We start from the raw sequence: 55,755 nt of genomic DNA on the forward strand, positions 1-55,755 counted from the left end.
CACGGCGACGCCGGTGGCATGCCCGCCGATCACCACGACGGCATGGCCTGCGATTACTGCCTGCTGGCCGCGCGCCTGCTGCCGTTGGGGCTGGCGCTGCTGTTGCTGCCGCTGCTGCAGGCCGCGCCTGCATTGCGGCCCGTCCATCGCGCCCTGCCGCGCCTGGCGATCGCCTGGCCGGCCCACGCCGCCCGCGGCCCGCCGCGCCACGCCTGACGACACCACCGACCTGATCCGCCCGGCGCGCACCTGACGCCTGCCGGTGCGCCCTGCGTGTTTGCCGGAGCGTTCTCCATGAAATCCCCTTGCTGGCCGTCCATTCGGGCGGTGCTGTGCTGTTGTGTGTTCATCATTCCCGTCCAGGCGTGGGCCGAGGTCGATCCTGACGACCAGGCCAAGACCCTGGACACGCTGGTGGTCACCGCCACCGCGCCGTCCACGCCGCTGACCTGGGTCACCGATCCGCGCCTGCCACGCCAGCCGGTGCCGGCCAGCGATGGCGCCGACTACCTGAAGACCGTGCCGGGGTTCGCGGCCATCCGCAATGGCGGCACCAACGGCGATCCGGTGCTGCGCGGCATGTTCGGCTCGCGCCTGAACGTGCTCAGCAACGAGGGCACACTGATCGGCGCGTGCCCGGCGCGGATGGACAACCCGCTGTCCTACATCGCGCCGGAGACCTTCGACCGGTTGACCATCATCAAGGGCCCGCAATCGGTGCAGTGGGGGCCGGGTGCCTCGGCCGGCACGGTGCGCTTCGAGCGTGACACCCCGCACTTCGACGTGCCGACCCTGGAGGGCCATGCCAGCGCGTTGGCCGGTTCGAACGATCGCAATGACCAGACCATCGAAGCCACCGCCGGCAACCGCATCGGCTACCTGCGCGCCACCGGCAACCGCTCCGAGTCGGACGACTACACCGATGGCAACGGCATGGTGGTGCCCTCGCGCTGGCGCAAGTGGAACGGCGATGCCGCGCTGGGCTGGACGCCCGATGCCGACACCGTGCTGGAAGTCTCGGCCGGCACCGGCGATGCGCTGGCGCGTTACGCCGGGCGCAGCATGGATGGGGCGCAGTTCCGCCGCACCAGCTTCGGCGCGCGCCTGGAGAAAAACAACCTGCCAGGGGCATGGGACTCGATCAGCGCCAGTGCCTACGACAACGATGCCGACCACGTGATGGACAACTACTCGCTGCGCACGCCCAATCCCGGTTCGTCCATGCCGATGGCGATGGCGTCCAATGTCGACCGGCACACCACCGGCGGCCGGGTCGCGGCGCAGTGGCGCTGGGCCGAAATCGCCATTGTCGCCGGCCTGGACGCGCAGCACAGCCGCCACCGCGAGCGCAACGGCGCCGGCCGCGGGACGTACGCGACCCTGCCATGGAGGGTCGATGCGCGCACGCGCAACCTGGGCGCCTTCACCGAGCTCACCCTGGGCGCGCAGACGGCCAGTCGCTGGATCGGTGGGCTGCGTATCGACCGTGCCCAGGCCAAGGACGAACGCGCCAGCGCCGGCATGATCGCCAGGCCCAATCCGACCGCCGGCCGCACGCGCCGCCAGGACCTGGGCAGCGGTTTCCTGCGCCACGAGCGCACGCTGGCCGGCGGCCTGACCTGGTATGCAGGGCTCGGCCATGCCAGCCGCATGCCGGACTACTGGGAGCTGCTCTCCGCCGACAAAGGCCCGCGCGGAGCGGTCAACGCCTTCGAAGGCGTGCGTCCGGAGCGGACCACGCAGCTGGACCTGGGCCTGCAGCATCACGGCGACCGGCTCGATGCGTGGCTGTCGGCCTACGCCGGCCATGTCGCCGATTACATCCTGTTCGACTACCACGCCGGCGGGATGATGGGCACGACCACCACCGTGCGCAATGTCGATGCCCGCATCGCCGGGGGCGAAGCTGGCCTGGACTGGCGGCCCGCCGACGGCTGGAAGCTCGGCGGCACCCTGGCCCATGCCTGGGGCCAGAACCGCACCGACCGCACCGCGCTGGCGCAGATGCCGCCGCTGGACGCGCGCTTGACGGCCAGCTGGCAGGGGCAGCGCTGGTCGGCCGGCCTGCTGCTGCGCGCGGTCGCAGGCCAGGGCCGGGTGGCGATCGACCAGGGCAACGTGGTCGGCCGCGACCTGGGACCCAGCGCGGGGTTTGCCACGCTGGCGCTCAATGCCGGCTACCGCGCCAGCGACGCGCTGCAGTTCACCGCGGGCGTGGACAACCTGTTCGATCGCGCCTACAGCGAACATCTCAACCTGGCCGGCAGCGCCGACTTCGGCTTCCCGGCCGATCCGGTGCGGATCAACGAACCCGGCCGCACGCTCTGGCTCAAGGCCGATGTGCATTTCTGAAGGCCGCGCGCCGAGGGCCTGCGACGCGCGCGACGTGTATACCGTTTTGCTGTACCCCGGCGCCATCCGCCACTGCACTTTTGGGAAAGAGGATCACGCCATGCTGAAGACCTTGTGTATCGCCGCGCTGCTGTCGCTGGCCCTGTTCGCGCATGCGGCCACGCCGGCGCCCACCGTGCAGGTGCAGCAGGCGTGGATGCGCGCCAGCCCGCCGCACGCGCCCACCGCGGCCGGTTACCTGACCCTGGTCAACACCGGCACCCAGGCCGACCGGCTGCTGTCGGTCAGCAGCGAGGCGGCCGAACGGGTCGAACTGCACGGCAGCGAACTGCAGGGCGGGGTGATGCGCATGCGCATGCTCGGCGACGGCCTGGCGCTGCCGGCCGGCGCCCGGGTGGCGCTGGCGCCCTCGGGCACGCACCTGATGTTCATCGCCCCGCGCCAGCCGCTGGTGGCCGGGCAGACGGTGCGCGCGATCCTGCACTTCGAACATGCCGCCCCGCAGGTGGTTGACTTCCAGGTGCTGCTGCTGGATGCCACTGCCGCGCCTTCCCATCACCACGACATGCCGGGCTCGAAGATGTAGCCGCAGCGGGCCGGCGGGCCGGCTTTCACGGGCACACGGGGAGTGCGGGGGCATGAAGCGGATTTCGGTGATGATCGCGCGGCTGTACGCACCGGCGCCGGTGCTGGTGGCGGCCGGCTGGGGGCTGTCGTTTGCGGTCGAACATGCGCGCGGGCTGCTGGGTGCGCAGGGTGCGCACCTGGCCGGCTCGCTGCTGGCCCTGCTGGGCACCGCGCTGGGCGTGGTCTGGGCACTGCTGGCCAGCTGGCGGCTGTACCTGTGGCTGCGTGGGGTGGAACAGGGCCGCTGCCCCTGCGGCGGCCTGCTGTCGCAGCCGCGCCGCAAGCGCCACGGCCAGCCCTACCGCAAATGCCTGTCCTGCGGGCAGAAGCTGCCGCTGGTCGCAGCGTCGCTGGCCGACTCCGAAACCGGCGCCTGACGCCGCCGCGGCCTCACGCCGCCGGCGGGACCGCCCGTGCGGCTTCGGCCCGGGCCTGGTTGCGCAACAGGAACCGCTGGATCTTGCCGCTGGGGGTCTTGGGCAGTTCGTCGACGAAGGCGATCTCGCGCGGGTAGGCGTGGGCGGACAGGCGCTTCTTCACGTACTGCGCCAGTTCCTCGGCCAGCGCGTCGCTGCCGGTGGCGCCTTCGCGCAGCACCACGTAGGCCTTCACTACCTCCGTGCGTTCCGGGTCGGGCTTGCCGACCACGGCGGCCTCGATGACCTCGGGATGCTCCAGCAGGCAGCTTTCCACGTCGAACGGACCGATCCGGTAGCCAGCCGAGGTGATCACATCGTCGCTGCGGCCGACGAAGGCGATGCTGCCGTCCTGGTTGCGCTCGACCGTGTCGCCGGTGAGGTACCAGCCATCCTTGAACGGCTGGCGTTCGGTCTGCAGGTAGCCGGTGAAGAACAGCGCCGGCGAATCGGCGATGTGCACGGCCAGCATTCCGGGCTTGCCCACCGGCTGCGGCTGGCCGGCTTCGTCCAGCACCTCGAGCCGATAACCGCGCAGCGGATAGCCGGCGCTGCCCAGCCGCACCGGATGAGCCAGCCCATGGTGGTTGCACAGGATCATGCCGGTCTCGGTCTGGCCGTAGTGGTCGTGGATCACCGTGCCCAGGGTCTTGTCGAACCAGCGGATGACTTCAGGATTGAGCGGCTCGCCGGCGCTGCTGACCGCGCGCAGCTGGCCCTTTATCGGCGCGGCCGCGGCCTCGCCGGCAGCCATCAGCATGCGGTAGGCGGTGGGTGCGCCGGCCAGGTTGGTCACGCCCAGCTCGGCGATCGTGCGATAGCAGCTGTCCACGGTGAACGGGCCTTCGTGGAAGGTGATCGAATGGCCCAGCGCCAGCGGCCCGACCACGCCGTAGTACAGGCCGTAGGCCCAGCCGGGATCGGCGATGTTCCAGAACACGTCGTCCGCGCGCAGGTCCACCGCCTCGCGCATGTAGGTGGCCATCACCTCCAGGCCGCGCAGCGGCACCATCAGGCCCTTGGCGGCGCCGACGGTACCGGAGGTGAACATGATCATGAACGGGTCTTCGCCGGTCAGCGGCACCGGCGCGAAGGTGGTGGGCAGGCCGTCCAGCGCCTGCCAGAAGTCCTGGTCGCCTTCGCCCTCCAGGGTGAGCACCGGCGGCGCAGCGGTGACCTGGTCCAGCTTCGGGCGCTGGTCCGGCGAGCACACCACCAGCCTGGCGCCGCTGGAAGACAGGCGGTGCTCGAGCGCCTTGGGCCCGAAGGCGGTGAACAGCGGCTGGTACACACAGCCGGCCCGCCAGGTGCCCAGGATCACGATCAGCAGTTCCAGCCGGCGCGGCAGCAGGCCGGCGACCACATCGCCGGGCTTGAGCCCGCGCGCGACCAGCAGGTGCGCGAACTGGGCCGACCAGGCATCGAGCTGTTCAAAGGTGTAGCGGCGCACCTGGCGCTGCAGGTCCACCCAGCACAATGCTTCGCGCTGTTGGCCCAGGTGGGCGCCACAGCAGGCGATCCAGGCGTTGACCGGACCGGCCGGCGGCGCGGGCGGCAGCTGGCGGACGTGTTCGAAATAGTCGCGGCGTTCGGTGTTCATGCACAGGGTCCCGGGTTGCATGGCCAAACACTACCGCGTTCGGCAGGCAGGCCGATTGTGCCGCGCGCCATGGCCTGCCGGCAGCACGCGCCGGAGCGCACTAGACCAAAAGACCAGCCCAGGGCCGCCCGCAGGCATGAGCAAGCCAGCGCGCCGCCACACGCTGGCTGTCCCGGGCCTAGGAGCGGTGGCCGTGGCAGCGGCGTCTGGCCCGATGGACTGGCCTGCAGGATAAAGGACAAGGTGCGGCCGGGCGTGCCGATGCTGAAGTTCGATCACCACATGCTGGGCGACAGCCCGCTACAACTGTTCGTGGATCCCGCACTCGCGCTTGAGCCCGAAGAAGCGCGTGTCTTCCTCGCGCATGCCCGGTTCCAGACGGCGGGTGGTGTGAAAGTCGCCAATCGAGACATAGCCTTCCTCCCACAGCGGGTGATACGGCAGGTCGTGGGCCTTCATGTACTGCCAGATGTCGCGGTCGGTCCAGTCGGCGATCGGGCTGACCTTCCAGCGCCCCTCACGCAGTTGCACGATCGGCGTGCCGGCGCGGCTGGTGGCCTGCTGGCGGCGCAGCCCGGTGAACCAGGTGCCCACTTCCAGCTCTTCCAGCGCACGGCGCATCGGTTCGACCTTGCGCAGGCTGTTGTAGTGCTCGATGCCGACCACGCCCTGCTCCCACAGCCGGCCGTGGCGCGCTTCCATCCAGGCGCGGCTGACCAGCGGGCGGTAGATCCTGATGTTGAGCTTGAGCCGCTCGATCAGCGCATCGGCGAAGCGGTAGGTCTCCGGGAACAGGTAGCCGGTGTCGATCAGCACCACCGGGATGTCCGGTTTCTGCTGGGTCAGCAGGTGCAGCGCGACCGCCGACTGCGCGCCGAAGCTGGACGACAGCGCGGCCTGCGCCGGGCCATGTTCAAGCGCCCAGGCGACCCGCGCTTGCGCGCTCATGGCTTCGAGTGCGGCGTTGGCTGCCTCCAGGTCGATGGCGGCCGGTGGGGCCTCGTGCAGGTCGTCGTTGGCGGGCAGGGCGGTCATGGGTGCAGTTCCACAGGAATGGAGCGGTGGGTCGGGTAGGGCGGCAGCTCGATCTCGCCGACGCGATGCAGGAAGTCGCCGAAACCTTCGTCGGCGGCACGCTCGGCGGCGTAGCGGCCGAACAGTGGATCGAGCGCGCCCAGGATCTGGTCCTCGGTGATGTTTTCGCGGTACAGCGTGTTCAGGCGCTGGCCGCGATGGTCGCCGCCGAGCATCAGGTTGTAGCGGCCCGGGGCCTTGCCGACCAGGGCGATCTCGGCCAGGTAGGGACGCGAGCAGCCGTTGGGGCAGCCGGAGATGCGCAGCACGATCGGGGCCTCGACCAGCGCGTGCCTTTCCAGCAGCGGCTGCAGTTTGTTGCTGAAGTCGGGCAGGTAGCGCTCGGCTTCGGCCATGGCCAGGCCGCAGGTCGGCAGCGCCACGCAGGCCATGGCCTTGCGCGCCAGCGCCGAAGACAACGCATTGCCGGCGTCCAGGCCGTGCTGGGCGACCAGCGCATCGATCACGGATTTCTGCGCGGCGCCGACGTTGGAGATCACCAGGTTCTGGTTGCAGGTCATGCGGAATTCGCCCCCGTCCAGCACGCGCGCGATTTCGCGCAGGCCGGTCAGAGCCTGCCCCGGACCTGATCCGGGGTGGGTCGCTTCGCCGACATCGGCGATGCGCCCGGCGCAGATCGACAGGGTCAGGTGCCAGCGGCCGTCGCTGCCTTGGGTCCAGCCGTAGCGGTCGCCGTTGTGTTCGAAGGCGAACGGCCGCGCCGGCTGGAACTGCACCCCGGCGCGCTGTTCGATCTGCGCCTTGATGAAGTCCAGGCCCTTGTCGTCGATGGTGTACTTGAAGCGCGCACGCTTGCGCACCGCGCGGTTGCCGAAGTCGCGCTGGGTGGTGACCACCGCGGTGGCCACCTCCAGCAGCTGCTCGCGGGTGATGAAGCCGACCACGTCGGCCACGCGCGGATAGGTTTGCGCATCGCCATGGCTGGCGCCCATGCCGCCGCCCAGGCTGACGTTGTAGCCGACCACCTGGCCGTGCTCGATCACGCCGATGAAACCCAGGTCGTTGGCGAACACATCGACATCGTTGATCGGCGGCAGCGCAAAGCCGATCTTGAACTTGCGCGGCAGGTAGGTGTCGCCGTAGATCGGCTCGGGTTCCTCGCCGGCGCCGGCGACTTTCTCCTCGTCCAGCCAGATCTCGTAGTAGGCGCGGGTGTTGGGCAGCAGGTGCTCGGAGGTGGCGGCCGCATCGGCGTACAGCGTGGCGTGGGCATCGGACAGCAGCGGGTTGGCCGCGACCTGGACGTTGCGGTTGACGTCGCCGCAGGCGGCCAGCGTGTCGATCAGCGCGGCGTTGATCGCCTGCATCGTCGCCTTCAGCTCGCGCTTGATGATCCCGTGGAACTGGAACGCCTGGCGGGTGGTGATGCGCAGCGAATGGTTGCCGTAGCCGGTGGCGATGGCGTCCAGCTTGAGCCACTGTTCGGGGGTGATCACCCCGCCCGGGGTGCGGGTGCGGATCATGAACTGGTAGGCCGGCTCCAGCTTCTGCCGACGGCGCTCATCGCGCAGGTCGCGGTCGTCCTGCTGGTAGCTGCCGTGGTACTTGATCAGGGTCTGGTCGTCCTCGCGCAGCGCGCCGGTGAGCGGATCGGCCAGGCTCTCCAGCAGGCTGCCGCGCAGGCGGTGGCTGTGGGCCTTGATGTCTTCGACGGAGTGGCTCATGGGCGGGGACGACCAGCGCAAAGGTGGGGGCGGGACCGGGGACCGGGGACCCGGGACCCGGGAGAAGCAAAGGCAACGGCGTACACGGCTTTTCCGGGTCCCCGGTCCCGGGTCCCGGGTCCCGGCACCTCAATAAACATCGCGCGCATAGCGTCCCTCGCTCTGCAGGGCGGTCAGGAAGTCGTGCGCGTCCTGCGCATCCAGCGCGCCGTGCTCGGCGACGATGTCCTGCAATGCTGCGTGCACGTCCTTGCCCATCGCGATCGAGCCGCACACGTACAAGTGCGCGCCCGATTGCAGCCACTCATAGACCTGGCGGCCGCGCTCGCGCAGGCGGTGCTGCACGTACAGCTTGTGCGCCTGGTCGCGCGAGAACGCCAGGTCCAGGCGGTCGAGCTCGCCGCGCCTGAGCGCGTCCTGCCATTCGCTCTGGTAGAGGAAGCCGCTGTTGAAGTGCTGGCTGCCGAAGAACAGCCAGTTGCGGCCGGCCGCACCGGTCTCGGCGCGTTCCTGGACAAACGCGCGGAACGGGGCCACGCCGGTCCCCGGCCCGACCATGATGATGTCGCGCGCCGGATCGGCCGGCAGCCGGAAGCGGTCGTTGGCCTCGATGTACACCGGGGCGTGGTCGCCTTCTGCCAGGGCGGCCAGATAGCCACTGGCCGAGCCCAGACGGTCCATGCCGTGGGCCTGGTAGTGCAGGACATCCACGGTCAGGTGCACCTCCTCGCCGACCCGGGCGCGGCTGGAGGCGATCGAATACAGCCGTGGGGCCAGCGGTCGCAGCGCAGCGAGCAGGTCTTCGGGCTCCCACTCGGCCGGCCAGCGGCGCAGCACGTCCACCAGCTGGTGGCTGCCCAGCAGCGCGGACAAGTCGCTGGTCCGGCCCGGGGCCAGCAGCGCGCTGAGTTCGCTGGCCCTGGCCTGGGCAGCGTGCGCGGCCAGGAACGGGCGCGAGAGCCTGGTCAGTTCGCGATGGCCGGCCAGCCAGTCGCGCAGGCTGCGTGAATGGCCCTGGAGGCTGACCTGGGCATCGCCGTCCAGCGCCAGCGCTTCAAGCACCGGCTCGACGATGGCGGCCGGATTGCGATGGACAAAGCCCAGCGCGTCACCGGGCTGGTAGCTCAGGCCGCTGCCTTGCAGCGACAGCTCCAGGTGGCGCACCTGCTTGTCGGCCGCGCCGTGCTGGCCAAACGCGGGCCCCTTGAAGTCGCGCCCGCTGATCGACTGGTTGGCCAGCACCTCGGCCTGGAACGGCGCGGCGTGGGAATACGCCGGCGCGGCCGCGGCCGGGCGCAGCGGCGTGACCGTGGCGGTGGGCGCGGCGCTGGCGGCCGGCTTGAGCGTCCTGCGCGCCTGTTCCAGCGCCTGCGTCCGCCATGGCCCGGCGACAGTGTCGATGTCCAGGTCGGCCTCGCCGGCAGCGAACAGGCGGGTCGCACCCAGCTCGGCCAGGCGCGCGTCCAGGCGCCTGGAGATGCCGCAGAAATCGGCATAGCTCGAATCACCCAGGCCCAGTACGGCAAATTTCAGCTCCGGGAGCCGGGGTGCGCGGCGACCCTTGAGGAACTCGGTAAAGCCGATCGCGTCATCCGGCGGGTCGCCCTCACCCTGGGTGCTGATCACCAGGTACAGCAGGCGCTCGCTGGCCAGTTCGCGGGTGGGGTAGGCGTCGGTGCGGACCAGGCGCACTGCCAGGCCGGCCGCTTCCAGTTCGGAGGCCAGGCCCTCGGCGACCCGCCTGGCATTGCCGGTCTGGCTGCCGTAGAGCACCGTGGCGCGTTCGCCGGGCGTGGCCAGCGGGGCACCGGTCGCGGCTGCACCCTGGAGCAGGGCCAGCTGCGGGGCCGGGTGGGCCGCCTGGGCCAGGCCGGCGGTGAATCCGGACAGCCACCACAGCGAGGCGCTGTCCAGGCCGTCGACCACCCGGGCCAGCAACGCCTTGCGCTCCTCGGGCAAGGGGCTGACGGACAACGCGGGAGGTACAGCAGACATCGCAATTCCAGGCGGTTTGGCAGGCGAGCGATGCTAGGCCTGTTTCCAAGCGGCTTGAAAGGATGGGGGGTTATGGGCTTATGCCGCGCGCTTATTTCGCTGATGCATAAGCGATGCCACACTGCCGTTTCCGCCAGCAGGGCGCGGCTGAAGCGCCGCCCGCCTGCCGCCGGAGGTTCCCTTCGTCCGTGCGCCATCCAATGACCGTTGCTGTTTCCCTGTCCCATCTTGACCGGCTCGAAGCCGAAAGCATCCACATCCTGCGCGAGGTCGCCGCGGCATTCCGCAACCCGGTGCTGCTGTATTCGGTGGGCAAGGACAGCTCGGTGCTGCTGCACCTGCTGCTCAAGGCCTTTGCCCCGGCGCCACCGCCGATCCCGCTGCTGCACGTGGATACGCGCTGGAAGTTCCGCGAGATGATCGCCTTCCGCGACCAGCGCGCCGCCGAGACCGGCGTGGACCTGCGCGTGCACATCAACCCGGACGGCATCGCCCGGGACATCGGCCCGTTCACCCACGGCGCCACGGTCCACACCGACATCATGAAGACCCAGGGCCTGAAGCAGGCGCTGGAGCAGTACAGGTTCGACGCGGCCATCGGCGGTGCGCGCCGCGACGAGGAAAAATCGCGCGCCAAGGAGCGGGTGTTCTCGTTCCGCAACGAGCGCCACCGCTGGGACCCCAAGAACCAGCGCCCGGAACTGTGGAACCTGTACAACGCGCGCATCCACAGCGGCCAGAGCGTGCGTGCCTTCCCCTTGAGCAACTGGACCGAGCTGGACATCTGGCTCTACATCTACCGCGAGCGGATCCCGGTGGTGCCGCTGTATTTGGCCGCCGAGCGGCCGGTGGTCGAGCGCGACGGCGCGCTGATCATGGTCGATGACGATCGTTTGCCGCTGAAGGACGGCGAGGTGCCGATGATGAAGTCGGTGCGCTTCCGCACGCTGGGCTGCTACCCGTTGACCGGGGCGGTCGAATCGAGCGCCGATACGCTGGAGAAGATCATCGCCGAGATGCTGGTGGCCACCACCTCCGAGCGCCAGGGCCGGGTGATCGACCAGGATCCGGGCGCGTCGATGGAACAGAAAAAGCTGGAAGGGTATTTCTGATGGACGGGCAGAGGCAGGTGAACACCGACATCGCCGCGTATCTGAAACAGCACGAAGCCAAGCCGCTGCTGCGCTTCATCACCTGCGGCAGCGTGGACGATGGCAAGAGCACCCTGATCGGCCGGTTGCTGTATGACAGCAAGCGCCTGTTCGACGACCAGCTGGCGGCGCTGGAAAGCGACAGCCGTCGTCATGGCACGCAAGGGGCGGGCATCGATTACGCGCTGCTGCTCGATGGCCTGGCCGCCGAGCGCGAGCAGGGCATCACCATCGACGTGGCCTACCGCTACTTCGATACCGACCGGCGCAAGTACATCGTCGCCGACTGCCCCGGCCACGAGCAGTACACCCGCAACATGGCCACCGGTGCCTCCACCGCGCAGGTGGCGGTGGTGCTGGTGGACGCGCGCAAGGGCCTGCTGACCCAGACCCGCCGGCACAGCTACATCGTCTCGCTGCTGGGCATCGGCCAGGTGGTGCTGGCGGTGAACAAGATGGACCTGGTCGGCTTTGACCAGGGCGTGTTCGAGCGCATCGCAGGCGACTATCGCGCGCTGGCCGCGCAGCTGGGCATCGCCCAGGTGCAGTGCATCCCGCTGTCGGCGCTGGAAGGCGACAACCTCTCCAGCCGCTCGCCCAACACCCCCTGGTATGCCGGCCCCAGCCTGCTCGAACACCTGGACACCTTGCAGCTGGACAGCGTCGACGCCGCCGGCGGCCTGCGCCTGCCGGTGCAGTACGTCAATCGGCCGCACCAGCATTTCCGCGGCTTCGCCGGCACGATCGCAGCCGGCCAGGTGCGCCCGGGCGATGCGGTGGTGGTGCTGCCTTCGGCGCGGCGTTCGACCGTGGCCAGCGTGCGCGATGCCAACGGCCAGGTGCCAGTGGCCCGCGCCGGCCAGGCCGTCACCCTCACCCTGGACGATGAGATCGACATCAGCCGCGGCGATGTGATTGCCGCCGCTGGCGACCCGCCGGAAGTGTCCGACCAGTTCGCCGCGCACGTGCTGTGGATGGACGACGCCCCGCTGCTGCCGGGCCGTCCGTACTGGTTGCAGATCGGCACGCGCACCGTGTCGGCCAGCATCAGCGAGATCAAGCACCGCATCGACGTCAACACCCAGCAGGCCATGGCCGCCAAGCGCCTGGCGCTCAACGAAGTGGGCGTGTGCAACCTGTCGCTGGACGAGCCGATCGCCTTCGAGCCCTACGCCCGCAACCGCACCCTGGGCGGCTTCATCCTGATCGACCGCCAGAGCAATGCCACCGTCGGCGCCGGCACGCTGGACTTCGCCCTGCGCCGCGCCGGCAACGTGCACTGGCAGCACCTGGACGTGGACAGGGCCGCGCGCGCACGGATCAAGGGCCAGACTCCGCGCGTGCTGTGGTTCACCGGCCTGTCCGGCGCCGGCAAGTCCACCATCGCCAACCTGGTCGAAAAGCGCCTGCACGCGCTGGGCTACCACACCTTCATCCTCGACGGCGACAACGTGCGCCATGGCCTGAACCGCGACCTGGGGTTCACCGACGCCGACCGGGTGGAGAACATCCGCAGGGTGGTGGAAGTGGCCAGGCTGATGACCGACGCCGGCCTGATCGTGCTGGTGAGCTTCATTTCCCCGTTCCGTGCCGAGCGGCAGATGGCGCGCGAGCGCTTCGCGCCGGGCGAGTTCATCGAGGTCTTTGTCGACGTGCCGCTGGCCGTGGCCGAGGCGCGCGACGTCAAGGGGCTGTACGCCAAGGCGCGCGCCGGCCAGATCCCCAACTTCACCGGCATCGACTCGCCGTATGAAGCGCCGGAGGCACCGGAGCTGCACCTGCTGGCGGCCGAGCAGTCGCCCGAGTCCATGGTCGCCCAAGTCCTGGCGCAGCTGGAACTGGACGATCGTCTGTCGAGTTGACCTTTGCGGAAGCGGCCAATGTCGGCATGGCGGCGCACCGGCGCTTGGTCCCGAGCCGCGCCAGTGAGAAAGACGCCCTGCTGCCGGTTGTCCGGACCACGCGCGCGTCACCGCAGCGCCGGCACTTGGTGGGAGCCAGGCATGATGCTAGCTTTCGCGGAAGGGGCCACCACGGGTGCTTGCATGCGCCAAGGATCGGACACATGAAGAGGATGCGTTTTTCCGCAAGAGGTTTTTCCCCGGCCATCGCCAAGCTGGCTTTTTCGAGTGTGATGGCATTGGCCTTGTCGAGCATGATTTCGCCCAAGGCGATGGCTGGTGCTGTTTATCGCTGCGATGGGTGCACCTCCTCCGAAAAGATGGAGGTGGCTCGCTCGGGTCCACTCGGATTTACCTATGTCGTGGACACTGCAGCCGCCGAATTAACCCTGTGGTCAGTGGAGTATGACGGCGAGAGCCGGCGTAAAAAAGCCAATGAATCAAGGGTAGATAGCGTCACCTACAACAGATTTCGATTCTTCCTGGAAAGACCATCCGCTGCGCCGGGACTTTCGGCAGCGGGGACATCTGCTTCGGCACAAGCAGGAGGAGGGGGCAGCGGAAGTGAACCATTCAGTGACGCGGTGAAAATATCTCCAAACGACTGGAATCGTGCGCTTTTCTACCAGAATCCATTCGACGATTTGTCGGGCTCCAATGCCTACGAGGTTGTAAATTCTGCGTCCGAAAGGACCATGCTCGGTCAAAATATAGCGACGGCCCTGGCGGCTAGCGGCACTGGCAATGCAGCGATCGACAAGCTCGGGCCTGCCTTGAACTCCTTTATGCTTGGGCTGGGTGGCGCAGGGAAGTTAACGATAGTGATTGTGTGGAGTGACGGATCCAAGACTACCTACTATGTAGATTCTCAATCCACGACTGAGGCTAAATACGTGACCGGGGAGAGTCGAGATTCTCTGGGCAACCCTGTTCCTGACGCTGCTGCTTCATCGGACCGTGCTGGGGAGATTTACGGAGGGCAGTTTTATTTCTCTTCGGATGCGGGCCTCAGTGACTGGGTAAATACGGCCCGGAATTACGGCGTGCCGGTGACGGGTTCTTCCAGTGGCTCCAGGCGCCTGTCCTGTACATGGGATGGGGAGCATCTGGCCTGCAAGTTCATCTGATCCAGCCCGTGCAGGTCATCAGCCGGTGCCGCGAACGCGGGGCCTGAGCATGATTGGACCTTGCGGGTCAGCCGCAGGCACTGTGCGCGCAGGCACCCGTGGGACCATCCGCGGAGCAGTGCGCCCCGGCGCAGGCGCGGCGGTGGGTTCGGGTAAGGTGTAGGGGACAGGCGCGTGTGGCCTGTGTCCCCCCCCTTTCAATGCTACGGAGCCACCGCCGGTGGAAAAACTTGTCTCGACCCTCAACAGCGTCATCTGGAGCCCGGCGCTGGTCTATCTGTGCCTGGGTGCCGGCCTGTATTTCTCGGTGCGCACCCGCTTCATGCAGGTGCGCGGTTTTGCCGAGATGATCCGGTTGATGTTCAGGGGCCAGTCCTCGGCCTCGGGCGTGTCCTCGTTCCAGGCGCTGGCCATGTCGCTGTCTGGGCGCGTGGGCACCGGTAATATCGCCGGGGTGGCCACGGCGATCGCCTTCGGCGGCCCCGGCGCGGTGTTCTGGATGTGGGTGGTGGCCTTCCTGGGGGCCTCGACGGCGTATGTGGAATCCACCCTGGGCCAGATCTACAAGGAGCGCGACCCTTCCGGCCAGTACCGCGGCGGCCCGGCTTACTACATCGAAAAGGCGATGGGCCAGAAGTGGTACGCCTGGATCTTCGCCATCGTCATGGTGATCGCCTCGGGGCTGCTGCTGCCGGGCGTGCAGGCCAACAGCATCGCCCAGGGCATGAACACCGCCTGGGGTGTGCCGACCTGGGTGAGCGCGCTAGTCGTGGCGGTGGCGCTGGGCTTCATCATCTTCGGCGGAGTCAGGCGCATCGCGCGCTTTGCCGAGTTCGTGGTGCCGTTCATGGCGGTGGGCTACATCCTGATGGCGCTGTACGTGATGGCCACCGACGTGGGCCAGGTGCCGGTGGTGTTCAGCCTGATCGTCAAGAGCGCCTTCGGTATGCAGGCCGGCTTCGGCGCGGTGCTTGGCCTGGCGGTGCAGTGGGGGGTCAAGCGCGGCATCTATTCCAACGAGGCCGGGCAGGGCACCGGCCCGCATGCGGCGGCCGCGGCCGAGGCCTCGCACCCGGCCAAGCAGGGTTACGTGCAGGCGTTCTCGGTCTACGTGGACACCCTGCTGGTGTGCTCGGCCACCGCTTTCCTGATCCTCTCCACCGGCATGTACAACGTGGAGAACCCGGCTGGTGGCTTCCTCTACCACGGGCTGCCCGGCACGGAAGTCGGGCCGTCCTACACCCAGGCCGCGGTGGAATCGGTGCTGCCCGGGTGGGGCGCCGGTTTCGTGGCGATCGCGCTGCTGTTCTTCGCCTTCACCACCATCGTCGCCTACTACTACATGGCCGAAACCAACATCGCCTACATGAACCGCACGGTGCACCGTCCGTGGCTGATCCACGCGCTGCGTCTGGCGCAGATGGCGGCGGTGGCCTACGGCTCGGTGCGCAGTGCGCAGCTGGCCTGGGGACTGGGCGACATTGGCGTGGGTCTGCTGGCCTGGCTCAACATCATCGCGATCCTGATCCTGCAGCGGCCGGCCCTGATCGCGCTGCGCGATTACGAGCAACAGAAGAAGGCCGGGCTGGACCCGGTCTTCGACCCCGCAAAGCTGGGCATCAAGCATGCGCAGCTGTGGAACGAGAACAAGGCGCCCTGAGCAATGGCTGGACCCTGGCAGAAACTTCCCCCGCCTCGCCAAGCCGGCGTGCGTGCGCCGCGTGAACACGCTTCCGGCGAGCACGCCCCGCGCGATGCCGCAGTGGATGGCGCTGAAAGTCCGTACACGCAGGCGCCGCCGCGTCCTTCGCGTCGTGGCGAAGAAGTCCGGCTGTACGGCCTCAATGCCGTGCGCGCGCTGTTCGAATCGCGCCCCGAGGCGCTGCGCAAGCTGTACCTGAGCCAGGCCCGCGTGCCCGCGCTCAAGCCGATCCTGGCCTGGTGCGTGGCCAACCGTGTCGGTTATCGGGTGGTGGAAGAAGCCGACCTGCACAAGCTGGCCGCCAGCGCGCACCACGAAGGGGTGGTCGCCGACGTGCTGCGGCGTGCGCCGGTGTCGCTGGTCGACTGGATCAGCGCGCTTCCGGCTGGCCCGGCACTGGCGCTGTGGCTGGATGGGGTGGGCAATCCGCACAATTTCGGCGCGATCCTGCGCTCGGCCGCGCACTTCGGCGTGGCCGGCCTGCTGCTGCCGCAGGATTGGCCGCTGGCCTTGTCCGGCGCCGCCGCACGCGTGGCCGAAGGCGGTGCCGAAGCGGTGACCCTGGTCCAGGCCGGCGACAGTGCCACGGCCTTCGCACAGCTGCGCGCGGCCGGCTTCAGCCTGGCCGCCACGCTGGTGCAGGGCGGCGAAGATCTGTTCGCCACCAGGCTGCCGCAGCGCCTGGTCTACGTGCTGGGCGCCGAGGGTCAGGGCATGGACCGCGACCTGGCTGGCCAATGCGATCTGGCCCTGTCCATCCCCGGCAGCGGCCGGGTCGAGAGCCTCAACGTCGCCGCGGCCACCGCGGTGCTGTTGGCGCAGTGGGCGGGCCATCGCACCTAGTCAGATGGCACCGTCAAAAGCCGTGGCGGTTACGCCTGTTTTTTCAGCGAATCGCGGATCTCGCGCAGCAGCAGCACGTCTTCGGGCGTGGCGGCCGGCTTGGCTTCCTGCGTCTTCTTGAAGCGGTTGAGAGTGCGCACCACCATGAAGATGGCGAAGGCCACGATGATGAACTGGATGACCGTGTTGATGAAGCTGCCATAGGCCACCACGACCGCGGGCACTTCCTTGCCCGCCGCATCCACCGAGGCCTCCTTCAACGTGATCGCCAGCCTGGAGAAATCCACGTTGCCGACCAGCATGCCGATCGGCGGCATGATCAGGTCGTTGACCAGTGAGGTGACGATCTTGCCGAACGCGGTGCCGATCACCACACCGACGGCCAGGTCGATCACGTTGCCGCGCATGGCGAAGGTCTTGAACTCGCTCAACATGCCCATGGGCTTTCCTCTTGGATGGGGAAGTGGCCGCCAGCCTAGCGCAGCGGCATGTTGACGCAGGTCAATCGACGATGGTGCCGCGCACCTGGGCCACGCCATCGAGGCTGCCGACGAAGGTATCGCCTGGCTGCAACGCGGCCACGCCGGCCGGGGTGCCCATGAAGACCAGGTCGCCGGCCTTGAGCGCGTAGAGCCTGGACAGTTCGTGCAGGATGTCCGGCACGTCCCAGATCATGTCGGTCAGCGGCGCGTGCTGGCGCACGCTGCCATTGACGGTCAGGGTCACGGTCAACGACATCAGGTCGGCCACCTGCGCGGCGGGCACCAGTTCGCTGATCGGCGCCGAGTGGTCAAAACCCTTGGCCGTGTCCCAGGGCTGGCCGGCCTTTCTGGCCGCGTTCTGCAGGTCGCGACGGGTCAGGTCCAGGCCGATGGCGTAGCCGTAGATCAGCGCGGCGGCGTCCTCCGGTGCCAGCACGCCGGGCGGGGCGTCGGCGCCCAGCGCAACCACCAGTTCCAGTTCGTGATGCAGGTCATTGGTGCCCGGCGGGTAGGGCACATCGGCATTGCCGGTGACGATCGCATCGGCCGGCTTGGCAAACAGGGTCGGCTCGCCGCGCTCGGCCTTCGAGGTCGCCACCTCCGAGCCCATCTCACGTGCGTGGTCGGCGTAATTGCGGCCCACGCAATAGATGCGGTGTACCGGAAAGGTGCCGCCACCACGGACGGGCACGCGCGCCTGCTGTGGCGCTGGAATCACATCGGACATCGGGGACATTCCTGGCTGACAAGGGAATGTCAGAGTGTAATGGTCACCCACCCAATTCAGTGCGAGAGCGGCAGCGCCTGCTTGTGCACGACCCGGTACTCACCTTCCACCACGTGCTGTTGCGCGGCGGGGCGCTGGCGCGGCCGCAGCAGGCGATAGGCCAGGCCGGCGGCAAGCATCGTGGCACCGACAAACACGCCGAAGAACACCAGCACGCACAGCACGGCCAGACCCAGCAGGCCCACGGCAATGCGCAGCAGCCGATGGCGGGGTTTGCGCGGGGCGAACACGGCGCGCAAGCGATGGCTGTCGAAGGAGAAGGTGCGGATCATCGGGCTGGTGACAGAATGTGTAGGAACCGTGACGCAGTATGGTCGCCTCTTTCGGCAGTGTGTGAAACCTTTGTTAATCCCATGGATGTGATTGCCCTGGAGGCGCTGCCCGATGGCGTCCCGGCCGAGGCCGAGGCGATGATCGAGGGCAGCGCGCAATCGCTGCTGCTGGTGCGCCAGGGCCAGCAGGTGCGCGGCTGGCTCAACGTCTGCCCGCATGCGGGGCGGCGACTGGACTGGGCGCCGGGCAAGTTCCTGCTGACCAGGACCGGTGCGCTGGTCTGCGCCGCGCATGGCGCCACCTTCGAATTACAGGATGGACAGTGCCTGTCCGGGCCATGCCGCGGGCAGTGCCTGCAGGCGGTGGCGCTGCAGGTGCGCGATGGCCAGGTGGTATTGGGGTAGAAGCGCACCGGCAGCGACCGGGCGTTCCCGGTAGGGCGGGTCTCGACCCGCCGTCACGCTCTTGCCGGATAGCGGCGGGTCGAGACCCGCCCTACGGTTCCTGGCGCCGCGCTTATTCCTCGATGGTGTGGCCGGCCGCGCGCAACGCATCCAGGCCTGCGCCCAGCTGTGTCTGCTTGACCATCACGTAGTCGGTGTCGAAGGTCGATACCGCGAAGATGCCCACCTTTGCCTCGGCCAGCGGCTGCAGCACCTGTGCCAGGATGCCGGTCAGCTCGAAGGCGAACGGTCCACGCAGCATCAGGCTGCGCCAGCCACGTTCGCACTGCACCTCCTCCGGCACGCGGCCTTCGTCGCAGACGATGGACAGTTCCTCATCGGTCCAGCTGACATGCGAGAGCGCGCCATGCACGAACCAGTGCGGCAACGCCGATCCGGCAGGCAGGCGGCAGATCGCGAACTGGCCTTCGAGCAATTTGAGTGTCAGTGCCATGGGCGCTCCTTGCCGAGCTCGATCAGACCCGGCTGCTCCACCAGAACATCAGGTTGACCATGGCCACCACCACGAAGGTGTAGATCAGCGACAACGGGCCGCCGATGCGCCACATCTGCCGTGCGCTGTAGTTGGCCGGGCCGGTGATCATCGACACCACCGGGTTGGAGGCGGTCATCAGGTTATTGGACGCCGACAGCGCGGTGACCAGTGCGAACGCGGTCGGGTTGCCGCCTGCGGCCAGCGCCAGGCTGATCGCCATGGGCACCATCACGATGGTCGCGCCGACGTGGCTGATCACCAGCGAGAAGGCCGTGGTCAGCAGGGCAACGGCAAGTTCCAGCACCCACACCGGCAGGCCTTCGGGCAGGCGTTCGACGGTGTGGCCGGCGACCCACGCCGCCGCGCCGCTGCTGTCCATCGCCCAGCCCAGCGGGATCAGCCCGGCCATCAGGAACACGGTTTTCCAGTTGATCGAGGCGTAGGCCTCGTCCATGCGCAGCACGCCGGTCAGCAGCATGCCGGCCACCCCGGTCATCAGGGTCAACGCCACCGGCAGGCGCGAGGTCAGCGCGATGATGATGGTCAGGGCGAAGATTGCCATGGCGATCTTGAACTTGTGCGGGCGCTGCTCGCCCTTGGGGTAGTCGGTGACCACCACGAAATCGCCATTCTTGGCCGTGGCGGCAAGATCCTGCCAGGTGCTGTGCAGCACCAGCATGTCACCGGCGCGCAGCGGCACCTTGCGCACGTCCTCACGCATCACTTTCTTGTCGCGGTTGATCGCCAGCAGGCTGATGCCGGACTTCTTGCGCAACGAAAGCGCCGCTGCGCTCTTGCCGATGAAGCTGGAGGTCGGCGGGATCACCGCTTCGGAAATGCCGGCACGGCTGGGATTGAACAGGTCGCCGAAGTGGCGCAGGCGCGAGGACAGGCGCAGGAACTGGTTCTGGGCGAAGTCGGCGATGTCCTGGCGCTTGCCCATCACTCCGATCACGCTGCCCACCCAGATGCGCATGTCCGCCGGCGGCGCCAGGCGGGTGTCGTTGCCGGTCTGCAGCGCCAGCATCAGCGGCGCGCCGTGCAGGGCCTCGGCTTCGCCCAGGGTCATGCCGACCAATGGGCTGTCGGCACTGACGGTCAGTTCGAACACTTCGCCCTCGATCCCGTAGGTATTGGCGAAATAGCTTTCGGTGCGCGCCGGGATGGCGCTGCTGGTGCCGGCAGTGCCGACGGCTTCTTCCTTCAGCTTGCGATCGCCGTAGAAGCGGAAATACGCCAGCGAGGCCAGCAGCAGCGCCACGCCGATCGGCAGCGGCGCAAACATGCGCAGCGGTTCCAGCGTGGCCATGCCCGAGGGCAGGTTGTTGTTGGCCGACACCAGCAGGTCGTTGAGCAGGATCAGCGGTGAGTTGCCGACCATGGTCAGCGCCCCGCCCATCACGATCGCCGCGCAGACCGGCAGCAGCAGACGCTGCAGGTTGAGCGTGGTGCGCGAGGCCAGGCGCGCGGTCACCGGCAGGTACAGGGCCATCACCGAGGGGTTCTGCATGAACGAGGAGTTGAGCCCGGCGATCGCCGAGGTCAGCAGCAGCAGGCGTTGCTCGACCCCGTGGCCGCGCCGCAGCAGCCACGAGGCCAGCCGGTTGAGCGCGCCGGTGCGTTCCAGGCCCGCGCCCAGGATGGTGGTGGCGATGATGCTGATCACCGCGTTGCCGGAAAAGCCGCCGAAGATCTCCTCCGGCGCCACCAGCCCGGTCAGGCCCAGCACCACCAGCACCACCACCGCGACCACGTCGGCGCGGATGCGTTCGAACAGGAACATCACCATCACGAAACCGACCAGCCCCAGCACCAGGCGCATGTCGTTGGTCAGGGCCAGGGCGGTGTCCATTACCTGCGATGCACTCGGCGTGGTTGCTCAGCAACGGTCATACAGCAGGTCCCACACGCCGTGGCCGAGTTTCTGGCCGCGGGTTTCGAAGTGGGTCTGCGGGCGCCAGTCCGGGCGCGGCACCGTGCCGCGCGCGCCGGCCCGGTTGCGCAGGCCCGGCGTGGCGTCCAGCACGTCCCACATCTGCTCGGCGTAGTCCTGCCAGTCGGTGGCCGCGTGCAGGCGGCCGTCCGGCGCCAGGCGCGAGGCCAGCAGCCGGGCAAACGCCGGCTGGATCAGGCGACGCTTGTTGTGGCGCTTCTTGTGCCAGGGGTCGGGGAAGTAGATGCGCACTTCGTCCAGCGCCCCTTCGGCCACTTCGTTGTGCAGCACTTCCACCGCATCGTGGTGGTAGAGGCGTACGTGGTCGGCGCCGTCCTGGTCCAGCGCGTTGAGCAGGCGGCCCACCCCGGGCGCATGGACCTCGATCCCGATGTAGTCGCGCGACCGGTCCTGGCGGGCGGCAAAGCGCAGCGCCTGCCCATTGCCGAAGCCGATTTCAAGCACCCGTCTGGCCTTGCGGCCAAAGACCGCGTCGAAATCGCGCTGCCGGCCCTGGTAGTCCAGGCCGAAGCGCGGCCACTGGGTCTCCAGCGCACGCTGCTGGGCTTCGCTGAAACGTCCCTGGCGCAGCACGAAGCTGCGGATCTGGCGACGGCCTTCGGTGGCGGTGAACGGCTTGGGCGGGGCCTTGGCGCCGGGGCTGGAAAACGGATCGGTCATCGACCGTTGATTCCAGCAGGGCCTGCCAGCAACGCGGCGGAGTGGGGGTGTTGTGGCATGGCACGGATTATCGCCCAACTTGGCGGCACCGGCGCGTCGTCGGCGCGCGCCCTGGCGATCTCATGAAGGCAGCAGGCGGGCGAGGGATCGGGCCTGGTTGCACGCCGTGCGCCTGGTCTCAACGCCGGTCACTGCGGGGATCATCCGGCCGGCGTCCCGGCGGTGGCCCGTTCGCGGCCAGCGGAAGCGTTCGCGCCAGCCTGTGCCGCGTGCCGCGTTGCAGGGTGAGTTGTCCAGGGGCGCAATGAACCCACGGCGTCCCAATGCGCTGCCGCACGGTCGGCGCCGTGCCCTACACCCTCCGCGACACGATGGAGCTGCACATGCACGCATCCCCTTGCCTGTCCAGGCTGGCGGCGGCGGTCGTCCTCGCCCTGGCGGGCGTTACCGCGCAGGTGCACGCCGAGCTGGTTTATTCGCAGACCGCGTTCTTCGGCGACAGCCTCACCGGCTCCGGCCATTTCCGCCCGGCCCTGGCGTTGCGTGCGGGGCAGGCCAGCGCATAGACTGCCGCCTGTCCGACGCGGGTGTAGCTCAATGGTAGAGCTGTAGCTTCCCAAGCTACTGACGAGGGTTCGATTCCCTTCACCCGCTCCAGTTCAGGTTCCATGGAGTTCCAAGGAGTTCCATAAACCACTATCAGCAAAGGCTTTTTCGCCGGATGAGCGTCCAGTGAAGGCCACCGGAATCCACCGACAGATGGACTGATTTAGTCCATCCAGTAGTCCATCAAGGCGGTTGGGTTCGAGTCCGGATTGTTGGTAGGGACGAGCGGGCCATGGGATGACGATCTGACTCCTGACTCAGTTCAGGAGCAGACATGGCACTTTCTGATGTCGCCGTTCGGCAGGCCAAGGCCACCGGGACGGACTACACCCTCCCCGACTTCGACGGCCTGTCGCTGGCCGTCTCGGCCGCGGGCACGAAGACCTGGCACTTCCGCTATACCTGGCTCGGCCGGCAGAAGCGGATGTCCTTGGGGGTGTATCCCGAGATCAGCCTGCGCGAGGCACGCACCCGCCGCGACGAGGCGCGGGCGCTCGTCGCCAAGGACATCAACCCGCAGCGCCAGCGGACGAGGGACCGACAACTGGCGACCCAGGCCGAGCAGAACACCTTCCAGGCGGTCTACGAAAAGTGGCTGAAGTTCCGGGAACAGGGTCGCCTCAAGAGGGGACGGCAAACCACGCTCGCCACGCTTCCGCGCATCTTCGGCAACGACGTGCTCCCCACGCTGGGCAAGCGCTCGATCCACGTCATCACTCGCGCCGACCTGCTGGAAATCGTCGGTCGGATCGAGAAACGCGGTGCGCCCTCGGTGGCCGAGAAGGTGCGTACCTGGCTCAACCAGCTATTCCGCTACGCGCTGGTGGTCGTGCCCGGCCTGGAACGCAACCCGGCTTCCGACCTGGATGTGGTCGCCATGCCGCAGCCGCCCGTGCGCCACAACCCGTTCCTGCGCATGTCGGAGCTACCCGAGTTCCTGCAACTGCTGCGCAAGTACCCCGGCCGGCTGCAGACCCAGCTCGGCGTCCGCATGTTGTTTCTGACGGGCGTGCGCACGGGCGAGCTGCGGCTTGCGACGCCGGATCAGTTCCACCTCGATGACGGCCTGTGGATCATTCCGCCAGATGTGGTGAAGCAGCTCGAACTGAAGATGCAGAAGGAAAACCTGCGGACGGAGGACATCCCGCCGTACATCGTGCCGCTGTCCCTGCAGGCGGTTGAAATCGTCCGGCACATGCTGGAGCGGTTCAAGCAGGGACAGAAGCACGTGTTCCCGGGGGCCAAGAGCCTGAAGCAGCGCATCAGCGAAAACACGCTCAATACGGCAGTGAAGCGGCTGGGCTACGACGGCCGGCTGACGGGCCACGGTATCCGCGCCACCCTTTCGACCACGCTCAACGAGTTGGGCTATCCCGACAAGTGGATCGACGCGCAGCTCTCGCACGTCGACCCGAACCCGGTCCGCCGCACCTACAACCATGCCGAGTACGTCGAGCAGCGTCGGTGCATGATGCAGGACTGGGCCGATCGGCTGGACCTGTTGGAGCAGGGCCAGTTGGAAGCGGCCAGCAATCCTCTGGCCCTCCACTTGGAAGGACTGCCGATGGCTGGTGACGGATCGAACACGCAAGGATCGCCTGCGAGCACAACGGTGCAGACCTTGGTGCTGTCCAAGCCGCACGACGCGCCGCCGCAGGGAGCCATCCAAATGCAACGGCTGTCTGCGGTGCGCGCTCCCAAGACGGAACCGACCATCTCGAACGTCCAGCGCGAGCGGATGATCCTGCTCGACATCCTGGAGTCGCCCCACAACCTGTCCGTCGCCGACTACGCCAAGCTCGCCGGCAAGTCGCGGCGCTGGATCACCTACGAAGTCACGGCGGGCAACTTGCTGTCGATCAGCCTGGGCAACCGGGGGCAGCGTGTGCCGGACTGGCAGCTCGACCCGCTCAAGCGTCGCCTGGTCCAGACCATCCTCAAGCAGACGGCTCGCGGCGTGGACCCCTGGGAGATCTACCACGCACTAACGCAGCCCTACGACGAATTCGGCGGCCAGTCGCCGATCGAGGCGGTGACGCTGGAGACGTTGGAAATGGCCGTACAGGTAGTGCGTCGCGCACTGCTCATCCAGCAGATCGACGGCCCCCTCCCTCGTCGGGAGGGTGGCACTACGCGATCGTCTGCGCTCGCTTGACGAAACGCTCGATGGCGGGCGAGTCGTTCCGCTCGGATCGGAACATGTGCGTTCCGATCCAGTAGGAGCCGTCCGCCAACGGTCGCATCACAACACCCCAGCTCCGGGACTGTTCGATGCGTGAACGGGGGGCGATGCCCACCCCGTAGCCGGCCGACACCATCACGGTCATCAATTCATACGACGTGACCCCGTAAAGAACGGGCCACTCTTGACCGAACAGCACTTCGCAGGCCAGGGGGCAATACTGAAACAAGGGATAGGATAGGAGTGCCCCAAGGGGGATCGCGGCATAGCGGAGCAAGGGGGAGCGATCGGGCACCGCGACCGCCAACTCTTCACGCCAAAGCGGCGCGTCGTCGGCGGGTGTCGTCGTCGCCACCAACCCGATGTCGTAGCGGCCGTTCTTCACGCCCTCAATGAGGTCCGGCGACGACGTGACTTCCTCCATCGAGACAGGCGTCTCGGGCTCTTTCGCGCGATGTAGCGCGAGCAGTGCCGCTAACCGGGACGAGGGGACGCCGGACGATATGCCGAGCATGAGCACCGAGGATGGGGGTGAGCCGCGCATGGCTGTCCTCAGTTATGGCCGGGGAAACAAGGCTCGCAGTCCTTAAGATCGCCATAGCGTTGAAGATCAGCGCCGCTGACCTGATGGTGGCTACGGAAAGCAATCTGCGCGCGGCTTCGAAGCTGAGAACGTAGCGCCGTACCAGTGTCCTCCTCAGTAGTTCAGCTGGACAGGCAGCCGGGCGATGAGCCGTTCCAATGCAGCTGTAGGCTCGTCGCTGTCCAGCCTGAGTAGGTAGGTCGTCAGCATCGCCGAATCCATCGCTAACGGCCGCATCACAACGTCGGGATGGCGGGAAAGTCCGATTCTGGGCGCGGTGGTGAAGCCAACGCCGTAGCCGGCCCCGACCAAGGTGAGCATCATTTCCAGAGAAGTCACCCGCTCGACGACGTTGGGCTCTCGCTTCAGTGGTCGGAGCAATTGGGTCAACGCCCTGCAGTAGCCTTCGCAAATGTGCTGGTTGCATAGGATAAGCGGGTAACTGACCAACTCATCGAGCGGAACTTCCTTGTGGACCAAGAGGGGATGGCGCGCGGGAACGGCAACCACGAGCGGGTCGCGCCAGATCGGTTCGGCGACGATGCCGTCTCCGACTTCCGCCGTGTGTGCGAATCCGATCTTGAAGTCACCGGATCGCAGTCCGCGCAGTTGCTCCACCAGTGGCACTTCGGAGAGCCGTATCTCGATTTCTGGCTCCTCCTCGCGACAACGCGCCAGGAACGCCGACAGTCGCGGGTCCACAGCACCATCGGAGACCGCAATACGCAGACTACCTCGAAAGCCTGCCGAAACAGCCTTGGCGTTCTCGCATGCCTGCTCCAGCATCGTGAATACCCTGCGGACGTCCTGCAGGAACACGGCCCCCGCCTGGGTTAGTTGGGTTCCTCGCCGGTCACGGGTGAACAGCAGGACGCCGAGCTCGTCTTCCAGTTCTTTGATGATGCGAGAAAGCGGTGACTGTTCGATGTGCAGACGGTCGGCCGCGCGCGTGAAATGCAGTTCTTCAGCCAGGACTATGAAGCAGCGCAGATGTCGAAGCTCCATAGATCACTCTCCTTGTGATTCATGTGCTTCGACGCCAACGAAGATGGGACTGCAACCCATGGGGCCTGCTCCCCTTAGGTCAATGAGCCAACGCCAATGGCCGGGCTAGAAATCCAGTTGGCTTGATCTTCGATGGCACTCTTGGCAATGCGAAGCGAGGACCTTCCCGAGATGCTTTCGAACGCGCGGATCTTCATAGATCGGGGAAGCCCAATCTTTAGGGTCGGCATCGGGTCACCCATGTGGATTGAGGGTGCCGAGGATGGACACAGCGGCAATGATCAGAACAGCGAGTGTTGCCTCGATGGTTACGGTGAGGCGAAGTGTCTGCAGCGAGCGCGAACCACCGCCAGCGAGAACTTCACCTTCCAATCTGGGTACCACGCGCCAGCGATGAAGTGCGGCCAGTCCCAACATGGCGGCGAACAACGCCAGCTTGACCAGCAGCAGCTTGCCATGAACGCTGTGGAACAAGGGCACCACGGACCAACCCGTGAGGTCGCCGTAGTGCAGGACGCCGGTGACCACAAGGATGCCGACGAAGACGGTGCCGGGACCTGAGAAGTCCTGCAGCGTCTGGTGGAGCACTTGCAGGGGGGCGCTCCTGGCGGATGCGCTGCGACGCGAGAGGATAATCAGGAAGGCCGCGATGGCGCCGATCCAGCCGCCAGCCGCAAGCAGGTGGGCGATGCCCGCGGCCAGTCGCAGCACGCCGGACGCGCCTTCTCCCGCAGCCGCGTGACCGTTCCACGCCAGTGTGAGTAGCGCACATCCGGCAAGCGCGGCCACCAGAGGCGAGAAGAAGGAGCGCTCTTCGCGACGCGACTGCCAACCAAGAAAGGCTATCAGCACGACCAGCACTGCGGTCCGTGCCAGTGCGGCTCGGCCAGCGGCGGTCTCGAACAGGTACCAGCCAAGCGATGCGCGGTCGAGTTCGGTGACCGGCATCCCCATGATCTCCGTCGTCTTGAAGACGACGTCGATACCGGTCAGCGCCACACCGAACACGGCGCTGACCAGAAGTGCCCCGGAGAGCGCGGACCTAGTCAGGGGCAACCACGGGTCTCCGCCAGGCACCGATCGGCGCAGGCCATACCACGAGAACAGCGGAAGGCCGAACAGCAGCATGAGGTCCAGGTACTGGACGAACCGCAAGGCATAGGCGGGCACGCTCGACAAGTCGGCGGTGCCTCAGCCGACGGTAAAGCTGAAGTCCCCCGTCATCGGGTGATTATCCGGCCCGACGGCGCGGTACTGTACGCGATAAGTACCGGCTTCCAGCGGATGATGCAGCTTGGCGCGCAACGTCTTGCCGATGACCTCGATCTCCAGATGCTCGATCGGCATGGTCGAGTTGCCGTGGATCATTGCCAGCTCCAGGCGTGAAGCACGCGGCACGAGCGTCTCGTTGAACATGAGGTCGATCTGCTGAGGAGACGCCACGACCGCATTGGCCGCCGGCGTGGACTGAACCAATGTGGCGTGCGCATAGGCGAACGAGGCCGACAGGAGGCTGACCGCGAGGCCGATGCCGAGTGTAAAAGAGCGAATGGCGCGAGTGCTGATGTTGCTCATAGTTGTTCTCCGTTATGGGTTACCTAGAATCAATACGCGAAAACTTCTCGTCGCATCGACTGTGGAGGCTTAGCGGATACCGGCCGAGCATGGTGCCCGACGGCACCGACGCCGAATTGCCGCTGTACTGGCTCGCAGAGCCGAGCCGCTTATGCCGTGCCTCCGCGGGCTGCTTACTGCGATCCGGGGTACGACTGGTACACGCTGGTGCTTCCATCGGCCTGTACCAGCAGCACGTCGTAGGCCATCACGCGGTTGCCGTAGACCGGTCCGTCCATACCCGGCGATCCCAAAGGCATGCCGGGCACGGCCAGGCCAACCGCCTTCGGCTTCTCCCTGAGCAGACGCTGGATGTCGGCTGCCGGCACATGACCCTCGATCACGTAGCCATTGATCTTGGCCGTATGACAGGAGCCCAGCTTTGCTGGGATGCCGAGGCGCGCGCGTGCGCCGGTGTTTCCTGTGTTGAAGACGCGCACAGTGATGCCCGCTTCCTTCAGGTGATCCACCCACACCTTGCAGCAGCCGCAGTTGGGATCTTTCCAGACGTCGGCGACCAGCTCGGAGGCTGCCGCCATACCTGTGACAGCCATGGCCAGCAGAACCACGACTGCTGACAAGTGACGGTGCTTTGTGCTTGAACTTTTCATGTTCGACGACTTTGCTACGGATCTCGGATTCGGTGACCACATGCTTTGGATATGCGGAATCATCGCCATGGTCCTGCTCGGAGCATGCAGAGCCGCCACTGTCAGACAGGTGACCCGTTCATTACATTCCCGTCATGAAAATGACGCCGTTTTTTGGGTCGGTCTGAGCGTGTGCAGATGAGCGTCGCTGGCGCCGTGAAGTGGGCTCGATCTGGTGGTCACCTCCCGTTATCAGGGGGCGGGTATAGACTCGCTCCGAGTTCTCACGGAGATCGTGATGTCCACTTCGCACGGAAAGCACGAGAACGCCCAGCCGCAACATCAGGGCCACTATGGCCGTTTGCTGTTGATGATGGCGCTCTCCTTCTTGGCCATGTACGCCTTGATGTATTCCATGGTCGATCAGTGGGCCAATGTCTACAACAACATCAATCAGTTCTACATGGCAGGCCTGATGGCCTCTCCCATGCTGCTCATTGAGTTGTGGCTCATGTCCGGAATGTACCCGGATCGTCGGCGAAACCTGATCCTTGCCGGCGCGGCGGTGGTATTCATGCTGTTCTGTTGGTGGGGCATTCGCAGCCAGGCTGCCGTCACAGACCGGCAGTTCATACGCTCCATGATTCCGCATCACGCGGGAGCGATCCTGATGTGTGAGGAGAACCGCCTCAAGGATCCCGAACTGGCCAAGCTATGCCAGGACATCATTGCCTCCCAAACGCAGGAGATCGCTCAGATGAAGCAGTTGCTCTCAGAGCGTTCCCGTTAACGCTGCTTCGCCTTCATCTTCGCCTTGGCGCCAGCCATGCTCCTTCCAAGGTTGGCGTCTATGGAGCAAAAATACCCCGCTCCCGTCGATCGGTGGAGCGGGGTATTTGACGTCTAACCGTCTGGCTGTTATTTCGCTGCCGCCTCAGCTTCATGGAGCTTTGCAAGCGCCTCGTACTCTGCGGCGGTCTCTTCCTGGAGCTTGGTCAGCCGGTCACAGTGCCGTGCCATCGACTGCCCCGTGGCAGCTCCAGACTTGAACTTCTGGTGGTCGTGCCGATAGGTGTTGCGCATCGCCTTGTGCTTCTCGGCTTCAGCCAGCGCGTCGCCGGCCAGCGTGCGGTAGTACGCGGCGATGGCCAGATGATTCTCCGGCTTGTCCGCCATATCGTTGAGCAGCTTCACGATCGGTTCTTCGGTGGGCTGCTGCGCGTAGACCGGAACGGCTATTGCGAACATCGCACACAACAAAATGACCCACGACGCTTTGATGGATTTCATGACAATCTCCTGGTGGCTGAGGGGAGGAACGCCAGATATCAGCCTAGGAAGGGCCTGCTTTCAGCTGAATGACCCAGTCATTACATTTGCGTAATCACCTTGTCACTTCTTGAACGCGAACAGAGTGGCATCCGAAGTGGCACTTTCTTCCGGTAGGACCTTCCTCCAGTGCCGGCGTCGTATTACGAGGAGATTGCGGCATCGTAATGTCGGGGTCATGCCATCGACAGCTTGCCGCACGTACGGTGGACGAACGAACCGACCACGCACGCGGGTCGGTTTCTTCGTGAGCGCGTTGCGCTCATCGGTTCCCGAGGGGAACCGCCGCCTACTTATCGGAGGTTGTCATGAAGCAGCACTATCGTCGGCCGTCACTTGTCATGGTCTGCATCCTGGGTGTCGCGCTCGCTGGCGCGGCACTGGCTGATGATGACATGCACAAGAAGGATGCCATGCCGGGCGCCATGGGGCAGCAGCCCGCCAGCACCCCGGCGGCACCTCACGCTCCAGCGGCGCACCCTACCGATCCGAAGTCCCCTGCTTCTCAGAATGCGCCCGCAACGCCCGATGCCATGGCCACGCACATGGAGGAGATGGCAGCCATGATGCGCGAACGGGGGCAAGCCATGGAGGCCATGGGCCGACAGATGCAGGAAGGCAGCATGCAGATGCATCAGCAGGCCATGGCGATGAAGGCTGGCGATGCCTCCGCGCATAAGGACATGGACATGCCCGCCACGATGCAGCACATGCAGCAGATGAAGGAGGACATGGAGCACTGCGAGATGCAGATGCAGAAGGTCGACGCCACCATGCAGAAGATGGATTCGAGCATGGGCGGGGGCATGGCCAAGAAGAAGATGGGCCATATGTAGCGGAGGCCGCCGCGGTGCTGACGGAAGGCTTCGTGGGGTGGAAGCGAGTCGCCGCCCTGGCCACGCTGGCGATGCTGCTGGCTCATGAAGCGGCCGGCGCTCAGTCGGCTGCTGATCCACACGCAGCCCATCCGCCAGACAAGACCGGCGGCACGACGGCTGCGCAGCCGGACGCTGCCGGCACGTCATCGGCCCGGGACAGCGGCTCGATGGCTGGTATGCCGATGGGCACCACGCCGCCGGCTGGCGCGCCGATGGGCGATGACGATCACGCCGCGCATCATCCGGACAAGGCCGGAAGCATGGCGGTACCGCAGCCGGCGCCAGCCGATGGCATGCCGGCGCAAAGCAGCAGCCCGATGAACGGCATGCCGATGAGCGCCACACCGCCGGCTGACGCATCGGCGGGCGATGACGATCACGCCGCGCATCACCCGGACGCGACTGCCAGCATGCCGGCTTCGAGTGGTGCATCGATGGCCGGTTCCATGGGCGGCATGATGGACGACATGATGCGCGGCTGCCGCGGAGACGAGTGCGGTCGGGATCGGCGCCTCAACAAGCTGCTGTATCCGCAGCTGATGGCGCTGCCGGATCTACCGCCGGAGCGGCGCGCGAGCGTTGAGCAGCTCGCCCACCACCGGATGCACGAAGGGATCCAGCTATTGGCGTCCCTGTCGTCGGAGGCGTCGCACGCGGTCCAGCGCAACGACTACGGCGGCCTGCAGGAAGCATCCGACCGCATGCGCGTGGCCTGGGGCGAATTCGACAGCGGCTTGTCGGCCTACCGCGCACTGGCCGAAGGACAGGCGCCGCGGGGGATCGCGCTGGCGTGGTTCCGGCGCGAGATGAACCTGACCGATCCCCTGACCACGGCCCCGGCGCACGGCGTCTTCGGCCTGTCGGGCTTCCACTACTTCACGATGGCGTTGCTGCTGGCCTTTGCGCTGCTGGCCGCCTGGATGTACGTGGCGCGAACCCGACGCACGAATGCGGTCCTCGCCACGTTGCGCACCGGGGCACCGGTGCCTCCGGCCCCCGCCGCTGCGCCTCGTTCCGGTGTGGCGCCGGCCCCCGCGGCGCCCGTGTCTCCGGGCGTGCCGGCCGAGGGCGAGCCGCAGGCACGCGCACCCGTGTCCACCATGGGCGGCTGGGTGGGCAAGCTGCGGGTCGCACGCGTCTTCCAGGAGACGCCCAAGGTCAAGACGTTTCGGCTGGCGCCAGTGGAGGGCGTGGGTGCGCTGCCGTTCGAGTTCGAGCCCGGCCAGTTCCTCACGCTTTCGGTGCATTCAGGCGGGAACCAGGTCAAGCGCTCGTATTCGATCGCTTCATCGCCATGCTGCCACGGCTGGTGCGACCTGACGGTCAAGCACGAAAGCGGCGGCATCGTCTCGGGTTACCTCCACGAGCAGGTGAAGGAAGGCGATCTCCTCGATGCGTCCGGCCCCTACGGCCGCTTCACCTTCCGCGGCGTCGAGTCCGACAGTGTCGTGTTCCTGGGCGGCGGCGTCGGCATCACGCCGCTGATGAGTTCCATCCGCTACCTGACCGACCAGAGCTGGAACGGCCGGATCGACCTGGTCTACGCCTGCAAGGACCTGGAAAGCGTGATCTTCCGCGACGAGCTGAACCAACTCGCCCGCCGGCATCCGAACCTGCATGTGTCCATCGTGCTGAGCGACGAGTCATCGGCGGCATGGACCGGCCCGCGTGGGTTCATCACCGCCGAACTGCTGGGGCAGATTCCGCAGATCCGTTCGCGCCGCATCCACTTGTGCGGTCCGCCGGTGATGATGGACGCGGTCCGCAACGAACTGGGCAAGCTGGGCATCGACCTGGCGTCGGTTCATTCCGAGCTGTTCCTGAGCCCCTCCAGGACAGTGCCTCCCGGCCCGGAGGTGTCGGCGGGCGACACGGCGACGGCCGTCACCTGCAGCTTCGAGCGGTCCGGAAAAAAGGCGCCGCTGGCGGCCGGCCAGACCGTTCTCGAGGCCGCCGAAGAGGTCGGCGTTCCGATCGAATATGCCTGCCGGCAGGGTTACTGCGGCCTCTGCAAGATCAAGCTGCTGTCGGGCGAGGTCACCATGGACGTGGACGACAGCCTGACGCCACTCGATCGTTCCTCGGGCGTGATCCTGGCCTGCCAGGCGAAAGCGTCGGCCGATATCTCGGTGGATGCGTAGATGCGCAACCAGGATCGCATCATCGCGACGATCATCTTCTCGATGCTAGTGGTCCTGTGGCTGGGTTTCCTGGTGCACCGCTCTTCCTTCTTCGCCGGAAGCCTCCTGGGTGGCGTGTTCGGCGTCGTAGGCGCGGCGTTCATGCTCGTCCCGCTCACCTACACCGTAATCAAGCGCAGCGCTACGCTGCGCCGCGCATTCACCAGGAAGCATGGCTTCGGCGCATTGCTGCAGGCGCACGTCTATTTCGGCTTGGTAGGCGCGCTGTTGGCCATCCTCCATAGCGGGCACAAGTTCCAGAGTGCGCTCGGCGTCGCGCTGACGGCATCGATGCTGCTGAGCGTGCTCACTGGGTTCATCGGCCAGCATTACCTGCGCTACGTCGCGGAGAACATCCGCGAGAAGAAGGCGCAGATCGACGGGCTGTGGCGCCTTCTGGATGGGCAGTACTGGGCCTACGCGCAAGGACCAACAGCGGGCGTTGCCGGTACGCCCAAGGCCAGCGCCGAACTGCTGCCACTGGCATCCGCCGCCGCCGATCTGCAGTACTCGATCCAGTTCCAGGAGCGGGTGCGCAGGCTGTTCAACGCCTGGCTGTCGGCACACATCGCGTTCTCGATCATCTTCTATCTTCTGCTGGCGTTGCATATCTGGGCTGGCATCTACTTCGGGTTGCGCTGGTTCAGATGAGTCGAAAGGGAAAGATCCTCGCCGCGCTGCTCGCGGTCCTGGCGCCGGTGTCGGCAGTCGCACTGTGGACATACCTTCCGCAAATGCAGCGCGCCGCGACGTGGCAGAACATGGCCTCTCCGGGCCCCCTGTCCAGCGCACATGCGTTTCTCAAAGAGGACTGTGCGGCGTGCCACACGCCGGTGAAGGGCGTGGAGGACGCGACTTGCGTGGCCTGCCATGCAAACGAGACCGTCCTGGTCCAGCGACAACCGACGGCATTCCATGCCGACATCGCCGGCTCGAACAACTGCGTGGCCTGCCACAAGGAACACGACGCCGGCCGCAGCCTGCGTGGTATGGACCATGCGGCTTTGACCGACATCATCGTGCGATGGCTCGATCGGGCCCCGGAGGGTCATGAGGGGGCGGTGCTGCTCGCGCACCTCAAGGCACACCGGCCCGAGGCGCTGCCGGGCAACCTCTCGCTTGCCAACGGCATGACTTACAAGGAGACGCTGCTGGACTGTGCGAGCTGCCACAAGACCACCGACCCGCACGTCCAGGTCTTCGGAAACGACTGCGCGACATGCCACGGCACGACCACATGGTCGATTGCCGAGTACCGGCATCCACCGCCGAGTTCCACCGAGTGCGGCCAGTGCCACCTCGCGCCGCTCAGCCACTACAAGGAGCACTTCGGAATGATGTCCAAGCCGATAGCGGGTGTCAGGAATGCGGAACCTGAGCAGTGCTATCTCTGCCACCAGACCACTTCATGGAACGACATCCGGGGTGTAGGGATCTACGATCACCATTGACCGGATATGCCGATGAGCGCTGATTTGCCACATGCGGCGATCGGGATCGCGGTCGCGGGATTCGAGTTGTTCGGCGTCGGGGTCATCACCCTGGGCAGCGTGTTGGCTTGCGGCCGATTCGCCTTCATCCACAAGGGGGTCGAACTGACGGCGCGATATCACTCCCTGCGGCAGGAGCTCGGCGGCGCGATCGTACTGGGCCTGGAATTTCTCGTGGCCGCCGACATCATCCGAACCGTTACGATCGATCCCTCGCTGCAGGGCGTCGCGATCCTTGCGCTGATCGTGCTGATCCGAACCTTTTTGAGCGTCGCACTTCAAATCGAGATCGAGAGAGGATGGTCGTGGCGGCGCAATCGACCCTCCCCGCCCGACCACCCGAGTACCTGCAACTGAGTGGTCGGGCCGGTCAGTTCAAGAACGGCTTCGTCCGACGACCGCACTGGCCGAGAACCTGGTCGCTTGACCCTGACGATCAACGAGGCCTGAACGAGGCCGCCAGGCGGTGCTTCACGGAGCGATCCAAACCGCCTGGTAGCCGGACTTGGTCAGTGTGGCCTCGACGATCTCACGGGGCTGGTCGGAGACGACCTGCACCCGTCGGGCAGGAACATCGGCGTGAACCCGCGCAGCCGGGTCGACGGACTGGATGGCGCGCGTGACGCCTCGGACGCAGCCGCCGCAAGTCATGTTCTGGATGTGGAACGTCTGCATGGGACAACTCCTGTTGGTTTGCGTACGGCTATCATGGACCTTGCCATCGTTGGAAGGTCAAGGGTTCACAGGCCGGCCGCGCAAGCGTTGACCTTCCCACCGTGGTAAGCCACAGACTCGGCCATCGACCGCATCGTACCGGCGAGATGAACATGGATTCCCCTTCACAAGACGCCTCCCTCCGACTGGAGGCGGTGCGCCTACCCATCGCGGGAATGCGCGGCACTTCCTGCGCCGGCCGGATCGAGCAGGCACTGAGGGCCGTCCCCGGCGTTCACGGTGCGAGCGTCGATCCCGCATCCGGATGGGCCGACGTGCAGACCGTGGCACCGGCCGACCACCGGACACTGGCCCGGGCCATCGAGAGGGCGGGCTATGCGGTTCCGATCATCAAGACCGAACTCGCCATCGAGGGCATGACCTGCGCGTCCTGCGTCGGACGTGTGGAGCGCGCACTGCGTACCGTCCCCGGCGTGACGGCGGCACGCGTCAACCTGGCGACAGAGCGCGCAGTCGTGGAAGGGGGTGTGGACGCCAGGTTGCTGATCCAGGCCATCGACGACGCGGGATACGCGGCGCGGCCGATCGACCGGGCGTCCTCGCGCGAGGCCGATGACGCGGTCCGCAAGGACGCCGAGCAGGCGGCCCTGAAACGCGCCGTGGCCGTGTCCATCGCGCTGACCTTGCCGGTGGTTGTGCTGGAGATGGGTGCGCACCTCGTTCCCGGCGTGCATCACCTGATCAACCGCACCCTCGGCATGCAGTGGAACTGGGTCATCCAGTTCGCGCTGACGACACTGGTGATCCTCGGGCCGGGCCGGCGCTTCTACCAGCATGGCTTTCCCGCGCTGTTCCGCCTGGCGCCGGACATGAACTCGCTGGTCGCGGTCGGTACCCTGGCGGCTTACGCCTACTCGCTGGTTGCGACCTTCATGCCTGCGCTGTTGCCCGCGGAAGCGGTCAACGTCTACTACGAGGCGGCGGCCGTCATCGTCACTTTGATTCTCATCGGCCGCTTTCTGGAAGCGCGGGCCAGGGGGCGCGCCTCCCAGGCGATCCAGCGGCTGATTGGGTTGCAGGCGCGGACCGCGCGTGTGCGCCGTGACGAGGAGACGGCCGAGATCGCCTTCGGCAACGTCGTGCCGGGGGATATTGTCGAAGTGCGACCGGGCGAACGTGTTCCGGTCGACGGCGAGGTGATCGATGGCGACAGCTACGTCGATGAGTCCATGATCACCGGCGAGCCGGTGCCGGTGGCAAAGACCGCCGGCAGCGCGGTGGTCGGCGGTACGGTCAACCAGAACGGCGCGCTGGCTTTCCGTGCAACCGCGGTAGGCGAGGCCACGGTACTCTCCCGGATCATCCGCATGGTGGAGGAAGCGCAGGGCTCCAAGCTGCCGATCCAGGCACTGGTCGACAAGGTGACGTTGTGGTTCGTCCCGGTCGTGATCGGTGTGGCGCTGCTGACGTTCCTCGTCTGGCTCGCCTTCGGCCCGGCACCGGCGCTGACGTTCGCGCTGGTCAATGCCGTCGCCGTGCTGATCATCGCTTGTCCCTGCGCCATGGGGCTGGCCACGCCCACGTCGATCATGGTCGGCACCGGGCGCGGCGCCGAAATGGGCGTGTTGTTCCGCAAGGGCGAAGCCTTGCAGTGGCTCAAGGATGCGAAGGTCATCGCACTGGACAAGACCGGCACGCTGACCGAAGGCCGGCCGGTGCTCACCGATCTGGAACTGGCCGAAGGCTTCGATCGCGCGCAGGTACTGGCGCGGATCGCGGCCGTCGAGGCGAAGTCGGAACACCCCGTCGGCCATGCCATCGTAGAAGCCGCCCAAGCCCAAGGCCTGACCTTGCCGGCGGTCGCTGGCTTCAGGTCCGAGACCGGGTTCGGCGTCGAGGCGATGGTGGACGGAGTGAGTATCCAGATCGGCGCCGACCGTTACATGCACCGGCTGGGCCTGGATGTGGCCACCTTTTCCGGTATCGCGGAGCGGCTGGGCGACGAGGGCAAGTCGCCGCTCTACGCCGCGATCGACGGAAAGCTCGCGGCCGTCATCGCCGTTGCCGATCCGATCAAGGACACCACGCCCGAGGCCATCGCCGCGCTGCACGCGCTGGGCCTCAAGGTCGCCATGATCACCGGCGACAATCGGCGCACAGCCGAGGCCATCGCCCGCCGTCTCGGCATCGACGAGGTGGTCGCCGAGGTGCTTCCGAAAGGCAAGATCGAGACGGTGCGCCGTCTCAGGGCCGTTCACGGCCATCTGGTGTTCGTGGGTGACGGCATCAATGATGCGCCGGCCCTGGCCGAGGCCGACGTGGGCATCGCCATCGGCACGGGCACCGACATCGCGATCGAGGCGGCCGACGTGGTGCTGATGTCGGGCAGCCTCAAGGGCGTGCCCAACGCCATCGCCCTGTCGAAGGGGACGATCCGCAACATCCGGCAGAATCTGTTCTGGGCGTTCGGCTACAACGCCGCCCTGATCCCGGTCGCCGCTGGCGTGCTCTATCCGGCCTACGGCGTCCTGCTCTCGCCAGTGTTGGCGGCAGGCGCCATGGCGTTGTCGAGCGTCTTCGTCCTCGGCAACGCCCTCAGGCTGCGGCGGTTCCATCCGCCCGTGGCGTCCGCGGTGACTGGCCGGCCCGATGTTTCGGGAGAGGCCGTCGCGTCCGCCGGCCACGGTGCGACCGGGTCGGTCGAAAGGAGGATGACGTGAACATCGGTCAAGCAGCGAACGCTTCAGGGGTATCGGCCAAGATGATCCGCTACTACGAGGCGACCGGTTTGATCCCGGCGGCCAGCCGCACGGACGCAGGCTACCGGAACTACACAGAGAACGACGTGCACGTACTGCGCTTCGTGCGGCGGGCGCGGGATCTGGGGTTTTCCGTCGCCGAGATCGATGGCCTGCTGCAGCTCTGGCGGAACCGCCGCCGGCGCAGTGCGGACGTCAAGCGCATCGCCCTGGGCCATATCGAAGATCTGCGGCAACGGATCGCGGACATGCAGGAGATGGCTGGCACGCTCCAGCAACTGGTGATGGGCTGCTCGGGAGACGATCGGCCCGATTGCCCGATCCTGGCCGATCTGGAACAGCCATCGGCAGCGGCGGCGGGAGAACCCAAACGCCGACGTGGCGCGGTCGATGAGCCTGGGGTCCGGAAGCGCAAGACCCCGCGCAGGTAGAACGGACCCGCGATAGGTCTTGCGACCCGCTGGCCGAGCGGGAATGACATTGCAATGACGGGAATGTAATGGACGGGTCATCCCGGCGAAAGTGACCTCCTCCTAAGCTGGCCGTGATGACGCGAGTTTCATGGCCATGTGCTCGATCCCGACCGTTGCATGATTCCTGAGTCCCTTATCCATTGGGAATTCCGGCCACTGCCGCGGCGCTCGTCTTGCGCACGCTGAACGGCATCCGTCCCCACGATGGCGTCTCCGGCGTCGCGGGTTCCCATCGCCTGGATCGTGGCGATGAACCGGGCGCCCTTGCGGCCAGCCCCTACCGATCATAGGAGATCATGCATGCGATCCAGACCTTCAGGTGCGAACGTCGAAGAACAACGCCTGCTTTCCCGAAGGCAGTTCGTTCAAGGGTTGGCGGCGGGGGGTGCGGTGCTGGGCCTGGGGCTGTGGCCGAAGCAAAGCTGGGCACTACGCTCTCCGGGCCAGCTCGAAGTTCTCGCCGGCACGCAGTTTGACCTGAGCGTGGGCGAGACCGCGGTCAACTACACGGGCAAGACGCGGCCCGCCATCACCGTCAACGGTTCGGTGCCCGCACCGATCCTGCGCTGGCGCGAAGGCACGCGGGTGCAGCTGCGGGTCCGCAACGACCTGCCCCCAGGCTCGATCCACGGTGACTCCACGTCGATCCACTGGCACGGCATCCTGCTGCCGGCGAACATGGATGGTGTGCCCGGTCTCAGCTTCGATGGCATCGGCCGCGGCGAGAGCTACCTGTACGAGTTCGATGTTCGCCAGGGCGGCACCTACTGGTACCACAGCCACTCCGGCTTCCAGGAACAGGGCGGCATGTACGGGCCGCTGATCATCGATCCCATCGCACCCGAGCCGTTCTCCTACGACCGCGACTACGTGGTGTTCCTGTCCGACTGGACCGACATGGATCCTGCGCGTCTGTTCGCCCGCCTGAAGAAGTTGTCGGAGTACGACAACTACTACCAGCGGACGGTAGGGGACTTCTTCCGCGACGTAAGCAACGACGGGCTGCGTGCGACCCTGAGCGACCGCGCGGCCTGGGGCCGCATGCGGATGACGCCCACCGACCTGTCGGACGTCAACGCGCACACCTACACCTACCTGATGAACGGCACCACTTCGCTGGGCAACTGGACCGGCCTGTTCCGCAGCGGCGAGAAGATCCGGCTGCGCTTCATCAACGGCTCGGCGATGAGCTACTTCGATGTGCGCATCCCGGGCCTGAAGATGACGGTGGTCGAGGTCGACGGCCAGTACGTCCATCCGCTGACGGTGGACGAGATCCGCATCGCCACCGCCGAGACCTTCGACGTGATCGTCGAACCGACCGGCCAGGACGCCTTCACCCTCTTTGCCCAGGACAGTGCCCGTACCGGCTACGTCAGCGGCACGCTGGCGGTGCGTGAAGGGCTGCGTGCACCGGTGCCGGCGGTCGATCCGCGTCCGCTGTTGACCATGGCCGACATGGGACACGGCGACCACGCCGCGCATTCGGGACACGGCGCGACGCCGGCCGCCGCCGATCCGCATGCCGGGCATGGCGCCACACCGGCTTCGGATCCACACGCTGGCCATGGTGCCGCAGCATCTGTCGATCCACATGCCGGCCACGGCGCCTCGGCCACGGCCATGCAGGGCGCGCCGGCCGGAGGCATGCAGATGCAGGCGCACCCGGCCAGCGAGACCGGCAACCCCCTGGTCGACATGCAGACCATGACGCCGGCGCCGCGACTGTCCGATCCGGGCATCGGCCTGCGCGGGAACGGCCGCAAGGTGGCGACGTATGCCGACCTGAAGAGCCTGTTCCCGGATCCCGACGGGCGCGAGCCTGGCCGCACGGTCGAACTGCACCTGACCGGGCACATGGAGCGTTTCGCCTGGTCGTTCGACGGGATCAAGTTCGCCGATGCCGAGCCGCTGCGCCTCAACTACGGCGAGCGCATGCGCATCGTGCTGGTGAACGACACCATGATGGCGCATCCGATTCACCTGCACGGCCTGTGGAGCGACCTGGAAGACGAACAGGGCAACTTCCATCTGCGCAAGCACACCGTGGACATGCCTCCGGGCACGAAGCGCAGCTACCGAGTCCGGGCCGATGCGCTCGGGCGTTGGGCCTACCACTGCCATCTCTTCTTCCACATGGAATCGGGCATGTTCCGGGAAGTGAGGGTCGAAGAATGAGGAGCCCAACGAAAACGATGCTGTGGGCTGGGCTGGCCGTCGTCCTGTCGCTCCCTGTCGGCGCCTACGCGCAGCACGCCGGGCATGGCCAGCCTGCGACGTCAAGTGCGACGACGGACCGGCAGGAAGAAGATGCGACGACGCAGCCTCCCCATGCCGGCATGGATCATTCGAAGCGTTCGCAGGAGACCCATTCCGAGCACGCCGGCAGTGGTGACGACCACGCGCAGATGGATCATGGACAACAGGACCGTCCGCAGGTCGACCACTCCCAGATGGACCATTCCGAGATGGACCATTCCGAGATGGGGAACCCCGCCCTGCCACGCGAACCCATCCCTCCTCTCACCGATGCCGATCGCTCGGCGGCGTTCCCGTTGCTGAAGGATTACCACAAGCACGGCACCAGCCTGAACTCGTTCTGGCTCATGGACCAGTTGGAAGGGGCGAACACGGATGAAGGCAGGGAGATCGCCTGGGAGGGGATCGGTTGGGTCGGCAGCGACCTCAACCGCCTCTGGTTGCGAACCAAGGGTCACGCGCTGGACGAAAGCCTGCAGCGCGGGCGGATTGAAGCCTTGTACGGCCGCGCGATCCATCCCTGGTGGGATGCCGTGGTCGGCGTGCGCCGGGATTTTGGTGACTTCGGTGGAGGCGGAACGCCGCGCAACTGGGCCGCGTTCGGCGTCCAGGGTCTGGCGCCCTACAAGTTCGAGGTCTCGGCAACGGGCTACGTCGGAGAGGGCGGCGAGACGGCGGCCATCGCCGAGGTCGAGTATGAGATGTTGTTCACCAACCGGTTGATCGCCAATTGGGGGCTCGAAGCCAATTGGTTCGGGCAGACCGATCCGGAGGAAGTCATCGGTGCGGGCCTGAGTACCGTGGAGGGAGGCGTCCGCTTGCGTTACGAGATCACGCGGCAGTTCGCGCCCTACGTGGGATTCGAGCGCGAATGGAGTTTCGGCAAGACGTCGGACCTGCGCGGGCTTAGCAGTCATTCCAGAACCGACAACCGGTGGGTGATCGGCCTGCGCTTCTGGTTCTGACGAAGCTCTCGGGGCTGGAAAGATGGCAGGGGTGGGGCCAAGCGCTACCTTCTTCTAGGATCGCTTCTGCGACAGGCGAGCCGTCCGAGGCGATCCGGTCGACCACGACGTCCGTGTTGTGGCGTGCGAGATAGGTGGCGATGTCCGAGCCGGGTTCCGACCCATGCCGTCGTGGATGCCGGTCGGCATCCACGATCAGGACGGTCACGGATTCGGCATTGGAGATGAAAGCCATGCCCGTATTCTTCCCGGCGATGATGCCCCGGCATCGTCTGCCGCCACCCACTGCCGGCCATCGAAACGCCGTCACCGCCACTCCGCGACGGCCTGGCGGCGACGCCGGCCCTTCAGATCAGAGGCCGGTCATCTTGAGCGCTGCTTCCGGCAGGCGCTCGCCTTCCACCTTGATCTTGGCAACCTCGGCATTGAGCTGGGCGATGTCCTGAGGCTTCAGGTCGAGCGTGACCGCGCCGATGTTCTCTTCCAGGCGATTGAGCTTGGTGGTGCCGGGAATCGGCACGACCCAGGGCTTCTGCGCCAGCAGCCAAGCCAGCGCGACCTGGGCGGGCGTGGCGCCGTTGCGCCCGGCGACGGACTCGACCACCTTGACCAGCGCCATGTTGGCCTTGCGCGCTTCCACGGAGAAACGTGGCACGTGGTTGCGGAAATCGGTCGGATCGAACGTGGTCTTGTCGGTGATCTTGCCGGTCAGGAAGCCGGCGCCGAGCGGGCTGAACGGCACGAAGCCGATGCCCAGTTCCTCCAGCAGCGGCAACAGTTCCAGTTCCGGCCCGCGCCAGAACAGCGAGTACTCGCTCTGCACCGCCGTCAGCGGCTGCACGGCGTGGGCACGGCGGATGGTCTGCACGCCGGCCTCGGACAGGCCGAAATGCTTGACCTTGCCTGCGGCGATCAGGTCCTTGACCGCGCCGGCCACGTCCTCGATCGGTACCGCCGGGTCCACGCGGTGCTGGTACAGCAGGTCGATATGGTCGGTGCGCAGGCGCTGCAGCATCTTCTCGACCGCGCGCGCGATGTGCTCGGGCCGGCTGTCGGTGCCGAGGCCGCGCTCGCCGGCCTCCGGGTCGATGTCGAAGCCGAACTTGGTGGCGATGACCACCTGGCCGCGGATCGGCTGCAGCGCCTCGCCGACCAGTTCCTCGTTGGCGAAGGGACCGTAGGCCTCGGCGGTGTCGAACAGGGTGATGCCGCGGTCGTGGGCGGCATGGATGAGCTTGATCATCTCCTGCTTGTCGGCGGCCGGGCCGTACACGGCGGTCATGCCCATGCAGCCCAGGCCGAGGGCGGAGACTTCCAGGTCGTTTCCGAGTTTGCGGGTTTTCATGCTGTGTGCTCCATTCGTTGTCGATAGTGCCGGCCTGCGTCGAGCGGCCGAATCACGGATCGCCATGCAGGTGGGCCGTTGGATGCGGTGGGCGGGCGGCCCAGGCCCGTCGAACAGCCGGTGACCAGCCAGGTCGTCAGGGGATTGCCTCCTGGCGTGCTCAGAGTTCCTGCCGGGTGGGGCGGAACAGGATTTCGTTGATGTCCACGTCCTCGGGCTGGCTCATCGCAAAGAGGACGCAGCGGGCGAAACTCGATGCCGGGATGGCGGTGGCGGCGTAGAACTGCGCAACGCCCTCGGCGACCTCTTGCGCCTTGACCGATCCCGGCAGTTCCGTATCCACCGCGCCGGGGGAAAGCACCGTCGTGCGGATGTTGTAGGGCTTGACCTCCTGGCGCAGCGCCTCGGAGATCACGCGCACGGCGTACTTGGTGGCCGAATAGATCGCGCCGCCGGGGCCGACGCGGTGGCCGGCCACCGAGGAGACGTTGATGAACTGACCGGACTTCTGCGCCTTGAAGTGCGGCAGGGCGGCGCCGATGCCCCACAGCACGCCCTTGACGTTCACGTCGATACACTGGTTCCAGTCGTCGAAGGCCAGCAGTTCCAGCGGCGCCAGCGGCATCACGCCGGCGTTGTTGATCATCACGTCGATCCGGCCGAAGGTCGCCACCGCGTGATCGACGAAGGCCTGGACCTGCTCGCGCTCGCTCACGTCCACCTTGAAGACGGTGGCGTTGTCGCTGCCCAGTTCCCGGGCGAGCGCTTCGAGCCGGTCCAGGCGACGCGCCCCCAGCGCGACTTTGGCGCCGGCCTCGACCAGGTGGCGGGCGGTCTCGGCGCCCAGGCCGGAACTGGCGCCGGTGATGACGGCGACCTTGTTTGCGATGTTTTCCATGGGGGATGTCCTTTCTGTTCGGTGTCCGCGGCGGGCCCGGAGGATCCGGGCCCGGTGTGTGTTGTCGGGGGCGGTCGCCGCAGCGATGTGGCCGTTGCTGCGGCCCTGCCGTCATTTCCCGGTACGGATCCCATTGAGCCAGTCGTTCACCTGGTTCATCGTGCGCCGCTCCTGGTCGGCCTCCATGACGAAGCCCTGGCGCAGGCGCGCCTTGGGCGCGTGGCGGGCGAGCACGGACTGGCTGCTGCCCAGCCCGTAGCCGCCATGGGTGACGAAGGGGATCAGGACCTTGCCGGCCAGATCGTGCGCGGACAGGAAGGCGCGGATCACCGGTGGCGCGGTCTCGCCCCAGATGGGGAAGCCGAGGAACACGGTGTCGTAGCCGGCCATGTCGGCGACCTTGCCCGCCAGCGCCGGCTCGTAGCCGCTGTCGCGTTCCTGCCGCGCCTGCTCGACCGTGGCCAGGTAGTCCTCCGGATACGGGGTGGCGGGCCGGATCTCGAACAGGTCGGTACCGAGCGCGCGGTGGATCAGGCCGGCGACGACGCGGGTGTTTCCAGACCGGGAAAAATAGGCGACCAGCGTCGACGATCCTGCCTGCCGCGTCTCGCCGCCGCTGTCGGGCGCCGCCGCGGCGCAGCCCAGAGGGGCCGCGGCAAGGGCGGCCATCATCGTGCGGCGGACTGGATCGTGAGAGGGCGTCGTCATGTGTCGCTTCCGGGTCATCGCCCGACCAATGCCTGCATGGCCGGGGAATAGCGCTCGCCCTGTATCTCTACCCGGTGCAGCGTGTCGGCGATCCGGGCGAGGTCGGCCTCGGACAACGCGATGGCGGCCGCACCCAGATTCTCCTCCAGCCGGTGCAGCCTGGTGGTGCCCGGGATCGGCACGATCCACGGCTTGCGCGCCAGCAGCCAGGCCAGCGCGATCTGCGCAGGCGTCACGCCTTTGTCGTGGGCGATCCGGCCGAGCAGATCGACCAGCGCCTGGTTGGCCTCGAGCGCCTGCGGCGAGAAGCGCGGGACGCTGTTGCGGAAATCGTCGCTGCCGAAGGTCGTGCCGGCCTTGATGGTACCGGTCAGGAAGCCCTTGCCGAGCGGGCTGAACGGCACGAAGCCGATGCCCAGTTCCTCCAGCGTCGGCAGGATGTCTTTTTCGGGCTCGCGCCACCACAACGAGTACTCGCTTTGCAGCGCGGTCACCGGTTGCACGGCATGCGCGCGCCGGATGGATTCCGCGCCCGCTTCGGACAATCCAAAGTGTTTGACCTTGCCTTTGGCGATGAGGTCCTTGACCGCGCCGGCGACGTCCTCGATGGGCACATCCGGATCGACGCGGTGCTGGTAGAACAGATCGATGCGGTCGGTCCTCAAGCGCTGGAGCGCGGCGTCCGCCACCTCGCGGATGCGTGCCGGCCGGCTGTCCAGGCCCTGCGTGGAATCGCCGTTCCTGAAACCGAACTTGGTGGCGATGACGACCTGGTCGCGCACCGGCGCCAGGGCCTCGCCCAGCAGTGCTTCGTTCGCGCCCTGCCCATAAGCCTCCGCGGTGTCGAAGAAGGTCACGCCGCGCTCGAACGCGCTGCGGATCAGGGCGATGCCGTCGGCGCGGTCCACCGCGGGGCCGTAGCCGTAGCTCAGGCCCATGCAGCCCAGGCCGATGGCGGAAACGTTCAATTGGCTGTTGCCGAGTTGTCGGGTCTTCATGGCGTCCTCCGTGGGAACCAATCTAGGCCCGATCCATTGCCGACACTAGATGGCATAATCGGAATTGGTTGATAACAGGCCTGCATAAATGTCCATGGAGAGCTACGACCAGCTCGCGATCTTCTCGATCGTCGCGCGCGAGCGCAGCTTCACCCGTGCCGCGGCCAAGCTGGGCCTGTCGCAACCGGCGTTGAGCCGGTCCATGCGCCAGCTGGAAGAACGGCTGGGGGTCAGGCTCCTGGCGCGCACGACCCGCAGCGTGTCCCCCACCGAGGCGGGGGAACACCTGCTCAAGGTGGTCGCGCCCCGGTTCGAGGAAATCAGCAGCGAACTGGCTTTGCTCAGCGAGTTCCGCGACAAGCCTGCCGGCAAGCTGCGTATCACCGCCGGCGAGCATCCGGCGATCACGGTCCTGCAGCCAGTGCTGGAGAAGCTGCTACCCGACAACCCGGATCTCAACATCGAGATCATCGTGGACTACGGCCTGACCGACATCGTGGCCGAGAACTTCGACGCCGGCGTCCGCCTGGGCGAGCAGGTCGCCAAGGACATGATCGCGGTGCGCGTGGGGCCCGACATGCGCATGGCCGTCGTCGGCTCCCCCGACTACTTCGCCCGGCACCCGCGCCCGAAGACCCCGCACGACCTGACCGGACACAACTGCATCACCATCCGCCTGCCGACCTACGGCGGCATCTTCCCCTGGGAGTTCGAGAAGAAGGGGCAGGAGCTGAAGGTACGCGTCGAGGGCCAACTGGTGTTCAACAACATCGCCATGCGCCTGGACGCCGCCCTGAAAGGTCTGGGCCTCGCCTACATGCCCGAGGACCTGGTCGAGACGCATGTGGCAGAGGGACGGTTGGTTCGAGTGCTTTCCGATTGGTGCGAGCCGTTCTCGGGCTACCACCTCTACTATCCGAGCCGACGGCAGACCTCGCCTGCTTTTACGTTGTTCCGCGATGCGCTCCAGTACCCGGATTGAACGCGTCGACGTGTTTCCGACACACGAACACTCCGGCTATTTCACAGGCGCTTCCACCCCACTGAAGGCAAGCACCGCCGGCGGCAACCGCTCGCCTTGGATGGTCACCTTCGCAAGGGCTGCATTGAGTTCCTGAAGCTCCCCATCGTCGAAACCCACGTCGGCCGCACCGATGTTGTCGAGCATGTGCGCCATCTGCGTCGTGCCGGGAATCGGCACGATCCACGGCTTTTGCGCCATCAGCCAGGCCAGCGCGATCCGGGCTGGCGTCGTGTGTTTGCGCTCGGCCCAGGTCTCGATGAGGCGGACGAGCGACAGGTTGCGCGGCAGGTTCTCGGGCGAGAAGCGGGTTTCGATCCCGCGGATGTCGCCGGCGGCGAAGCGCGTGTTCTCGTCGATGGCGCCGGTCAGGAACCCCACGCCCAGCGGGCTCCACGGCACGAAGCCGATGCCCAGTTCCTCGCACAGCGGGAGGATGTCCTGTTCCGGACCGCGCCACAGCATCGAGTATTCGTTCTGCACGGCGGTGACGGGCAGCGCGGCGTGCGCGCGGCGCAAGGTCTGCGGCCCCATCTCGGACAGGCCCCAGTGCAGGACCTTGCCTTGCGTCATCAAGTCCTGGATGGCGCCGGCCACGTCCTCGATGGGCACCTGCGGATCGACCCGGTGCTGGTAAAGCAAGTCGATGCGGTCCGTGCGCAGGCGCTTGAGCATGCCCTCAACCACTCGCTTGACGTGGTCCGGCCGGCTGTTGAGCCCCGGGCCCCGTGCGCCCGTCTCCAGATCGATGTTCCAGCCGAACTTGGTGGCGATCACGATCTCGTTGCGGAACGGCGCGACGCCCTCGCCGAGGATCCGTTCGACTTCGTGCGGACCGTAGGCCTCGGCCGCGTCGTAGAAGGTGAGGCCACGGTCGAAGGCGGTCCGGATGATCCGGTGCATCTCGCTGCGCGAGGGGATCGTGGTCTGGTAGGTACGGCTCATGTTCTGCACGCCGAGCCCCACGCTGGAAACCTCCAATGGCCCCAGCTTGCGACGAGCGGTCAGGATGGCGTTTTTTGCACCCGGGCTGGCAGCGCCCGCCGCGCCGCTGGCCCCAGCTTTCGTTTCCTGTTCGCCTGAACCCTGGCATGCCGCCAACCCGGCCACCAGCGGAACCGCAGCAGCAGCCGTCGCGACCCCCACCAATAGCTTGCGGCGATGAGCGTTGGTCGGGGTGTTGTCCATCTCTCTCTCCACGTCGTGCGATTGAAGGGCCTGCTCGCGGCGAATGCCGGCGGCAGTTTCACGCTCTCACTACTCGAACCTTCCGCGGATCGCGTCGAGATCGCGAACGACCGCGGCGGGTTCCTTGGCCAGCGGCAGGTTGTCCCGGTCACGGATGCCGTCGTAGCCCGCCACGGGGTCGGCGGGCAGCGCCGAGAACAGCGGCTCCAGGTCGGTTTGCGCGGCCCCCTGTTCGGCGACCAGTTCAAAGGTCTTGCGGTTCGCGGCGGACGAGGTCAGCGAGGCGACGAGCACCTGGGCGATCTGGGCGCGGGCGACCACGCCATCGGAAGGGGATCCTGCCCAGTGCGTGTCGCCTTGCCGCAGGACCAGGCGATGTTGGTCCGGGGCGTTGTAGTCGAACCATCCGGGCCGCACGATGGTGTAAGGCAGTCCGCTGGCGCGCACGAGCCGTTCCCCGCGGCGCTTCCAGTCGTGCCAGACGCTGGGCTTCGTGACGCCGACGGCGGTCATCAAGGCGATTCGTGCCGGAGCCTTCAGGACGCCCAGGACGTTGCGCACCGCGCCGTAGTTCACCTGCTCGGCGCCTTCCGGATCGTTTCCGCCGATACCGTGGGTGAAGATGATGCCGGTGACGCCTGCGACCGCCTCGTGCAGCGTCTCGGCCCGGGTCAGGTCGCCGACGACGACCTGTACGCCGTCGGGAAACAACCTGGCCTGCGCCGGGTCGCGCACCAGCGCCCGGGTTTCGTAGCCCCGCCTCAACGCCTCCGCGACGGCCGGTACGCCAATGCTTCCGCTTGCGCAGACGACCAGGACAACGGGTTGATCGGGTCTCATGTTCGCTCTGCCGTTCTCGGACTGCACGTCCGCTAGTGGGGGCTGTGATCCTGCGATGGCGGCTCCTGTCGCCAACAAGGGCACCAGCAGGAACGCCAGCAGTACAGCCAGGATCGGGCGATTCATGTCGCGCACGCTTCTACATGCGAACACTCGGTCGATCTGCTGACGAGGACGGCGCAGATCGAACTCAAGCCGTCCCATCACAGGGTTCGCGCGTAGAACGGCTTCAGCTTGCCGAGTGCGGCCTCCACATACTTGGGCACCCAGTAGGTTTCGATGTGCGTGGCACCGTCGATCTTGAACAATTCCTTGTCCTTCGTGCCGGTGGCCTTCGGAAAGGCCTCCTCGGTCATGTACAGGCTGTCGGCCTTGCTGCCGGCGATCATCAGCAGCGGCTGGTCGATCAGCTCGATCTGGTCGGTGGCATCCCAGCGCATCAGGTCCAGCAGGCTGCTGGTGGTGTACTTGAAGGTCGAGCCGGAATGCGCGTGCGTCCGCCAGTAGTACTCGTAGCCCTGCCGGTACATCTCGAACGGCAGCGCGGCGATCTGCTCGTCCGTCATGTCGGCATCGCCGGAATAGAGGATCGTTCCTCCGGCCTTTTCCTGGGCACGTGCGTCCGTCGCCTGCTTCAGGCGTTGCTGGATCGAATCCAGTTGCGAATCGGCAAAGCCATTGCGACGAACCCGCCCGGAGTTGAACATGCTCAGCGTCGCAATCGACTTGAAGCGCTTGTCGGATTTCGCTGCGGACAATGAATAGCCGCCGCCGCCGCAAATGCCGAGCAGCCCCAGGCGCTCGGCATCGACACCCGGATAGCGGGTGATGAAGTCCGCCGCACCGTGGATGTCCTCGATGCGGAACTGCGGCTTGTCCGTGCTGCGCGGCTCGCCACCGCTGCCGCCCTGGTACGCGGCGTCCATCGCGATCGTGATGTAGCCCTGCTCGGCCAGGTGCCGGGCATACAAGCCCGCGACCTGCTCCTTCACGCCCCCGTTCGGGTGCGCCACGACGATCGCGGGATATTTCTGCTGCGGATCGTAGTTCGCCGGCGTGTAGACATTGGCAACGATATCCAGGCCATTGAGCGTGTACTTGACCGGGTGGATGTTGACCTTGCCGGGCTCGTTCCTGGTGATGGCGCCGGCATACACCAGCGTGAAGGGATTCTTCCTGTAGTCGGCTGCAACAGCGGTAGCGGTCATTGCGGGAACTCCGATGAGAGCACATGAAAAAGCGAGCGCCGAGGCTCCGAGGAACTCGCGCCGGGTCTTGTTGACGACTTCATCGCGCATTTGCGACTCCTTATTTTTTGCGTGTGCGGATGGGCCGCCGGTTCAATCCAGATGCTTCTCGGCGAGAAATTTCGACACCAGGTCGGCGATCTCGACGTTGTTGAGGTCGGACATCAGGAAGTGCGTGTTGCCGCGGACGCCGATCTCCGGCAGATGCACCAGCTGCGCGTCGCCGCCATGCTGGTTGATGGCATCGACCCAGAGCCTGGCCATGGCCAGGCGCACGCGCCAGTTGTCCTGTCCGCGCTCCGCGGTCGGTGCGGTCGGGAAGTTGTCGCCGTAGTAGATGACGATCGGGATGCGGGTGAGCTTCTCGAAATCCGCCAGCGGCACCGGCTCGGGCGACAGGGTGCCTGCAGCGCTCGGCATCTCCGGCGGCAGTTCGCCCTCCGGGAAGATGAACCCACTACCCGGTTCGAGCGCGACAATGCCCTTGACGTTCTGGCTCTTGATCGCCGTCAGCCAGCCCGGCCCGCCCGCCTGCGAATGCGAGAACAGGATGCCGGGCCCCGTCTTGTCGAACAGCGCGGCCATGGCATCGGAGATCACGCCGGCGTCGTAGGGGCCGGTGTTCGGGGTGACCGAGCGGAAGAACTGATCCAGCGTCTCCGGCTTGCGGTCGAACTGCACGTTGTCGAAGTAGTTCAGCCACTTTCCGAGCCGGAATTGATCGAAGAAGAGCTGATCGAAAGGCGTAGGCTCGACCGTCGCCGCCACGGTGCTGTTGCCTGCGCGACCGCGGCGCGGCTGGTCGACCAGATAGACCGGGAAACCCCGGCGCAGGAAAAGGGTCTGGAAGCCTTCCCGGCCGTCCGGCGTGGTTTCCCAGCTGCGCGCCGACTGGAACGCGCCATGCAGCATGACGATGGGCAGTGGCTTGGGGTTCTGCGGGAGCTGATAGAAGGCGTAGAGGTGATCGCCGTGGAACGTCTGCCCTGCGGTGGTCGGCTGGTTGTTGTCATAGGTACCGGGCGTGCTCACCACCTTCCCGCCGACAGCGAAGCTGCCTTGTTGCTGGATCACCAGGGGGCCGGTGGCGCTGGAGTCGCCGGGAGGGGGTGCGCAGGCAACAAGCGAAGTCAGCGTCATGAGAATCAGCACAGGCTTGGCAAAGTTCATGGTCAGTGTTCCGCAGCAGCCGCAAGCGCCTGCGTCAGGGCCTCGCTCGCGCGCTCGCCTGCCTGTGGGTCCGCGTGTTCGGCGAGGATCCGAACGACCTGGCGCAGCTGTGCCGCGCTCAGGCCCACCCGCAGGCTGGCGCCCATGTGCGAGCGCAGTTGCGCTTCGACGCCCGGCGTGGCGGCCAGCGCCCCGACCGTGGCCAGTTCGCGGCTTTGCCAGTCCAGGTTGTCGCGCTCGAAAATGTCGCCGAACAGGTGCGCCTGCAGGAACTGGTTGATGACCGGCGCGAAGTCCGTCACCGCGTTCTTGACCGGCCCGCCGGAAATCTTCGTCTGGTTGGCGGTGCCCACGGCGATCAACGCTTCGCCGGTGGGAATCTCCCGGCCCGGCTCGCGCCCGGGCGCATCCTCGATGCCGCGCACCTTGCGCGCTTCGACCACCTTCAGCAGTTCGCCCAGCGCGTTGAGGCTGCGCGGGAAGCCGGCGTAGGCGTAAAGCTGCACCAGGATTTCCTTGGCCTCGCTGACGGTCAGCCCCGCGTCCAGCCCCAGGTTCAAGGCGGCATTGAGCTTGGGCATGTCGCTGGTGGCCATGGCGGCCGCGATCAAGGGGATGGCCTGCTGCCTGGTCGACAGCGTCTCGGAGGCGGAGGATGTCGAGGTCACGGCGTTCGGCTCCACAGTGCTCTGGATGGCGTGGCTCGGCGCGATCGCCAGCCCCAGACTCAGCGCCAACACGGCCACCAGCGCGTAGGACGGGTGAACCCTAGCGGGCGTTGTATTGGTCATCGGTCACCTTCTCCATCCATTCCACGGTCTTGCCGTCCAACACGCCGCTGACGGCCAGGTGGGTCATCGCGGTCGTCGGCGCGGCGCCATGCCAGTGTTTGACGCCGGGCGGGCACACGACCACATCGCCGGGACGGATTTCCTGCACCGGCTTGCCCCATTCCTGCGTCAGGCCCACGCCCGAGACCACCACCAGCCGCTGGCCGGCGGGATGGGTATGCCAGGCCGAACGCGCGCCCGGCTCGAAGGTCACATAGGCGCCGGAGGCATTGATCTGCGCGCTGGCGGGAAACAGGGGATCGACGCGCACCCGCCCCGTGAAATTCGCCTCCGGACCGGCTGCGGACGCTTGGGTGCCTGCGCGGGCGATCTGCTGCGTAGCCGCTTCACCGGCCTGGGCGAAGGGGGTGGCGGCACATACCGCGATTCCCAACAAGGTTCTGGTCATGAGGTGCTCCACGACTCATCGGTGCTGAGTCGGTAGAAGCAACATAAACCCTGCCGTTTAATAGATAAACAGCATCAGTTGAATAGAACTAATTCGATTCCGATATAAATCGGACAGAAGACCGCTTCAACAGGCCGCGGACGCGAATCATCAGGCCGCGCCGGACCGCCCCGGCGTCCCCCCGAACACAAGCGTGAACCACTTTTCCATCGCGTCGTCGCGATGCTTGCGCCCATCCTCGATGGCCCGGGATACCTGCGCGATCGCGGCCTGTTCCTGCGCCACGAAGGGGTGGTCGGCGGGCAATGGCGTCCGCGCCTTCCTGATCAGCGGTGCCAGGGCCGCGATGGCGTGCATCCAGGGGCTGAAGGCTTCTGAAAGCAAGTAGCGGCTGGTGCGCATCGGATGCAACCATTCCAGCGCCGAGGCGCTCCAGGGATTGCTCATTGCGCTCACGACGGGGCTCACGAACGTCTTGTAGAACAACTCGTTCGTCTCCGAGAGCCCGCGTACTTTCTCGAACGCCGCATCGGGGGCATCGAACCGCAGATCCTCGACCTGTCGCTCCTCGAAACGGACGGTGTACTGCGAGCGCGCGCAATCCGGATCGCCGCTCGGGTTGTCGATCTTCATCTCGTAGAGGCCCGGGGCCAACGCCTCGATGTCCGGCAGGCTGTCCAGGATGGCGCGATGCTCGAAACGGGCGACGTTGGCGGAGACGAAGATCCCCAGGTGCCCGACGTGCGGGTTGGTCAGGTAAACGATGCGCTGATCCGCCCGCTTGAGCGCGTCCGTGTCGGGATAGACCACGGGAATCCAGCCCAGCGCCTGGTGTGGCGGCGTGATGTTGTCGCCATAGGAAGCGAAGACCACCAGCGGGTTGCGGATGCGCCTCAGGTCGACGGTGCAGTGCTCGTCGATCCGCAGCGTGCCTGCCTCAAGGCGGTTGCCGATGAACAGGTTCTCGACGATCGCGATGATCTCCTCGCGGCTCATGAAATACCAGGCATTCCACCAGCGTTCGAACTGGAGGAAGCGATCGCGCTCGGTATCCACATGTGCGAAGAGGTTCGCGTACTTCTCCCACACCCCTTCCGGCTTGAGATTCTCGAAGTTCTGGATGAGCCAGGCGCCGTCGAAACGGCCATTGCCCAGATCCGCCAGCAGATGGGTCATCCATACGCCGCCCACGAACCCGCCGGCAAGCCGCATCGGGTTCATGCCCGCGGCGCCTGCCCAGTAGGACAGCGGCGATCCATTGAGCACGACCGGGCCGCTCAGGCGCTGGCAATCCGCCGCGAGCAGCGTGAGCGCCCAGCCCGCCTGGCAGTTGCCGTACAGCACCGGCGGCTGGCCGGGATGGCGCCTGGCCACGTCCTCCACGAAACGCCGCAGCGCATGCAACACGTCCGCGAGGGTCTGGCCGGGACACGGCTCGGGAAAGAAGGAAACGAAATAGACGGCATGGCCGCGATGCAGCGCGATTCCCACTTCGGAGTCGGTCTTGAAGCCACCGATGCCAGGACCATGACCGGCGCGCGGATCGGCGATCACCACGGGGGGCTTGGAGGCATCCAGGCAGTCTTCGATGCAGTGGTCTCCGGCCCGCGTGATGCGAAGGAGCGCGTAGTTGGCCGGGCGCTCGAAGCGCCGGGCGTCGAGCAGGGTCTCGTAGTCGAAGTCGAGCAATGGCGGCTTGCCCGCGCGCTCGTGGGCGATCATGTCGTCGGCACGCTGGCGCAGCGTGTCCCAGAACAGCACCGCGCGTTCGAACACGTCCCGCGAGTAATCCACCGCCTGTGCGAGATCGCGGGGAGAAGAACCCGCAGGCGCTTGTTCGGCGGGTCGGTCTGCCATCCCCGGCGGTGTGGTTGCCGCGGGCGGCACGCGAACGGCCCCTTCGCTTCTGGGTCTGCCCGCAGCGCGCTTCGTTGAACGGGTCCGGGTTTCACGTGGGCGCATCTTCGCCTCCAATGGAAGTACTGCAGCAACGTCTCAAGTCGCGATCTCGATGATGTCCGGGTTCCGGGACGCGTACTCCATGGCATAGGCCAGTTCACCCACGGTGTCGGCGTGCAACCGAAGCAGCGGCTGTCCGCTGGCGACTTCGTCCCCGAGCATGACGTCCATGGTCACGCCGGCGGCCTTGGCCTCCGGCGCACCGGCCAGCTTGGCGAGCTGGGAGATCTTGCGGTTGTTGATCTGGACGATTCGCCCTGCACGCCCGGCGGTCAGAGGCCGCACGTGCAAGGCCCTGGGCGGCTCGCGCATGCCTCCCTGGGCCTGGCAGATGCGCTGGAATTTCGTCCACGCCCGCCCGTCGGCCAAGGTAGCCAAGGCCAGGGCATGGCCTGCTCCCGCCTCTGCCGCGCCGCCGATCTCGAGCGCGGCACCGGCGAGCACGGCGGCCCGGTTCCGCAAATCGGCGGGCATATCGGGCCGGTTCTGCAGGACGGCGAGAATGTCGTGCGCTTCGAGCGCAGGACCGATGCCCCGGCCAACCGGTTGGCTGCCATCGGTGCGGATGCACGTCGCGGCCAGGCCAAAGTGCGCGGCGACCGCGACCAGCCGATCCCCCAGCCGGCGTGCGGCTTCCTCGGTGCGGACTTTGGCGGTCGGTCCGACCGGGATGTCGAGCACGACGTGGCTGGACCCTGCCGCGATCTTCTTGGACAGCACGGAGGCGATCAGCTGCCCCTCGGTGTCCACGTCCAGTTCCCGCTCCACCCGCACGAAGATGTCGTCGGCAGGACTGAGATGCACGGCGCCGCCCCAGGCGATGCAGCCGCCTTCCTGGTCCACCACGCGCTGGATCGTGGCCAGGTCGAGATCGACGGGTGCCAGTGTCTCCATGGTGTCCGCGGTGCCGGCCGGCGAGGTGATGGCGCGCGAGGACGTCTTGGGCATCACCAGACCGTTGGCTGCGACGATCGCGACCACGATAGGCGTGGTCCGGTTGCCCGGCAGTCCACCAATGCAGTGCTTGTCCACGACCACCGGCACGTTCCACGCCAGGCGGTCCCCGACGTCGACCATCGCTGCGGTCAGGTCGACGGTCTCCTGCTCATCCAGCGGCAGGGCCGCACTGGCGGTCAGGAATGCGGCCAGGTGCACGTCCGTGTAGCGTCCCGCGGTGACGTCCTCGACGACCGCCTGCAGGGCGGCCGCATCGAGCCGGTGGCCATAGATGCGTCGTCGCACGTTTGCCAGGGAGTCCAGGCTCGGCGCATGGGAGACCTTGATGGGCGTGCCCTCCGCGACGCCCAAGCGTTCCCACGCGGACTCGGACAGCGCCGCCTCGCCGGGCGCCACCAGATCGCCATCGGCCTGATAAAGCATCGCCAGGACCTGTCGCCCCCCCGCCGAGAGCAGGACCTGGGAGCGGGAGCTCAGACCTTCGGCGCGGCAGACATGGCAATCGGTTCGCATGACCGCGATCGCTTGGTGCTGGGAATGCAGGCCCAGGCGCCGGGCGCGCAGGGTCGGCGGCGCATTGGCGGTCTGGTCGGCAGTCCCGGTCACAGCTCGAACACCTGACCAAGCCGGGGGACCGATACGGGCCAGCCGGTTTCCTTGTCGATGCGCACGCGCAGCGCCTCGGAGGCATCCGGTTCCCCGTGCACGACGAAGACGCGCGAGGGCGCGTGCCGGAAGCCGGAGAGCCAGCGCATCAGTTCATTGGCGTCGGCGTGTGCGGACAGTTCCGGCAGGTTGACGACCTGCGCATTCACCGGCACCCATTGCCCGTGGATCCTGACCTCGCGCGCGCCCTGCAGCATGGCTTGGCCGCGAGTCCCGGCAGCCTGATAGCCGGCGAACAGGATGGTGTTCTCGCGTTTCGGCGCGAAGGCGGCGAGGTGGTGAAGCACGCGACCGCCGGTCGCCATGCCGCTGGCTGAGATGACGACCTTGGGGAATTGACTGGCGGTGATCCGCTTGGATTCC

Annotated in this window: 54 protein-coding genes and 1 tRNA gene (2 of these 55 running past the window's edge); 25 read left to right on the forward strand and 30 right to left on the reverse strand. The window is 66.6% G+C overall.

What is annotated here, in order from left to right:
• The 4 genes from DSC_RS02480 to DSC_RS02495 form a co-directional block, all read left to right on the forward strand.
• Positions 1 to 216 carry the final stretch of a DUF2946 family protein gene (locus tag DSC_RS02480; protein ID WP_238527663.1) on the forward strand. It extends 216 nt beyond the left edge of the window, so 216 of the gene's 432 nt are visible here — the last part of the coding sequence; the start codon falls outside the window, past its left edge; the stop codon is at positions 214 to 216.
• A gap of 78 nt (positions 217 to 294) precedes the next feature.
• Positions 295 to 2,352, forward strand: coding sequence for a TonB-dependent copper receptor (locus DSC_RS02485; RefSeq protein WP_043290343.1), 2,058 nt, complete (start codon positions 295 to 297; stop codon positions 2,350 to 2,352).
• A gap of 100 nt (positions 2,353 to 2,452) precedes the next feature.
• Positions 2,453 to 2,938, forward strand: coding sequence for a copper chaperone PCu(A)C (locus DSC_RS02490; RefSeq protein ID WP_014159543.1), 486 nt, complete (start codon positions 2,453 to 2,455; stop codon positions 2,936 to 2,938).
• Positions 2,939 to 2,990: 52 nt separating this feature from the next.
• Positions 2,991 to 3,356 carry a hypothetical protein gene (locus DSC_RS02495; RefSeq protein WP_014159544.1) on the forward strand — a complete coding sequence of 122 codons (366 nt, stop codon included), beginning with the start codon at positions 2,991 to 2,993 and terminating at the stop codon, positions 3,354 to 3,356.
• A gap of 13 nt (positions 3,357 to 3,369) precedes the next feature.
• Here DSC_RS02495 and DSC_RS02500 read toward each other — a convergent pair whose 3' ends face one another.
• From DSC_RS02500 to DSC_RS02515, 4 genes are all read right to left on the reverse strand, one after another.
• Positions 3,370 to 4,995, reverse strand: coding sequence for an AMP-binding protein (locus DSC_RS02500; protein ID WP_014159545.1), 1,626 nt, complete (start codon positions 4,993 to 4,995; stop codon positions 3,370 to 3,372).
• 300 nt (positions 4,996 to 5,295) lie between these two features.
• Positions 5,296 to 6,030 (reverse strand): phosphoadenylyl-sulfate reductase, encoded by a 735-nt coding sequence (locus tag DSC_RS02505; protein ID WP_014159546.1) that lies wholly within the window; start codon positions 6,028 to 6,030, stop codon positions 5,296 to 5,298.
• Positions 6,027 to 7,754, reverse strand: coding sequence for an assimilatory sulfite reductase (NADPH) hemoprotein subunit (gene cysI, locus DSC_RS02510; RefSeq protein ID WP_014159547.1), 1,728 nt, complete (start codon positions 7,752 to 7,754; stop codon positions 6,027 to 6,029). The genes DSC_RS02505 and cysI overlap by 4 nt, the downstream gene beginning before the upstream one ends.
• Before the next feature lie 129 nt (positions 7,755 to 7,883).
• Positions 7,884 to 9,749: an assimilatory sulfite reductase (NADPH) flavoprotein subunit gene (locus DSC_RS02515; RefSeq protein WP_043290344.1), complete on the reverse strand. Its 1,866-nt coding sequence runs from the start codon at positions 9,747 to 9,749 to the stop codon at positions 7,884 to 7,886.
• Between the two features lie 200 nt (positions 9,750 to 9,949).
• On the opposite strand from DSC_RS02515, the gene cysD reads away from it, so the two are divergent.
• From cysD to DSC_RS02535, 5 genes are all read left to right on the forward strand, one after another.
• Positions 9,950 to 10,861 (forward strand): sulfate adenylyltransferase subunit CysD, encoded by a 912-nt coding sequence (gene cysD, locus DSC_RS02520; RefSeq protein WP_014159549.1) that lies wholly within the window; start codon positions 9,950 to 9,952, stop codon positions 10,859 to 10,861.
• Positions 10,861 to 12,762, forward strand: coding sequence for a sulfate adenylyltransferase subunit CysN (cysN, locus tag DSC_RS02525; protein WP_014159550.1), 1,902 nt, complete (start codon positions 10,861 to 10,863; stop codon positions 12,760 to 12,762). Before cysD ends, cysN begins: the two co-directional genes overlap by 1 nt.
• 203 nt (positions 12,763 to 12,965) lie before the next feature.
• Positions 12,966 to 13,928: a hypothetical protein gene (locus DSC_RS16475; RefSeq protein ID WP_148268079.1), complete on the forward strand. Its 963-nt coding sequence runs from the start codon at positions 12,966 to 12,968 to the stop codon at positions 13,926 to 13,928.
• A 220-nt stretch (positions 13,929 to 14,148) separates the two neighbouring features.
• Positions 14,149 to 15,588, forward strand: a complete 1,440-nt coding sequence (locus DSC_RS02530) for an alanine/glycine:cation symporter family protein (protein ID WP_014159551.1) — start codon at positions 14,149 to 14,151, stop codon at positions 15,586 to 15,588.
• Positions 15,589 to 15,591: 3 nt separating this feature from the next.
• Positions 15,592 to 16,473, forward strand: a complete 882-nt coding sequence (locus DSC_RS02535; protein ID WP_083833434.1) for a TrmH family RNA methyltransferase — start codon at positions 15,592 to 15,594, stop codon at positions 16,471 to 16,473.
• Positions 16,474 to 16,502: 29 nt separating this feature from the next.
• Here the strand turns inward: DSC_RS02535 and mscL are convergent, their stop codons facing one another.
• The 3 genes from mscL to DSC_RS02550 all read right to left on the reverse strand — a co-directional run bounded on the left by mscL (position 16,503) and on the right by DSC_RS02550 (position 18,014).
• A complete protein-coding gene (gene mscL, locus DSC_RS02540) occupies positions 16,503 to 16,913 on the reverse strand; it encodes a large-conductance mechanosensitive channel protein MscL (RefSeq protein WP_014159553.1) in 411 nt (136 codons plus the stop codon).
• A 61-nt stretch (positions 16,914 to 16,974) separates the two neighbouring features.
• Positions 16,975 to 17,682, reverse strand: a complete 708-nt coding sequence (locus DSC_RS02545) for a fumarylacetoacetate hydrolase family protein (RefSeq protein WP_014159554.1) — start codon at positions 17,680 to 17,682, stop codon at positions 16,975 to 16,977.
• A 56-nt stretch (positions 17,683 to 17,738) separates the two neighbouring features.
• Entirely contained in the window at positions 17,739 to 18,014 is a 276-nt protein-coding gene (locus DSC_RS02550) for a hypothetical protein (RefSeq protein ID WP_014159555.1), read from the reverse strand.
• 81 nt (positions 18,015 to 18,095) lie between these two features.
• Here DSC_RS02550 and DSC_RS02555 point away from each other — a divergent pair, with 81 nt between their 5' ends.
• Positions 18,096 to 18,419, forward strand: coding sequence for a Rieske (2Fe-2S) protein (locus tag DSC_RS02555; RefSeq protein ID WP_014159556.1), 324 nt, complete (start codon positions 18,096 to 18,098; stop codon positions 18,417 to 18,419).
• Positions 18,420 to 18,531: 112 nt separating this feature from the next.
• Here the strand turns inward: DSC_RS02555 and DSC_RS02560 are convergent, their stop codons facing one another.
• The 3 genes from DSC_RS02560 to trmB are packed head-to-tail and all read right to left on the reverse strand — an operon-like array spanning position 18,532 to position 21,568.
• Positions 18,532 to 18,912, reverse strand: a complete 381-nt coding sequence (locus tag DSC_RS02560) for an ACT domain-containing protein (protein ID WP_014159557.1) — start codon at positions 18,910 to 18,912, stop codon at positions 18,532 to 18,534.
• A 22-nt stretch (positions 18,913 to 18,934) separates the two neighbouring features.
• The gene (locus tag DSC_RS02565; RefSeq protein WP_014159558.1) at positions 18,935 to 20,806 is read right to left on the reverse strand and encodes an SLC13 family permease; all 1,872 of its coding nucleotides are present in this window, start codon (positions 20,804 to 20,806) and stop codon (positions 18,935 to 18,937) included.
• A 27-nt stretch (positions 20,807 to 20,833) separates the two neighbouring features.
• On the reverse strand, positions 20,834 to 21,568 hold the full coding sequence (gene trmB / locus DSC_RS02570; protein ID WP_014159559.1) for a tRNA (guanosine(46)-N7)-methyltransferase TrmB: 735 nt from the start codon (positions 21,566 to 21,568) through the stop codon (positions 20,834 to 20,836).
• A gap of 383 nt (positions 21,569 to 21,951) precedes the next feature.
• On the opposite strand from trmB, the gene DSC_RS02575 reads away from it, so the two are divergent.
• From DSC_RS02575 to DSC_RS02585, 3 genes are all read left to right on the forward strand, one after another.
• Positions 21,952 to 22,134 carry a hypothetical protein gene (locus tag DSC_RS02575; protein ID WP_148268080.1) on the forward strand — a complete coding sequence of 61 codons (183 nt, stop codon included), beginning with the start codon at positions 21,952 to 21,954 and terminating at the stop codon, positions 22,132 to 22,134.
• A gap of 17 nt (positions 22,135 to 22,151) precedes the next feature.
• A tRNA-Gly gene (locus DSC_RS02580) sits at positions 22,152 to 22,225 on the forward strand.
• A 223-nt stretch (positions 22,226 to 22,448) separates the two neighbouring features.
• Entirely contained in the window at positions 22,449 to 24,329 is a 1,881-nt protein-coding gene (locus DSC_RS02585) for a tyrosine-type recombinase/integrase (RefSeq protein WP_014159561.1), read from the forward strand.
• Here DSC_RS02585 and DSC_RS02590 read toward each other — a convergent pair.
• From DSC_RS02590 to DSC_RS02610, 5 genes are all read right to left on the reverse strand, one after another.
• A complete protein-coding gene (locus tag DSC_RS02590; RefSeq protein ID WP_043290345.1) occupies positions 24,304 to 24,900 on the reverse strand; it encodes a LysR substrate-binding domain-containing protein in 597 nt (198 codons plus the stop codon). The genes DSC_RS02585 and DSC_RS02590 overlap by 26 nt on opposite strands.
• 153 nt (positions 24,901 to 25,053) lie before the next feature.
• The gene (locus tag DSC_RS02595; RefSeq protein ID WP_014159564.1) at positions 25,054 to 25,944 is read right to left on the reverse strand and encodes a LysR family transcriptional regulator; all 891 of its coding nucleotides are present in this window, start codon (positions 25,942 to 25,944) and stop codon (positions 25,054 to 25,056) included.
• Positions 25,945 to 26,178: 234 nt separating this feature from the next.
• A complete protein-coding gene (gene copD / locus DSC_RS02600; RefSeq protein WP_238527686.1) occupies positions 26,179 to 27,114 on the reverse strand; it encodes a copper homeostasis membrane protein CopD in 936 nt (311 codons plus the stop codon).
• Positions 27,115 to 27,135: 21 nt separating this feature from the next.
• Positions 27,136 to 27,519 carry a copper homeostasis periplasmic binding protein CopC gene (gene copC / locus DSC_RS02605; protein ID WP_014159566.1) on the reverse strand — a complete coding sequence of 128 codons (384 nt, stop codon included), beginning with the start codon at positions 27,517 to 27,519 and terminating at the stop codon, positions 27,136 to 27,138.
• Positions 27,520 to 27,692: 173 nt separating this feature from the next.
• Entirely contained in the window at positions 27,693 to 28,139 is a 447-nt protein-coding gene (locus tag DSC_RS02610) for a DUF411 domain-containing protein (RefSeq protein WP_425476600.1), read from the reverse strand.
• A 307-nt stretch (positions 28,140 to 28,446) separates the two neighbouring features.
• On the opposite strand from DSC_RS02610, the gene DSC_RS02615 reads away from it, so the two are divergent.
• Positions 28,447 to 28,938: a DUF305 domain-containing protein gene (locus DSC_RS02615; protein WP_014159568.1), complete on the forward strand. Its 492-nt coding sequence runs from the start codon at positions 28,447 to 28,449 to the stop codon at positions 28,936 to 28,938.
• 128 nt (positions 28,939 to 29,066) lie between these two features.
• Here the strand turns inward: DSC_RS02615 and DSC_RS02620 are convergent, their stop codons facing one another.
• Positions 29,067 to 29,438 (reverse strand): hypothetical protein, encoded by a 372-nt coding sequence (locus DSC_RS02620; RefSeq protein ID WP_014159569.1) that lies wholly within the window; start codon positions 29,436 to 29,438, stop codon positions 29,067 to 29,069.
• A gap of 347 nt (positions 29,439 to 29,785) precedes the next feature.
• Between DSC_RS02620 and DSC_RS02625 the strand changes: the two genes are divergently transcribed.
• The 5 genes from DSC_RS02625 to DSC_RS02645 are packed head-to-tail and all read left to right on the forward strand — an operon-like array spanning position 29,786 to position 34,382.
• Positions 29,786 to 30,313: a hypothetical protein gene (locus DSC_RS02625; protein WP_043290347.1), complete on the forward strand. Its 528-nt coding sequence runs from the start codon at positions 29,786 to 29,788 to the stop codon at positions 30,311 to 30,313.
• A 14-nt stretch (positions 30,314 to 30,327) separates the two neighbouring features.
• Entirely contained in the window at positions 30,328 to 32,496 is a 2,169-nt protein-coding gene (locus DSC_RS02630; protein WP_043290348.1) for a 2Fe-2S iron-sulfur cluster-binding protein, read from the forward strand.
• Positions 32,497 to 33,186 (forward strand): hypothetical protein, encoded by a 690-nt coding sequence (locus DSC_RS02635; protein ID WP_003292130.1) that lies wholly within the window; start codon positions 32,497 to 32,499, stop codon positions 33,184 to 33,186.
• On the forward strand, positions 33,183 to 33,986 hold the full coding sequence (locus tag DSC_RS02640) for a multiheme c-type cytochrome (protein ID WP_014159572.1): 804 nt from the start codon (positions 33,183 to 33,185) through the stop codon (positions 33,984 to 33,986). Before DSC_RS02635 ends, DSC_RS02640 begins: the two co-directional genes overlap by 4 nt.
• 12 nt (positions 33,987 to 33,998) lie before the next feature.
• Entirely contained in the window at positions 33,999 to 34,382 is a 384-nt protein-coding gene (locus tag DSC_RS02645) for a DUF1622 domain-containing protein (protein ID WP_043290894.1), read from the forward strand.
• A gap of 114 nt (positions 34,383 to 34,496) precedes the next feature.
• Here DSC_RS02645 and DSC_RS02650 read toward each other — a convergent pair whose 3' ends face one another.
• A complete protein-coding gene (locus DSC_RS02650; RefSeq protein ID WP_014159574.1) occupies positions 34,497 to 34,700 on the reverse strand; it encodes a heavy-metal-associated domain-containing protein in 204 nt (67 codons plus the stop codon).
• Between the two features lie 152 nt (positions 34,701 to 34,852).
• Here DSC_RS02650 and DSC_RS02655 point away from each other — a divergent pair, with 152 nt between their 5' ends.
• The 4 genes from DSC_RS02655 (at position 34,853) to DSC_RS02670 (ending at position 41,156) form a co-directional block, all read left to right on the forward strand.
• A complete protein-coding gene (locus tag DSC_RS02655; RefSeq protein WP_043290895.1) occupies positions 34,853 to 37,420 on the forward strand; it encodes a heavy metal translocating P-type ATPase in 2,568 nt (855 codons plus the stop codon).
• Complete coding sequence (gene cueR, locus DSC_RS02660; RefSeq protein ID WP_043290349.1) at positions 37,417 to 37,890, forward strand: Cu(I)-responsive transcriptional regulator; 474 nt, start codon at positions 37,417 to 37,419, stop codon at positions 37,888 to 37,890. The genes DSC_RS02655 and cueR overlap by 4 nt, the downstream gene beginning before the upstream one ends.
• Positions 37,891 to 38,232: 342 nt before the next feature.
• The gene (locus DSC_RS02665; protein WP_043290350.1) at positions 38,233 to 40,110 is read left to right on the forward strand and encodes a copper resistance system multicopper oxidase; all 1,878 of its coding nucleotides are present in this window, start codon (positions 38,233 to 38,235) and stop codon (positions 40,108 to 40,110) included.
• Positions 40,107 to 41,156, forward strand: coding sequence for a copper resistance protein B (locus DSC_RS02670; RefSeq protein ID WP_083833435.1), 1,050 nt, complete (start codon positions 40,107 to 40,109; stop codon positions 41,154 to 41,156). The genes DSC_RS02665 and DSC_RS02670 overlap by 4 nt, the downstream gene beginning before the upstream one ends.
• A 352-nt stretch (positions 41,157 to 41,508) precedes the next feature.
• On the opposite strand, the gene DSC_RS02675 is transcribed toward DSC_RS02670, so the two are convergent.
• From DSC_RS02675 to DSC_RS02690, 4 genes are all read right to left on the reverse strand, one after another.
• On the reverse strand, positions 41,509 to 42,501 hold the full coding sequence (locus tag DSC_RS02675) for an aldo/keto reductase (RefSeq protein WP_014159579.1): 993 nt from the start codon (positions 42,499 to 42,501) through the stop codon (positions 41,509 to 41,511).
• 160 nt (positions 42,502 to 42,661) lie between these two features.
• Positions 42,662 to 43,399, reverse strand: coding sequence for an SDR family oxidoreductase (locus DSC_RS02680; RefSeq protein ID WP_014159580.1), 738 nt, complete (start codon positions 43,397 to 43,399; stop codon positions 42,662 to 42,664).
• A 111-nt stretch (positions 43,400 to 43,510) separates the two neighbouring features.
• Positions 43,511 to 44,107, reverse strand: a complete 597-nt coding sequence (locus DSC_RS02685) for a flavodoxin (protein WP_043290352.1) — start codon at positions 44,105 to 44,107, stop codon at positions 43,511 to 43,513.
• A gap of 14 nt (positions 44,108 to 44,121) precedes the next feature.
• Positions 44,122 to 45,105 (reverse strand): aldo/keto reductase, encoded by a 984-nt coding sequence (locus tag DSC_RS02690; protein WP_014159582.1) that lies wholly within the window; start codon positions 45,103 to 45,105, stop codon positions 44,122 to 44,124.
• Positions 45,106 to 45,193: 88 nt separating this feature from the next.
• Here DSC_RS02690 and DSC_RS02695 point away from each other — a divergent pair, with 88 nt between their 5' ends.
• Entirely contained in the window at positions 45,194 to 46,087 is an 894-nt protein-coding gene (locus tag DSC_RS02695) for a LysR family transcriptional regulator (RefSeq protein WP_014159583.1), read from the forward strand.
• A 36-nt stretch (positions 46,088 to 46,123) separates the two neighbouring features.
• On the opposite strand, the gene DSC_RS02700 is transcribed toward DSC_RS02695, so the two are convergent.
• From DSC_RS02700 to DSC_RS17040, 5 genes are all read right to left on the reverse strand, one after another.
• Entirely contained in the window at positions 46,124 to 47,092 is a 969-nt protein-coding gene (locus tag DSC_RS02700; protein WP_014159584.1) for an aldo/keto reductase, read from the reverse strand.
• Between the two features lie 291 nt (positions 47,093 to 47,383).
• A complete protein-coding gene (locus tag DSC_RS02705) occupies positions 47,384 to 48,358 on the reverse strand; it encodes an SDR family oxidoreductase (RefSeq protein WP_202944900.1) in 975 nt (324 codons plus the stop codon).
• The gene (locus DSC_RS02710) at positions 48,358 to 49,452 is read right to left on the reverse strand and encodes an alpha/beta hydrolase (protein ID WP_043290355.1); all 1,095 of its coding nucleotides are present in this window, start codon (positions 49,450 to 49,452) and stop codon (positions 48,358 to 48,360) included. Before DSC_RS02710 ends, DSC_RS02705 begins: the two co-directional genes overlap by 1 nt.
• Before the next feature lie 42 nt (positions 49,453 to 49,494).
• A complete protein-coding gene (locus DSC_RS02715) occupies positions 49,495 to 50,571 on the reverse strand; it encodes an alpha/beta hydrolase (protein WP_014159587.1) in 1,077 nt (358 codons plus the stop codon).
• Positions 50,572 to 50,573: 2 nt separating this feature from the next.
• Positions 50,574 to 51,167 (reverse strand): carboxymuconolactone decarboxylase family protein, encoded by a 594-nt coding sequence (locus DSC_RS17040; RefSeq protein WP_014159588.1) that lies wholly within the window; start codon positions 51,165 to 51,167, stop codon positions 50,574 to 50,576.
• Between DSC_RS17040 and DSC_RS17190 the strand changes: the two genes are divergently transcribed.
• Positions 51,151 to 51,327: a hypothetical protein gene (locus tag DSC_RS17190; protein WP_014159589.1), complete on the forward strand. Its 177-nt coding sequence runs from the start codon at positions 51,151 to 51,153 to the stop codon at positions 51,325 to 51,327. The genes DSC_RS17040 and DSC_RS17190 overlap by 17 nt on opposite strands.
• A gap of 12 nt (positions 51,328 to 51,339) precedes the next feature.
• Here DSC_RS17190 and DSC_RS17045 read toward each other — a convergent pair whose 3' ends face one another.
• The 4 genes from DSC_RS17045 to DSC_RS02740 form a co-directional block, all read right to left on the reverse strand.
• The gene (locus DSC_RS17045) at positions 51,340 to 51,810 is read right to left on the reverse strand and encodes a (R)-mandelonitrile lyase (RefSeq protein WP_083833438.1); all 471 of its coding nucleotides are present in this window, start codon (positions 51,808 to 51,810) and stop codon (positions 51,340 to 51,342) included.
• 150 nt (positions 51,811 to 51,960) lie between these two features.
• Positions 51,961 to 53,667, reverse strand: coding sequence for a DUF3141 domain-containing protein (locus DSC_RS02730; protein ID WP_202944902.1), 1,707 nt, complete (start codon positions 53,665 to 53,667; stop codon positions 51,961 to 51,963).
• Positions 53,668 to 53,805: 138 nt separating this feature from the next.
• Positions 53,806 to 55,332: a thymidine phosphorylase family protein gene (locus tag DSC_RS02735; protein WP_014159592.1), complete on the reverse strand. Its 1,527-nt coding sequence runs from the start codon at positions 55,330 to 55,332 to the stop codon at positions 53,806 to 53,808.
• On the reverse strand, positions 55,329 to 55,755 hold the 3' end of the coding sequence (locus tag DSC_RS02740) for an MBL fold metallo-hydrolase RNA specificity domain-containing protein (protein ID WP_014159593.1). 929 nt of this gene lie beyond the right edge of the window; only the last 427 of its 1,356 coding nucleotides appear in the window; the start codon falls outside the window, past its right edge — the gene reads right to left on this strand; it ends in the stop codon at positions 55,329 to 55,331. Before DSC_RS02740 ends, DSC_RS02735 begins: the two co-directional genes overlap by 4 nt.

This window comes from Pseudoxanthomonas spadix BD-a59 (assembly GCF_000233915.3).
GTDB classification, from domain to species: Bacteria; Pseudomonadota; Gammaproteobacteria; order Xanthomonadales; family Xanthomonadaceae; genus Pseudoxanthomonas_A; species Pseudoxanthomonas_A spadix.

Bases quoted from the DNA above. Each gene is read 5' to 3' on its own strand.
- DSC_RS02485 (WP_043290343.1), top strand. From the start codon at position 295: ATGAAATCCCCTTGCTGGCCGTCCATTCGGGCGGTGCTGTGCTGTTGT.
- DSC_RS02635 (WP_003292130.1), top strand. From the start codon at position 32,497: ATGCGCAACCAGGATCGCATCATCGCGACGATCATCTTCTCGATGCTA.
- DSC_RS02560 (WP_014159557.1), bottom strand. From the start codon at position 18,912: ATGGCACTGACACTCAAATTGCTCGAAGGCCAGTTCGCGATCTGCCGC.
- DSC_RS02575 (WP_148268080.1), top strand. From the start codon at position 21,952: ATGCACGCATCCCCTTGCCTGTCCAGGCTGGCGGCGGCGGTCGTCCTC.
- trmB (WP_014159559.1), bottom strand. From the start codon at position 21,568: ATGACCGATCCGTTTTCCAGCCCCGGCGCCAAGGCCCCGCCCAAGCCG.
- DSC_RS17045 (WP_083833438.1), bottom strand. From the start codon at position 51,810: ATGACCAGAACCTTGTTGGGAATCGCGGTATGTGCCGCCACCCCCTTC.
- DSC_RS02615 (WP_014159568.1), top strand. From the start codon at position 28,447: ATGTCCACTTCGCACGGAAAGCACGAGAACGCCCAGCCGCAACATCAG.
- DSC_RS02670 (WP_083833435.1), top strand. From the start codon at position 40,107: ATGAGGAGCCCAACGAAAACGATGCTGTGGGCTGGGCTGGCCGTCGTC.
- DSC_RS02505 (WP_014159546.1), bottom strand. From the start codon at position 6,030: ATGACCGCCCTGCCCGCCAACGACGACCTGCACGAGGCCCCACCGGCC.
- DSC_RS02710 (WP_043290355.1), bottom strand. From the start codon at position 49,452: ATGCGCGATGAAGTCGTCAACAAGACCCGGCGCGAGTTCCTCGGAGCC.
- DSC_RS02515 (WP_043290344.1), bottom strand. From the start codon at position 9,749: ATGTCTGCTGTACCTCCCGCGTTGTCCGTCAGCCCCTTGCCCGAGGAG.
- DSC_RS02695 (WP_014159583.1), top strand. From the start codon at position 45,194: ATGTCCATGGAGAGCTACGACCAGCTCGCGATCTTCTCGATCGTCGCG.
- DSC_RS17190 (WP_014159589.1), top strand. From the start codon at position 51,151: ATGTCGCTGGTGGCCATGGCGGCCGCGATCAAGGGGATGGCCTGCTGC.
- DSC_RS02550 (WP_014159555.1), bottom strand. From the start codon at position 18,014: ATGATCCGCACCTTCTCCTTCGACAGCCATCGCTTGCGCGCCGTGTTC.
- DSC_RS02495 (WP_014159544.1), top strand. From the start codon at position 2,991: ATGAAGCGGATTTCGGTGATGATCGCGCGGCTGTACGCACCGGCGCCG.
- copC (WP_014159566.1), bottom strand. From the start codon at position 27,519: ATGAGCAACATCAGCACTCGCGCCATTCGCTCTTTTACACTCGGCATC.
- DSC_RS16475 (WP_148268079.1), top strand. From the start codon at position 12,966: ATGAAGAGGATGCGTTTTTCCGCAAGAGGTTTTTCCCCGGCCATCGCC.
- DSC_RS02555 (WP_014159556.1), top strand. From the start codon at position 18,096: ATGGATGTGATTGCCCTGGAGGCGCTGCCCGATGGCGTCCCGGCCGAG.
- DSC_RS02535 (WP_083833434.1), top strand. From the start codon at position 15,592: ATGGCTGGACCCTGGCAGAAACTTCCCCCGCCTCGCCAAGCCGGCGTG.
- DSC_RS02565 (WP_014159558.1), bottom strand. From the start codon at position 20,806: ATGGACACCGCCCTGGCCCTGACCAACGACATGCGCCTGGTGCTGGGG.
- DSC_RS02625 (WP_043290347.1), top strand. From the start codon at position 29,786: ATGAAGCAGCACTATCGTCGGCCGTCACTTGTCATGGTCTGCATCCTG.
- DSC_RS02620 (WP_014159569.1), bottom strand. From the start codon at position 29,438: ATGAAATCCATCAAAGCGTCGTGGGTCATTTTGTTGTGTGCGATGTTC.
- DSC_RS02685 (WP_043290352.1), bottom strand. From the start codon at position 44,107: ATGACGACGCCCTCTCACGATCCAGTCCGCCGCACGATGATGGCCGCC.
- DSC_RS02675 (WP_014159579.1), bottom strand. From the start codon at position 42,501: ATGAAAACCCGCAAACTCGGAAACGACCTGGAAGTCTCCGCCCTCGGC.
- DSC_RS02595 (WP_014159564.1), bottom strand. From the start codon at position 25,944: ATGGAGCTTCGACATCTGCGCTGCTTCATAGTCCTGGCTGAAGAACTG.
- DSC_RS02705 (WP_202944900.1), bottom strand. From the start codon at position 48,358: ATGGGACGGCTTGAGTTCGATCTGCGCCGTCCTCGTCAGCAGATCGAC.
- DSC_RS02500 (WP_014159545.1), bottom strand. From the start codon at position 4,995: ATGAACACCGAACGCCGCGACTATTTCGAACACGTCCGCCAGCTGCCG.
- DSC_RS17040 (WP_014159588.1), bottom strand. From the start codon at position 51,167: ATGGCCACCAGCGACATGCCCAAGCTCAATGCCGCCTTGAACCTGGGG.
- DSC_RS02590 (WP_043290345.1), bottom strand. From the start codon at position 24,900: ATGCGCGGCTCACCCCCATCCTCGGTGCTCATGCTCGGCATATCGTCC.
- cysI (WP_014159547.1), bottom strand. From the start codon at position 7,754: ATGAGCCACTCCGTCGAAGACATCAAGGCCCACAGCCACCGCCTGCGC.
- DSC_RS02490 (WP_014159543.1), top strand. From the start codon at position 2,453: ATGCTGAAGACCTTGTGTATCGCCGCGCTGCTGTCGCTGGCCCTGTTC.
- cysD (WP_014159549.1), top strand. From the start codon at position 9,950: ATGACCGTTGCTGTTTCCCTGTCCCATCTTGACCGGCTCGAAGCCGAA.
- DSC_RS02585 (WP_014159561.1), top strand. From the start codon at position 22,449: ATGGCACTTTCTGATGTCGCCGTTCGGCAGGCCAAGGCCACCGGGACG.
- DSC_RS02665 (WP_043290350.1), top strand. From the start codon at position 38,233: ATGCGATCCAGACCTTCAGGTGCGAACGTCGAAGAACAACGCCTGCTT.
- DSC_RS02715 (WP_014159587.1), bottom strand. From the start codon at position 50,571: ATGAACTTTGCCAAGCCTGTGCTGATTCTCATGACGCTGACTTCGCTT.
- DSC_RS02645 (WP_043290894.1), top strand. From the start codon at position 33,999: ATGAGCGCTGATTTGCCACATGCGGCGATCGGGATCGCGGTCGCGGGA.
- DSC_RS02690 (WP_014159582.1), bottom strand. From the start codon at position 45,105: ATGAAGACCCGACAACTCGGCAACAGCCAATTGAACGTTTCCGCCATC.
- DSC_RS02640 (WP_014159572.1), top strand. From the start codon at position 33,183: ATGAGTCGAAAGGGAAAGATCCTCGCCGCGCTGCTCGCGGTCCTGGCG.
- DSC_RS02680 (WP_014159580.1), bottom strand. From the start codon at position 43,399: ATGGAAAACATCGCAAACAAGGTCGCCGTCATCACCGGCGCCAGTTCC.
- DSC_RS02545 (WP_014159554.1), bottom strand. From the start codon at position 17,682: ATGTCCGATGTGATTCCAGCGCCACAGCAGGCGCGCGTGCCCGTCCGT.
- DSC_RS02655 (WP_043290895.1), top strand. From the start codon at position 34,853: ATGGATTCCCCTTCACAAGACGCCTCCCTCCGACTGGAGGCGGTGCGC.
- mscL (WP_014159553.1), bottom strand. From the start codon at position 16,913: ATGGGCATGTTGAGCGAGTTCAAGACCTTCGCCATGCGCGGCAACGTG.
- cysN (WP_014159550.1), top strand. From the start codon at position 10,861: ATGGACGGGCAGAGGCAGGTGAACACCGACATCGCCGCGTATCTGAAA.
- DSC_RS02650 (WP_014159574.1), bottom strand. From the start codon at position 34,700: ATGCAGACGTTCCACATCCAGAACATGACTTGCGGCGGCTGCGTCCGA.
- DSC_RS02730 (WP_202944902.1), bottom strand. From the start codon at position 53,667: ATGGCAGACCGACCCGCCGAACAAGCGCCTGCGGGTTCTTCTCCCCGC.